The organism is Klebsiella sp. CN_Kp075, from assembly GCF_040065055.2.
In the GTDB taxonomy this organism is placed as follows: Bacteria; Pseudomonadota; Gammaproteobacteria; order Enterobacterales; family Enterobacteriaceae; genus Klebsiella; species Klebsiella aerogenes.
The window spans coordinates 2,189,899-2,247,569 of the sequence record NZ_CM198050.1 but is presented as its reverse complement, the minus strand read 5'-3'; the positions used below and the strand labels follow the sequence as shown (position 1 = coordinate 2,247,569).

The 57,671-nt window shown below is 53.9% G+C and carries 51 protein-coding genes and 1 other annotated feature (1 of these 52 running past the window's edge); of the genes, 26 read left to right on the top strand and 25 right to left on the bottom strand.

Annotation, left to right across the window (positions count from 1 at the left end; translation table 11 throughout):
- The 4 genes in view from sapB to sapF are tightly spaced (at most 1 nt apart) and all read left to right on the top strand, a layout consistent with a single transcriptional unit that may run on beyond the window.
- Positions 1-604, top strand: partial view of a putrescine export ABC transporter permease SapB gene (sapB, locus tag ABLV78_RS10725; RefSeq protein WP_020078599.1) — the 3' portion only. 362 nt of this gene lie to the left of the window's left edge; 604 of the gene's 966 nt are visible here — the last part of the coding sequence; the start codon falls outside the window, past its left edge; it ends in the stop codon at positions 602-604.
- Positions 591-1,481, top strand: a complete 891-nt coding sequence (gene sapC, locus ABLV78_RS10720; RefSeq protein WP_020078584.1) for a putrescine export ABC transporter permease SapC — start codon at positions 591-593, stop codon at positions 1,479-1,481. Before sapB ends, sapC begins: the two co-directional genes overlap by 14 nt.
- Positions 1,481-2,473 carry a putrescine export ABC transporter ATP-binding protein SapD gene (gene sapD, locus ABLV78_RS10715; protein WP_015366243.1) on the top strand — a complete coding sequence of 331 codons (993 nt, stop codon included), beginning with the start codon at positions 1,481-1,483 and terminating at the stop codon, positions 2,471-2,473. The genes sapC and sapD overlap by 1 nt, the downstream gene beginning before the upstream one ends.
- A gap of 1 nt (position 2,474) precedes the next feature.
- Positions 2,475-3,284 (top strand): peptide ABC transporter ATP-binding protein SapF, encoded by an 810-nt coding sequence (gene sapF, locus ABLV78_RS10710; RefSeq protein WP_047044986.1) that lies wholly within the window; start codon positions 2,475-2,477, stop codon positions 3,282-3,284.
- A gap of 44 nt (positions 3,285-3,328) precedes the next feature.
- On the opposite strand, the gene ABLV78_RS10705 is transcribed toward sapF, so the two are convergent.
- Positions 3,329-4,759 (bottom strand): purine-cytosine permease family protein, encoded by a 1,431-nt coding sequence (locus tag ABLV78_RS10705; protein ID WP_047044989.1) that lies wholly within the window; start codon positions 4,757-4,759, stop codon positions 3,329-3,331.
- A 199-nt stretch (positions 4,760-4,958) separates the two neighbouring features.
- On the opposite strand from ABLV78_RS10705, the gene ABLV78_RS10700 reads away from it, so the two are divergent.
- From ABLV78_RS10700 to osmB, 7 genes are all read left to right on the top strand, one after another.
- On the top strand, positions 4,959-5,501 hold the full coding sequence (locus ABLV78_RS10700) for a HutD/Ves family protein (RefSeq protein WP_047044990.1): 543 nt from the start codon (positions 4,959-4,961) through the stop codon (positions 5,499-5,501).
- 242 nt (positions 5,502-5,743) lie between these two features.
- A complete protein-coding gene (fabI, locus tag ABLV78_RS10695; RefSeq protein ID WP_045393136.1) occupies positions 5,744-6,532 on the top strand; it encodes an enoyl-ACP reductase FabI in 789 nt (262 codons plus the stop codon).
- Between the two features lie 193 nt (positions 6,533-6,725).
- The gene (locus ABLV78_RS10690) at positions 6,726-7,886 is read left to right on the top strand and encodes a carboxymuconolactone decarboxylase family protein (protein ID WP_047044995.1); all 1,161 of its coding nucleotides are present in this window, start codon (positions 6,726-6,728) and stop codon (positions 7,884-7,886) included.
- Between the two features lie 81 nt (positions 7,887-7,967).
- Positions 7,968-9,902, top strand: a complete 1,935-nt coding sequence (locus tag ABLV78_RS10685) for an exoribonuclease II (protein WP_047045001.1) — start codon at positions 7,968-7,970, stop codon at positions 9,900-9,902.
- A 149-nt stretch (positions 9,903-10,051) separates the two neighbouring features.
- A complete protein-coding gene (locus ABLV78_RS10680; protein ID WP_045393142.1) occupies positions 10,052-10,234 on the top strand; it encodes a YciZ family protein in 183 nt (60 codons plus the stop codon).
- A gap of 70 nt (positions 10,235-10,304) precedes the next feature.
- Positions 10,305-11,054: a DNA-binding transcriptional regulator YciT gene (gene yciT / locus ABLV78_RS10675; protein ID WP_045393144.1), complete on the top strand. Its 750-nt coding sequence runs from the start codon at positions 10,305-10,307 to the stop codon at positions 11,052-11,054.
- Between the two features lie 266 nt (positions 11,055-11,320).
- Positions 11,321-11,539 carry an osmotically-inducible lipoprotein OsmB gene (gene osmB / locus ABLV78_RS10670; protein ID WP_032688354.1) on the top strand — a complete coding sequence of 73 codons (219 nt, stop codon included), beginning with the start codon at positions 11,321-11,323 and terminating at the stop codon, positions 11,537-11,539.
- Between the two features lie 113 nt (positions 11,540-11,652).
- Here osmB and yciH read toward each other — a convergent pair whose 3' ends face one another.
- From yciH to pgpB, 5 genes are all read right to left on the bottom strand, one after another.
- The gene (yciH, locus tag ABLV78_RS10665) at positions 11,653-11,979 is read right to left on the bottom strand and encodes a stress response translation initiation inhibitor YciH (protein ID WP_045393146.1); all 327 of its coding nucleotides are present in this window, start codon (positions 11,977-11,979) and stop codon (positions 11,653-11,655) included.
- On the bottom strand, positions 11,979-12,716 hold the full coding sequence (gene pyrF / locus ABLV78_RS10660) for an orotidine-5'-phosphate decarboxylase (RefSeq protein ID WP_045393148.1): 738 nt from the start codon (positions 12,714-12,716) through the stop codon (positions 11,979-11,981). The genes yciH and pyrF overlap by 1 nt, the downstream gene beginning before the upstream one ends.
- Before the next feature lie 194 nt (positions 12,717-12,910).
- Entirely contained in the window at positions 12,911-14,080 is a 1,170-nt protein-coding gene (lapB, locus tag ABLV78_RS10655; RefSeq protein ID WP_047045008.1) for a lipopolysaccharide assembly protein LapB, read from the bottom strand.
- Positions 14,081-14,086: 6 nt separating this feature from the next.
- A complete protein-coding gene (locus ABLV78_RS10650; RefSeq protein ID WP_045374686.1) occupies positions 14,087-14,395 on the bottom strand; it encodes a LapA family protein in 309 nt (102 codons plus the stop codon).
- A 142-nt stretch (positions 14,396-14,537) separates the two neighbouring features.
- Positions 14,538-15,296 carry a phosphatidylglycerophosphatase B gene (gene pgpB, locus ABLV78_RS10645; RefSeq protein WP_045393152.1) on the bottom strand — a complete coding sequence of 253 codons (759 nt, stop codon included), beginning with the start codon at positions 15,294-15,296 and terminating at the stop codon, positions 14,538-14,540.
- Positions 15,297-15,459: 163 nt separating this feature from the next.
- Here pgpB and ribA point away from each other — a divergent pair, with 163 nt between their 5' ends.
- Positions 15,460-16,050 (top strand): GTP cyclohydrolase II, encoded by a 591-nt coding sequence (ribA, locus tag ABLV78_RS10640; RefSeq protein ID WP_015366227.1) that lies wholly within the window; start codon positions 15,460-15,462, stop codon positions 16,048-16,050.
- A gap of 46 nt (positions 16,051-16,096) precedes the next feature.
- Here the strand turns inward: ribA and acnA are convergent, their stop codons facing one another.
- The 4 genes from acnA to topA all read right to left on the bottom strand — a co-directional run bounded on the left by acnA (position 16,097) and on the right by topA (position 23,438).
- On the bottom strand, positions 16,097-18,769 hold the full coding sequence (gene acnA / locus ABLV78_RS10635) for an aconitate hydratase AcnA (RefSeq protein WP_047045010.1): 2,673 nt from the start codon (positions 18,767-18,769) through the stop codon (positions 16,097-16,099).
- 380 nt (positions 18,770-19,149) lie between these two features.
- A complete protein-coding gene (locus ABLV78_RS10630; protein WP_072056445.1) occupies positions 19,150-19,308 on the bottom strand; it encodes a YmiA family putative membrane protein in 159 nt (52 codons plus the stop codon).
- A gap of 245 nt (positions 19,309-19,553) precedes the next feature.
- A complete protein-coding gene (cysB, locus tag ABLV78_RS10625) occupies positions 19,554-20,528 on the bottom strand; it encodes an HTH-type transcriptional regulator CysB (protein WP_015705738.1) in 975 nt (324 codons plus the stop codon).
- A 312-nt stretch (positions 20,529-20,840) separates the two neighbouring features.
- Complete coding sequence (topA, locus tag ABLV78_RS10620; protein WP_045393156.1) at positions 20,841-23,438, bottom strand: type I DNA topoisomerase; 2,598 nt, start codon at positions 23,436-23,438, stop codon at positions 20,841-20,843.
- Positions 23,439-23,848: 410 nt separating this feature from the next.
- Between topA and ABLV78_RS10615 the strand changes: the two genes are divergently transcribed.
- On the top strand, positions 23,849-24,100 hold the full coding sequence (locus tag ABLV78_RS10615; RefSeq protein ID WP_015366222.1) for a YciN family protein: 252 nt from the start codon (positions 23,849-23,851) through the stop codon (positions 24,098-24,100).
- A gap of 81 nt (positions 24,101-24,181) precedes the next feature.
- On the opposite strand, the gene sohB is transcribed toward ABLV78_RS10615, so the two are convergent.
- Complete coding sequence (gene sohB, locus ABLV78_RS10610) at positions 24,182-25,228, bottom strand: protease SohB (protein WP_047045013.1); 1,047 nt, start codon at positions 25,226-25,228, stop codon at positions 24,182-24,184.
- Positions 25,229-25,479: 251 nt separating this feature from the next.
- Here sohB and ABLV78_RS10605 point away from each other — a divergent pair, with 251 nt between their 5' ends.
- Both ABLV78_RS10605 and cobO read left to right on the top strand, forming a co-directional pair.
- On the top strand, positions 25,480-26,241 hold the full coding sequence (locus ABLV78_RS10605) for a YciK family oxidoreductase (RefSeq protein WP_047045014.1): 762 nt from the start codon (positions 25,480-25,482) through the stop codon (positions 26,239-26,241).
- Complete coding sequence (cobO, locus tag ABLV78_RS10600) at positions 26,238-26,828, top strand: cob(I)yrinic acid a,c-diamide adenosyltransferase (RefSeq protein WP_045393160.1); 591 nt, start codon at positions 26,238-26,240, stop codon at positions 26,826-26,828. Before ABLV78_RS10605 ends, cobO begins: the two co-directional genes overlap by 4 nt.
- Here the strand turns inward: cobO and ABLV78_RS10595 are convergent.
- The 9 genes from ABLV78_RS10595 to rnm form a co-directional block, all read right to left on the bottom strand.
- A complete protein-coding gene (locus ABLV78_RS10595; RefSeq protein ID WP_045393162.1) occupies positions 26,800-27,774 on the bottom strand; it encodes a helix-turn-helix transcriptional regulator in 975 nt (324 codons plus the stop codon). The two genes, cobO and ABLV78_RS10595, sit on opposite strands and share 29 nt — an antisense overlap.
- Before the next feature lie 22 nt (positions 27,775-27,796).
- Complete coding sequence (locus tag ABLV78_RS10590; protein ID WP_047045018.1) at positions 27,797-30,148, bottom strand: beta-glucosidase family protein; 2,352 nt, start codon at positions 30,146-30,148, stop codon at positions 27,797-27,799.
- Positions 30,149-30,166: 18 nt separating this feature from the next.
- On the bottom strand, positions 30,167-31,528 hold the full coding sequence (locus ABLV78_RS10585) for an MFS transporter (RefSeq protein ID WP_047045019.1): 1,362 nt from the start codon (positions 31,526-31,528) through the stop codon (positions 30,167-30,169).
- A 178-nt stretch (positions 31,529-31,706) separates the two neighbouring features.
- On the bottom strand, positions 31,707-32,609 hold the full coding sequence (gene rluB / locus ABLV78_RS10580; protein ID WP_045393170.1) for a 23S rRNA pseudouridine(2605) synthase RluB: 903 nt from the start codon (positions 32,607-32,609) through the stop codon (positions 31,707-31,709).
- A gap of 207 nt (positions 32,610-32,816) precedes the next feature.
- Positions 32,817-35,399 (bottom strand): EAL domain-containing protein, encoded by a 2,583-nt coding sequence (locus tag ABLV78_RS10575; protein WP_047045022.1) that lies wholly within the window; start codon positions 35,397-35,399, stop codon positions 32,817-32,819.
- Between the two features lie 27 nt (positions 35,400-35,426).
- Entirely contained in the window at positions 35,427-37,736 is a 2,310-nt protein-coding gene (locus tag ABLV78_RS10570) for a bifunctional diguanylate cyclase/phosphodiesterase (protein WP_226473511.1), read from the bottom strand.
- 237 nt (positions 37,737-37,973) lie between these two features.
- Positions 37,974-39,401 (bottom strand): GGDEF domain-containing protein, encoded by a 1,428-nt coding sequence (locus tag ABLV78_RS10565; RefSeq protein ID WP_052766189.1) that lies wholly within the window; start codon positions 39,399-39,401, stop codon positions 37,974-37,976.
- A 149-nt stretch (positions 39,402-39,550) separates the two neighbouring features.
- On the bottom strand, positions 39,551-40,171 hold the full coding sequence (locus tag ABLV78_RS10560) for an L-threonylcarbamoyladenylate synthase (protein WP_020078571.1): 621 nt from the start codon (positions 40,169-40,171) through the stop codon (positions 39,551-39,553).
- The gene (gene rnm, locus ABLV78_RS10555) at positions 40,168-41,049 is read right to left on the bottom strand and encodes an RNase RNM (RefSeq protein ID WP_047045027.1); all 882 of its coding nucleotides are present in this window, start codon (positions 41,047-41,049) and stop codon (positions 40,168-40,170) included. Before rnm ends, ABLV78_RS10560 begins: the two co-directional genes overlap by 4 nt.
- A 159-nt stretch (positions 41,050-41,208) precedes the next feature.
- Positions 41,209-41,304: a sequence feature (Trp leader region), on the top strand.
- 35 nt (positions 41,305-41,339) lie between these two features.
- Here rnm and ABLV78_RS10550 point away from each other — a divergent pair.
- From ABLV78_RS10550 to trpA, 5 genes are read left to right on the top strand one after another with little or no spacing between them, the layout of a single operon-like run.
- Positions 41,340-42,902 (top strand): anthranilate synthase component 1, encoded by a 1,563-nt coding sequence (locus ABLV78_RS10550; protein ID WP_047045030.1) that lies wholly within the window; start codon positions 41,340-41,342, stop codon positions 42,900-42,902.
- Positions 42,902-44,497 (top strand): bifunctional anthranilate synthase glutamate amidotransferase component TrpG/anthranilate phosphoribosyltransferase TrpD, encoded by a 1,596-nt coding sequence (gene trpD / locus ABLV78_RS10545; protein ID WP_047045032.1) that lies wholly within the window; start codon positions 42,902-42,904, stop codon positions 44,495-44,497. Before ABLV78_RS10550 ends, trpD begins: the two co-directional genes overlap by 1 nt.
- Before the next feature lie 3 nt (positions 44,498-44,500).
- Positions 44,501-45,859, top strand: a complete 1,359-nt coding sequence (gene trpCF, locus ABLV78_RS10540; protein ID WP_047045034.1) for a bifunctional indole-3-glycerol-phosphate synthase TrpC/phosphoribosylanthranilate isomerase TrpF — start codon at positions 44,501-44,503, stop codon at positions 45,857-45,859.
- Positions 45,860-45,873: 14 nt separating this feature from the next.
- Positions 45,874-47,067 (top strand): tryptophan synthase subunit beta, encoded by a 1,194-nt coding sequence (gene trpB, locus ABLV78_RS10535; RefSeq protein ID WP_045393190.1) that lies wholly within the window; start codon positions 45,874-45,876, stop codon positions 47,065-47,067.
- Positions 47,067-47,876, top strand: a complete 810-nt coding sequence (gene trpA / locus ABLV78_RS10530) for a tryptophan synthase subunit alpha (protein ID WP_045374732.1) — start codon at positions 47,067-47,069, stop codon at positions 47,874-47,876. Before trpB ends, trpA begins: the two co-directional genes overlap by 1 nt.
- Positions 47,877-47,906: 30 nt before the next feature.
- Here trpA and ABLV78_RS10525 read toward each other — a convergent pair whose 3' ends face one another.
- Positions 47,907-48,362, bottom strand: a complete 456-nt coding sequence (locus ABLV78_RS10525; protein WP_047045036.1) for a MarR family winged helix-turn-helix transcriptional regulator — start codon at positions 48,360-48,362, stop codon at positions 47,907-47,909.
- Between the two features lie 75 nt (positions 48,363-48,437).
- On the opposite strand from ABLV78_RS10525, the gene ABLV78_RS10520 reads away from it, so the two are divergent.
- A complete protein-coding gene (locus ABLV78_RS10520) occupies positions 48,438-49,385 on the top strand; it encodes a quinone oxidoreductase family protein (RefSeq protein ID WP_047045041.1) in 948 nt (315 codons plus the stop codon).
- A gap of 174 nt (positions 49,386-49,559) precedes the next feature.
- On the opposite strand, the gene ABLV78_RS10515 is transcribed toward ABLV78_RS10520, so the two are convergent.
- From ABLV78_RS10515 to ABLV78_RS10505, 3 genes are read right to left on the bottom strand one after another with little or no spacing between them, the layout of a single operon-like run.
- Positions 49,560-50,696 (bottom strand): HlyD family secretion protein, encoded by a 1,137-nt coding sequence (locus ABLV78_RS10515; RefSeq protein ID WP_045393199.1) that lies wholly within the window; start codon positions 50,694-50,696, stop codon positions 49,560-49,562.
- Positions 50,697-50,705: 9 nt separating this feature from the next.
- Positions 50,706-51,056: a DUF3302 domain-containing protein gene (locus ABLV78_RS10510; RefSeq protein ID WP_045393202.1), complete on the bottom strand. Its 351-nt coding sequence runs from the start codon at positions 51,054-51,056 to the stop codon at positions 50,706-50,708.
- 37 nt (positions 51,057-51,093) lie between these two features.
- Positions 51,094-51,357: a hypothetical protein gene (locus ABLV78_RS10505; RefSeq protein ID WP_047045047.1), complete on the bottom strand. Its 264-nt coding sequence runs from the start codon at positions 51,355-51,357 to the stop codon at positions 51,094-51,096.
- 138 nt (positions 51,358-51,495) lie between these two features.
- On the opposite strand from ABLV78_RS10505, the gene ABLV78_RS10500 reads away from it, so the two are divergent.
- A complete protein-coding gene (locus ABLV78_RS10500; RefSeq protein WP_045393208.1) occupies positions 51,496-52,431 on the top strand; it encodes a LysR family transcriptional regulator in 936 nt (311 codons plus the stop codon).
- Positions 52,432-52,473: 42 nt separating this feature from the next.
- Here ABLV78_RS10500 and ompW read toward each other — a convergent pair whose 3' ends face one another.
- Positions 52,474-53,112: an outer membrane protein OmpW gene (gene ompW, locus ABLV78_RS10495; protein ID WP_047045050.1), complete on the bottom strand. Its 639-nt coding sequence runs from the start codon at positions 53,110-53,112 to the stop codon at positions 52,474-52,476.
- Positions 53,113-53,381: 269 nt separating this feature from the next.
- Between ompW and ABLV78_RS10490 the strand changes: the two genes are divergently transcribed.
- The 4 genes from ABLV78_RS10490 (at position 53,382) to ABLV78_RS10475 (ending at position 57,627) form a co-directional block, all read left to right on the top strand.
- Positions 53,382-53,795: a YkgJ family cysteine cluster protein gene (locus ABLV78_RS10490; protein WP_045393211.1), complete on the top strand. Its 414-nt coding sequence runs from the start codon at positions 53,382-53,384 to the stop codon at positions 53,793-53,795.
- Positions 53,796-53,822: 27 nt separating this feature from the next.
- A complete protein-coding gene (locus ABLV78_RS10485) occupies positions 53,823-54,566 on the top strand; it encodes a YciC family protein (protein WP_047045053.1) in 744 nt (247 codons plus the stop codon).
- 51 nt (positions 54,567-54,617) lie between these two features.
- A complete protein-coding gene (locus ABLV78_RS10480) occupies positions 54,618-55,157 on the top strand; it encodes a septation protein A (RefSeq protein ID WP_015366196.1) in 540 nt (179 codons plus the stop codon).
- Between the two features lie 286 nt (positions 55,158-55,443).
- Complete coding sequence (locus ABLV78_RS10475) at positions 55,444-57,627, top strand: TonB-dependent siderophore receptor (protein WP_348865385.1); 2,184 nt, start codon at positions 55,444-55,446, stop codon at positions 57,625-57,627.
- Positions 57,628-57,671: the final 44 nt, after the last annotated feature.

Below are 57,671 nucleotides of genomic sequence, written 5' to 3'. Positions count from 1 at the left end.
TCCGGTATTCTGGCTGGCATTACTGTTTACCCTGTTCTTCTCGCTGACGCTGGGTTGGTTCCCGGTATCCGGTCGCTTTGACTTATTATACGAAGTGAAGACGGTGACCGGCTTCGCGCTCATCGATGCCTGGCTCTCTGATTCGCCGTGGCGCCATGAGATGATCGTCAGCGCCGCGCGGCATATGGTGCTGCCGGTGTTGACCCTGGCCGTCGCGCCGACCACCGAAGTGATCCGCCTGATGCGCATCAGCACCAGCGAAGTCTACGATACTAACTATGTTAAAGCGGCGGCGACACGCGGCGTCACCCGACGGACAATCCTCCATCGTCACGTGTTGCACAATGCCCTGCCGCCGGTGATCCCACGCCTGGGGCTGCAGTTTTCCACCATGCTAACGCTGGCGATGATTACCGAAATGGTCTTCAGCTGGCCGGGGCTGGGGCGCTGGCTGATCAACGCCATCCGCCAACAGGATTACGCGGCGATTTCCGCCGGAGTGATGGTAATCGGCGCGCTGGTCATTATCGTCAACGTCATCTCGGATATTTTAGGAGCCATGGCTAACCCACTGAAACATAAGGAATGGTATGCCCTACGATAGCGTCTATCTTGAAAAGCGCCCGCCCGGCGCATTGCGCACCGTATGGCGTAAATTCTACGGCGATACCACCGCGATGATTGGTTTATACGGCTGCGGCGCGCTGGTGCTGCTGTGCGTATTCGGCGGCTGGTTCGCGCCTTATGGCATCGATCAGCAGTTCCTCGGCTACCAGCTGCTGCCGCCCTCGTGGTCGCGCTACGGCGAAGTGTCGTTCTTCCTCGGTACCGACGATCTCGGCCGCGACGTTCTGAGCCGCTTGCTCAGCGGCGCGGCGCCGACCGTTGGCGGCGCCTTTGTGGTCACGCTCGGCGCCGCACTGTTCGGCCTGGTGCTTGGCGTCATTGCCGGCTCCACCCATGGTTTGCGTTCAGCGATAATGAACCACATCCTCGACACTCTGCTGTCGATCCCCTCGCTGCTATTGGCGATTATCGTCGTCGCTTTCGCCGGGCCGCATCTGAGCCATGCAATGTTCGCCGTCTGGCTGGCGCTGCTGCCGCGCATGGTGCGTTCGGTCTATAGCATGGTGCACGATGAACTGGAAAAAGAGTACGTGATTGCCGCCCGCCTCGACGGCGCTTCCACGCTCAATATTCTCTGGTTTGCGGTTCTGCCTAATATTACCGCCGGGCTGGTCACCGAAATTACCCGCGCGCTGTCAATGGCGATCCTCGACATTGCCGCACTCGGTTTTCTCGACCTCGGCGCCCAGCTACCGTCTCCGGAATGGGGCGCCATGCTCGGCGACGCGCTGGAACTGATTTACGTCGCTCCCTGGACGGTTATGCTGCCGGGCGCGGCCATCATGATAAGCGTACTGCTCATCAATCTGCTGGGCGACGGTATTCGCCGCGCAATTATTGCCGGGGTTCAATAATGCCGTTACTGGATATTCGTAATCTTACCATTGAGTTTAAAACCAACGAGGGTTGGGTAAAGGCCGTCGACCGGGTCAGCCTGACGCTGGCTGAAGGTGAAGTCCGTGGTCTGGTCGGTGAGTCTGGCTCCGGCAAAAGCTTGATCGCCAAGGCGATTTGCGGCGTCACCAAAGACAACTGGCGGGTTACCGCCGACCGTATGCGTTTTGATGATATCGATCTGCTGCGCCTGTCTAACCGCGAGCGCCGCAAACTGATTGGCCACAACGTGTCAATGATCTTTCAGGAGCCGCAGTCTTGCCTTGACCCTTCCGAGCGTATCGGTCTGCAGTTGATGCAAAATATCCCCGGCTGGACCTTTAAAGGCCACTGGTGGCAACGCTTTGGCTGGCGCAAGCGCCGCGCTATCGAACTGCTGCACCGGGTGGGGATTAAAGACCACAAAGATATTATGCGCAGCTTCCCCTACGAACTGACCGACGGCGAATGTCAGAAGGTTATGATTGCCATCGCACTTGCCAACCAGCCGCGCCTGCTGATTGCTGATGAACCCACTAACGCCATGGAACCGACGACTCAGGCGCAAATTATTCGCCTGTTGACCCGGCTCAACCAGAATAACAACACCACCATTTTGCTGATCAGTCACGATATGCAGATGCTCAGCAAATGGGCGGATAAAATTAACGTCATGTATTGCGGGCAGACGGTGGAAACCGCCCCGAGCGAAGAGCTGGTGACCATCCCTCATCACCCCTACACGCAGGCGCTGATTCGCGCGATCCCGGACTTCGGCAGCTCAATGCCGCATAAAAGCCGGCTGAATACCCTGCCCGGCGCCATTCCGCTGCTGGAACAGCTTCCCATCGGTTGTCGGCTGGGGCCGCGCTGTCCCTATGCGCAACGCGAGTGTATCGTCACGCCGCGTTTGACCGGCGCGCGTAATCATCTGTACGCCTGTCATTTCCCGCTGAACATGGAGAAAGAGTGAAATGGTCGAAACATTGCTGGAAGTTCGCAATCTGAGTAAGACCTTTCGCTACCGCACCGGCTGGTTCCATCGCCAGACGGTAGAGGCGGTGAAGCCGCTCAGCTTTACCCTGCGCGAGCGGCAGACGCTGGCAATTATTGGTGAAAACGGCTCCGGGAAATCCACGCTGGCCAAAATGCTGGCCGGCATGGTCGAGCCGACCACCGGCGAACTGTTGATTGACGACCATCCGCTGGAGTTTGGCGATTACTCATTTCGTAGCCAGCGTATTCGCATGATTTTTCAGGATCCCTCGACCTCGCTCAACCCGCGTCAGCGTATTTCGCAGATCCTCGATTTCCCGCTGCGTCTCAATACCGATCTCGAACCGGAAGCCCGGGAAAAGCAGATTATCGAAACCATGCGCATGGTGGGACTGCTGCCGGACCACGTCAGCTACTATCCGCATATGCTGGCGCCGGGGCAAAAGCAGCGCCTGGGGCTTGCTCGCGCCTTGATCCTGCGCCCGAAAGTCATTATCTGCGATGAGGCGCTGGCCTCGTTGGATATGTCGATGCGTTCGCAGCTAATCAACCTGATGCTGGAGCTGCAGGAGAAACAGGGAATATCCTACATCTACGTGACCCAGCATCTGGGGATGATGAAGCATATCAGCGATCAGGTGCTGGTGATGCATGAGGGCGAAGTAGTCGAACGCGGAAGCACCGCCGATGTGTTGGCCTCGCCTCTGCATGATCTGACCAAACGGCTGATCGCCGGCCATTTCGGCGAGGCGCTAACTGCCGACGCCTGGCGAAAAGATGGCAAATAGCGTTAACATTCCTTCAGGGGCGGCATAATAGCCGCCCCTGCTGTTTATGACTGCGGGAACACGCTCTGCGCCGGTAATGGACGGCGGTCGAAGCGGCGCAGCGCAAAATACAACCATCCGGTACCTACCCAGCCGATAATCCATGACACATCATTGCCGGCGAATATCCACGTCAGCGAACCATGGAACAGCGGGTTCTCAATAAACGGCAGTTGAATCAGCACGCCAATGATATAAATGGTAATGGCATACCAATTCCAGAAACCATAGCGTTGATGCGGATCGCTCAGCGCCGGAATATCGACCGCGCCTTTAGAGATAATGTAGTAATCCGTCAGGCTGATGGCGCTCCAGGGAACGAAAAAGGCCAGCAGGAATAACAGGAAATGGGTAAAGTGCTTTAAGAAAGCCGGTTCGCTGAGCAGCGCGATAATACATGAAGCCGCCACCATCATGACGACGAAAGCAACCCGGCATTGCTGCGACAACGCGGTCTGACGACGAAAACCGGAAACAATGGTAGTCAGAGACATAAAACTGCCGTAAGCGTTGAGCGTCGTGAAGGTGATTTTGCCAAAGCAGATAGCAAAATAGATAACCATCGCCATCACCTGGCTTTTACCTAATCCCACCAGATAACTCACTTCATGACCGGGGAATGCGCTGCCGGCAATCGCGGCGGTAAACACACCCAGCGTCATGGATGTCTGGGTTCCCAATATGGTTCCGAAAAACACCGAGCAGAACGTTTTCGTTGCCGATACATTGCGTGGCAGGTAGCGCGAATAGTCGGACACATACGGGCAGAAAGCGATTTGCCACGACGAGGATAGAGACACCGCCAGCAGGAACATCGGCAGGGAGAAATGGTTATTTTGCGCCAGGGCCGTGAGATCCGCCGACATCAGCAGGGTAACGAACATATAGACGAAGGCCAGAATGCCGATAATGCTCGCCAGTTTACCCAGCTTATGAATCACCTTATAACCCAGCACCGCAATAACAATAATAATTGCACTGAATAGCAGCATTCCGGCTACATTGCTGATACTCAACAGTTTTGCCATCGCCTGCCCCGCCAGTACGGTACCGCTCGCGGAGAAACCGACATACATAATGCAGACCAGTACCAACGGCACTACTGCGCCAAAGACGCCAAACTGGGCGCGGCTTATTATCATCTGCGGCAAACCCAGCCGTGGTCCCTGCAGCGCATGCAGCGACATCACCGCCGCCCCCAGCACCTGTCCAAGAAGAAGACCTATCAGCGACCACACCACGTCACCACCCAGCACTACGGCTAAAGCGCCGGTGACAATAGCGGTAATTTGCAGGTTGCCGCCAAACCATAGGGTAAACTGGCTAAAGGGATGCCCATGCCTTTCGCGCTCGGGGATGTAATCAATCGACCGCGTTTCCTTTAATCCTGCCTCATTACTTTTTGATTGCCCGTCTGTAGACGAAAAAGAAGACATAGGTACCTCGCTATTATTATTTCACTCACTCCCCATCTGACCGATCCTGTATATACAAGCATTGACAACCGCCCGCACCGCACGCATCCTATTTTTGTGATGAATATGTAAATTCTTTGTATTGCAAAAAGTAACAAAACCATAACAATAACGTTGATTAACGCCTGCGCAGGCAGCGCTTAACCGAGGTGTACCGCTCATGATCGTTCCCGTCCAACTATCCACTCTGCCCGTCACACCCTGGAAAAATGGCGCAGGCGAGACCCGTGAGATAGTCTGTGTGCCTTCACCTGATGCCCCTTTTTTATGGCGAGCCAGCATTGCCACTCTGCAAAATGATGGTCCGTTTTCCTGCTTTCCCGGCGTCGATCGGGTCATTACCCTGCTGACCGGGCAACCGCTCCGCCTGAAAGGCGAAGCTATCGATCACCCTTTAGCGTTGTGGCAACCCTGGGCTTTTGCCGGCGAGTGGCCGCTGCGTAGCGAAGGGATCCGCGAGCGCGGTCTCGACTTTAATATCATGACCCAGCGCAGTCGCGCCGCCGCCGAGGTACGCGTCGTGGACGATGTACAGACCCCCGGCGACGAAGGCGTCGCGTGGGTATTACAGGGTCGCTGGCAACTTGGTGAACGGCAATGTGAAGCGCAATCGGGTATTTTCTGGCGCCAACAAGCGCCGGGCGAACTCGCGCCGCTAACGACGGACGCCCTGCTTTTACTCACCACGATCGTGCGCCGTTAACCGCAGAAATTTCGGCAACGCGTTGGGATCTGTCGCTAAAACACAGTGATTATCCGGTGATATACTGGAGCAAGCGCATTTATCATTACGCGCTGCGTTGCGACAGGCGACACAAAAAATCGTGACACAAGGGGTCTTCAGTGGGATATAATTCCCGGCTAAATTTGAGTTATTTTGAAATAACAACGTTAACCTTTTGATTGTTAGAGTAAAAATAAGCAATAACGATAAGGATTAAAGCTATGGGTTTTCTTTCCGGTAAGCGCATTCTGATCACTGGCGTGGCCAGTAAACTGTCCATCGCCTACGGTATTGCGCAAGCAATGCACCGTGAAGGGGCTGAACTGGCATTCACCTATCAGAACGAAAAACTGAAAGGCCGCGTAGAAGAGTTTGCTGCTGCGCTGGGTTCCAACATTGTGCTGCCGTGCGATGTGGCTGAAGACGAAAGCATCACCGCGCTGTTCACTGAGCTTGAGAAAGTATGGCCGAAATTTGATGGTTTCGTGCACTCTATCGGTTATGCGCCGGCTGACCAGTTAGATGGCGACTATGTCAATGTCGTAACTCGCGAAGGTTTCAAAATCGCCCACGACATCAGCGCCTACAGCTTCGTGGCGATGGCGAAAGCCTGCCGCGCGATGCTGAACCCGAACTCCGCGCTGCTGACCCTCTCCTATCTGGGCGCTGAGCGCGCGATCCCGAACTATAACGTTATGGGTCTGGCGAAAGCGTCTCTGGAAGCCAACGTCCGCTATATGGCGAACGCGATGGGTCCGGAAGGTATTCGTGTTAACGCCATCTCCGCCGGTCCGATCCGCACCCTGGCGGCATCCGGTATCAAAGATTTCCGTAAAATGCTGGCGCACTGCGAAGCGGTCACCCCGATCCGTCGCACCGTCACCATCGAAGACGTCGGCAACAGCGCGGCTTTCCTGTGCTCTAACCTGTCTGCGGGTATCTCCGGCGAAGTCGTTCACGTTGACGGCGGCTTTAACATCGCTGCGATGAACGAACTGGAACTGAAATAAGTTCCTTATCCTCCTCACCCCGGTGAGGAGGATCTTTCCCCCCCCTCTCTACCTACGCTTTTCCTCTGTTATTCCAATCCGCTATTTATTAGTACGTATCAATATTTTCTCCTGCTTCAGGGTTACGCCAGGATAGTTGTGCATAGAGGTACCGCGAAACGGCGGTTCGCCACCTACCGAACAAGGAACGCCCATGGAGCAACGCCGCGTGTATGGCAAAAACCACTGGTATCACGAGACCCAGTCAACCAACAGCCCGGTCGAGGTTCTTCCTCTGGTGCCAGAAGCCGCTGACGTTGATGACCGTTTTTTGCTCGATCTGTCGCTTGCAGCCGATGTCAGCCACCCCCATGAAGGCTGGCTGGCGCCCGCGCGTCAATTGGCAAAGGTACTTTTCCCGGACAGCGTCACGGTAACCCGATTACAAACCTTCAGCGCCTACGACCGTCTCAGCACCGCCTTGACCGTCGCTCAGGTCTACGGCGTACAGCGCTTATGTAACCACTATGCCGCGCGTCTGGCGCCGTTGCCGGGCCCTGACTCCTCACGAGAGAGTAATCGCCGACTGGCGCAGATTACCCAGTACGCACGCCAGTTAGCCAGTTCCCCTTCGGTTATCAACGAGGTCTCCCGCCGCCAGCTTGATGAGGTCGGACTGACCAGCCGCGATATTGTGTTAATTAACCAGATTATTGGTTTCGTGGGCTTTCAGGCCCGCGCGGTAGCTGCCTTTCAGGCCGCGCTCGGACAACCGGTACGCTGGCTTCCGGGTATGCCGCAGCAGGAAGATGCCCCGTCAGAACGCTTCACGGACGTGACAGGAGAGTGGTCTGCGGATATCGATGATGCCGACCTGCGTTACGCCAATGACGATAGGCAAGCAAGGCTCGCCGCATGGCACCGTCATCCCGGCCTACAGCCTCTCGCCCCTATTCTGGCAACGGATGAAGGGGCGTTAGCGCTGCTGCATCAACTGCTAACTGAACTGGATAACTCTGCGCAGCCCTTAAGCACAATGGCGGCGTTGCTGGCGGCGCGAATCAACGGTAGCGTCAGCTGTTTTAACGCCTGGGCAGCGCGCTGGACAGCTGATAACGGATTGTTGCAAGCATTGCGCGGCGATGAACGAACGATTCAGCGCTGGGCGCAAAGCCATTCTTTGGAACACGTTTTCCTGCAGGCGGCGCAGCTATTGACCCGTGCGCCGGACCGTTTTAGCGCCGCACAGCTAACTCCCCTCACTGAATATGGGCTTTCCCGCATTGAGGCTATCAATCTGCTGGCGTGGTGCGGCCTCTGCGGCTGGCTGAACCGGCTTAAAATCGCCCTCGGCGAGGTACGTCAAGCGACGTAAAATGCTGAAACAGCGCTTGCTGAGGCAGGCATATTCGCGTAAAAATGTCAGCCGCTCTTTTAGCCACGAAAAAACCTAATTATGTTTCAGGACAACCCGCTGCTAGCGCAGCTTAAACAGCAATTGCATTCCCAGACTCCGCGCGTTGAAGGGGTCGTTAAAGGTACGGAAAAAGGTTTTGGCTTCCTCGAAGTCGACTCGCAGAAAAGCTACTTCATTCCGCCGCCGCAAATGAAAAAAGTGATGCATGGCGATCGTATTATCGCCGTGGTCCATACGGAAAAAGAACGTGAAAGCGCCGAGCCGGAAGAGCTGGTTGAGCCTTTCCTGACCCGTTTTGTCGGTAAAGTGCAGAAAAAAGACGATCGCCTGTCTATTGTTCCTGATCATCCGCTGCTGAAAGACGCCATCCCTTGCCGCGCCGCGCGTGGCGTTGAACACGACTTCAAACAGGGTGACTGGGCGGTGGCTGAAATGCGTCGCCATCCGCTGAAAGGCGACCGCGGATTTTATGCCGAATTAACGCAGTTCATCACCTTTAGCGACGATCATTTCGTGCCATGGTGGGTGACGCTGGCGCGTCATAACCTGGAAAAAGAAGCGCCGAATGGCGTTGCTACCGAGATGCTCGATGAAGGACTGGAACGTCGCGATCTGACGGCGCTTGAGTTCGTGACCATCGACAGCGCCAGCACCGAAGATATGGACGATGCGCTATATGTAGAGCGCGCCGACGACGGTAAACTGCTGCTGACCGTCGCTATCGCCGATCCGACGGCGTGGATTGCCGAGGGCAGCAAACTGGACAACGCGGCGAAAATCCGCGCCTTCACCAACTATCTGCCGGGCTTTAATATCCCGATGCTGCCGCGCGAACTGTCTGATGATTTGTGCTCGCTGCGCGCCAACGAAGTGCGCCCGGTGCTCGCCTGCCGCATGACCCTGGCAGCCGACGGCGCCATTGAAGATAATATCGAATTCTTCGCCGCGACCATCGAATCAAAAGCCAAACTGGCTTATGACGACGTCTCCAACTGGCTGGAAAATATCGGCGCCTGGCAACCTGCCGATGACGCTATCGCGCAGCAAATCAAACTGCTGCAGGAAGTCTGCCAACGCCGCAGCGAATGGCGTCAAACCCACGCCCTGGTGTTCAAAGACCGCCCTGATTATCGCTTCGTGTTGGGTGAGAAAGGTGAAGTACTGGATATCGTTGCCGAACCTCGCCGCATCGCCAACCGCATTGTTGAAGAGTCAATGATTGCCGCTAATATCTGCGCGGCACGCGTGCTGCGCGATAACCTCGGCTTCGGCGTATATAACGTGCATACCGGTTTCGACCCGGCTAACACCGAGCAACTGGCCGCGCTGCTAAAAACGCACGATGTACACGTTGATCCGCAGGAAGTCCTGACGCTCGAAGGTTTCTGTAAACTACGCCGCGAACTGGATGCCCAGCCTTCAGGTTTCCTTGATAGCCGCATCCGCCGCTTCCAGTCGTTCGCTGAGATTAGCACCGAGCCGGGCCCACACTTCGGCCTTGGGCTGGAAGCTTACGCGACCTGGACTTCGCCAATCCGTAAATACGGCGATATGATCAACCACCGTCTGTTAAAGGCCATCATTAAAGGCGAGACCATTGGCCGCCCGCAGGATGATGTCACCGTGCAGATGGCGGAACGTCGTCGTCTGAACCGTATGGCGGAACGCGACGTCGCAGATTGGCTGTACGCTCGCTTCCTCAACGATAAAGCCGGAACCGATACCCGTTATGCGGCAGAAATCATTGATGTCAGCCGCGGCGGCATGCGCGTACGCCTGGTTGATAACGGCGCTGTCGCCTTTATCCCGGCACCTTTCCTGCACGCGGTACGCGATGAACTGGTTTGCAGCCAGGAGAACGGAACCGTACAGATTAAAGGTGAAGTCGTTTATAAAGTCACCGATGTTATCGACGTGACTATCGCTGAAGTCCGTATGGAAACCCGCAGCGTCATCGCCCGTCCGGCGGCGTAACGCTTTTATGGCCCCTGCCCAGGGGCCATACATTTCTCGTTTTGAGTGAATATCGCCAGCTGCGCAAGGATGTGCGTTTTTTTCGCTTCTCTTTTGCAGTCGTTTTTTGCATCATTGATTTCATTCATTTTTGTAACCAGGATAATGCTATGTCTGATCTGAATGCCCGCCTGCTCGCCCAACGTATCGATACCGTGCTGGATATTCTGGTTGCCGGAGATTATCACTCGGCTATCCATAACCTGGAGATCCTCAAAGCCGAGCTGCAGGCGTTGTCTCACGACGAGCCAGAGAAGGACTCAGGGCAAACGAAAGCGCCGTGGGAAATCTGATTCATTCCTGTCCCCCAGCACGCCCGAAGGCCTGCTGGGCGCCGTATAGACCTCTAACTGTGATGTAGCTATGAACGCCCGACAACAAAGTATTTTACAAATGGTCATCGATAAAGGCCGCATGAGCGTTGCCGATCTGGCCAGGATGACCGGTGTCTCCGAAGTCACTATTCGTCAGGATCTGAATTCGCTGGAAAAGCAAAGCTATCTGCGCCGCACCCACGGCTTTGCCGTACCGCTTGATAGCGAAGACGTCGAAACCCGCATGATGACCAACTTTGCCATTAAGCGTGAACTCGCCGCGCGCGCCGCGTCGCTGGTAGCGGCCGGAGAGACGGTGTTCATCGAAAATGGCAGTTCAAACGCCCTGCTGGCCCGCACGCTGGCGGAACGCGGTGATATCACGATCATCACCGTTAGCAGCTATATCGCGCATTTACTCAAGGAAACGCCGGGTGAGGTCATTCTGCTGGGCGGCATTTATCAGAAACGCAGTGAAAGCATGGTTGGCCCGTTAACCCGTCAATGCATCCAGCAGGTGCACTTCAGCAAGGCATTTATCGGCGTTGACGGCTGGCAGAGTGAAACTGGTTTTACCGGCCGCGACATGATGCGCGCCGATGTGGTTAACGCAGTGCTGGAAAAACAGTGCGAAGCTATTGTGCTCAGCGACAGTTCGAAATTCAGCGTCGTGCATCCTTATCCACTGGGCCCAATTGCCCGTTTCAATCGCGTCATCACCGACAATAACCTGAGCGAAACTATTCGCCAGCAGCTCTGCGCAAGCGGTTTAACCCTCGATATTGTCAACCCCGCCTAATCGCTTCCGCCAGCGCCCAGGAATGGCGTTGGCAGCCCCTCTGTGTCTGAGAGTATTCTGACCTGCAATTAAGATTTTTTACCTGACGTTAAATTTTAAAATAAGTAGAATTATTATTAGCGATATAACAGGAAGTGACTATCACCTGCGTGATTAGAGCAACACCTGCGCAACTTAAGTTTCATGGAATAACCCTTAAGTCATAGTCAGTTGCTATGCTTAAAGGAAGTTGTATCCATGAATAGATTATTCAGGAGAATAAAATGATGACTTCGATGAGCAAAAAAATGGCTGCGGCCGTACTGGCGGTTACTGTAGTAATGTCCCTGAGCGCTTGCTCTAACTGGTCTAAACGCGACCGTAACACCGCAATCGGCGCAGGCGCCGGCGCACTGGGCGGCGCGGTATTAACTGACGGCAGCACCCTGGGCACCCTGGGCGGCGCAGCGGTTGGCGGCATCATTGGCCACCAGGTTGGTAAATAACCACCCCGCGTATTAAATTAATAATAATTTCGTAGTTACTGACTCACGCATCTACAAATAATTAAGGCCACGGTAAATACCGTGGCCTTGTTGTTTATTTCGCAGAAATTATCTTAGCCACCCGCTAATTTCACTTTCATCCCTTTGGCTTCCAGCAGTGATTTCAGCAAGTCGCGTTTATCACCCTGAATTTCAATCACTCCATCTTTCAGTGAACCGCCGCAGCCGCATTTCTTTTTCAGCTCAGCGGCCAACTTCGCCAGCGCGTCATCATCGAGATCGATACCGGTAATCAGGCAGACGCCCTTCCCTTTGCGCCCGCTGGTCTGGCGTTGAATACGCACAATACCATCGCCCTTCGCTCTTTGCGGCGCCGCTTTCGGCTCTTCGATACGTCCGCTCTCGGTAGAGTAAACCAGGCGGCTGTTAGAATCGCTCATTACGCCTCCAATTTCAGCGACGCGTTGATCGCCGCAAGCGTTGCAGCCGGATCGGCTGACTGGGTAACCGGTCGGCCGATTACCATATAATCAACCCCCGCCTGCTGCGCCTGTTCCGGAGTCATAATCCGGCGTTGGTCGCCAGCATCACTGCCTGTGGGGCGGATCCCTGGGGTAACTAACTTAAATTCTTGTCCTAACTCTTGTTTAAAGCGGACGGCTTCCTGCGCTGAGCAGACGACGCCGTCGAGACCACAGCGTTTGGTTAGCGCCGCCAGTTTAGCAGCATGATCGGCTGGAGAAAGCGTAATACCGAGATCCTGTAAATCGCTGGCCTCCATGCTGGTCAGTACGGTGACCGCTATCAGTAACGGCGCCTCTTTCCCAAACGGCAGCAGCGCCTCGCGGGCGGCAGTCATCATACGCGCGCCGCCGGAAGCGTGGACGTTTACCATCCATACGCCAAGCTCTGCGGCGGCGGCGACCGCGCGTGCGGTGGTGTTCGGGATATCGTGGAATTTCAGGTCGAGGAATACTTCAAAGCCGCGCTGATGCAGGTCGCGAACAAACTGCGGGCCCAGCAGCGTGAACATCTCCTTACCTACCTTCAACCGGCAATCGCGCGGATCGATTCGATCAACAAAGGCTAACGCCTTATCGCGGTTATCATAATCAAGCGCAACAACCACGGGAGAAGATGTGATAACGCGAGGAGAAGAGCTAGCAGTAGACGTCATGACCGGACCTTAATTGTTGATGGGCGCCTGCACGGCGCAAAAAAGGTAAACGGGCAGCATTCTACCTGCGAACCAGGGAAAATGACAGGCTGGTTTTGCCCGGCTACAGACAAAAGCGGGCACGTGGTAACAGAAACGGGTACGGTAAAATACAGATAAGTATGTTGTAACTAAAGCCAGGTTTTTTTTAGATGTTACTGGCCATCAAGGCCGCGAATCGGCTTGATAGTCGCCCACGAACGGCAGGACGGGCAGTGCCAGTACAGGGTGTGGGAAGTAAAACCGCACTTCTGGCAGCGGTAACGCGGTTTGCTCCGCACCTGCTCGCCAACCATGTTGCGCAGAACCCCCAGGCTCGCCTTCGCGCGCCCTTCTTCCGCCTCATTAAGATGGTAGTCCATCAGTTTATGGAACACGCGCATCGTCGGGTGGCGTTCCAACTGGCGAGTCACATAGCTCTGTGCGGCCTCGGCGCCTTCCTGCTGCTCGATAATTTGCGCCAGCATAAGCTCCGCGGTCGCCCCGGTGTTCTCTTCGACACAGCGGCGCAGGAACGCTTCCCACTCCTCATGCTTACCCAACTGCTGATAACAGGTTTGCAGCATTTCCAGGGTTTCACCAACCAGTTCTTTATCCTGGCCAATCACCCGTTCCAGGTTTTCTACCGCTTTCGCGTAGTCGCCTTTTTCCATCCACACGCGCCCCATCATAATCGAGACGCGGGCGCTGTTACGGTCCGCTGACGCGCCTTTTTTCAGCAGCGTCATTGCTTTATCGAGATCGTTACTGGCCATCTGCTGCAGCGCCAGCTCACACCAGAAGTTGGCGATATCGCTGCGATGTTTCTCTTTGCCCAATTTTACCAGCCTTTCGGCGACTTCAATCGCGGACTGCCAATCGCTGGTTAGCTGGTAGATTTGTAGCAGTTGCTGTAGCGCGCCCAGGCGGAAGTCGGTTTCATCCACCAGCTGCTTGAACATATCTTCCGCGCGATCGTACAGGCCGGCGGCCATGTAATCGCGCCCCAGTTGTTGGACGGCAAGCAGGCGCTGATCGTAGGTGAGAGAGGCGCTCTCCATCAGGCTTTGGTGAATGCGGATGGCGCGGTCGACTTCACCACGCGAACGAAACAGGTTGCCAAGGGTCAAGTGGGCTTCAACGGTGCCGGTATCCTCTTTTAACATATCGAGGAACAGATCTACGGCTTTGTCCTGCTGATTGCTCAGCAGGAAGTTGACCCCGGCCACGTAATCACGCGACAGGCGACTAGCATCGTCCTGTTTGGACTGTTGTGCGCTCCTGCGCCCCATATACCATCCATAGGCAGCGGCAACGGGAAGAAGCAGAAACAACAACTCCAGCATAGAAGGTTATTCCTTGACCGCAGGGACGCCGGCATCAGCAGGCGCTACGGTCACTGGCGCGATCTGCTGCTCCAGGCGTTTAATTTTACGTTCGGCGCGCGCCAGCGATACACGAACCCGCAGCCAGAACAGGCCGCAAATCAGCCAGCCAATCGCAAACCCGGCAGCGAATAACACCGCTAGCAACGTGGAGATGCGGAATTCACCCTGCGCGAGCAAATAGTTGAACGTGACCAGTTGGTCGTTTTGCGCACCCAGCGTCACAGAAATGACGAAGATAGCTAACACCAGTAAGAAAATAAGTAAATATTTCACATGACTTCCCGTTCTGTGGGTTGCGCGAGTAAAACGCGTTCAAGCCCTATAAAGTATCATTTTCACCGCAGTGGTGAAATGGAAAAGCATGACACCCGTCATGATATGCGGCCAGGTGTCGCGAAATTCAACATAAACGGCGTCAGGTTGCGCGTTTTTTGATATCCGTCGCCTCTTCGACAGGCGGGGTTAACGGGCCGCAAAAACGCTGCGTGAGCCAGGTCGCCGCGGTAACCAGCAGCCAGGAAAGGCTGGTCGCCACGATAAGATCCTGCGGCCAGTGCATGCCTAACGCCAGGCGGCTGCCCATGACCGCAGTAGCCCACCCCAACAGCAGGCCGATAGTCACCCAGCGCCGACGTGGCCACAACAGTCCTACCCCCAGCAGCGCCCAACTGGCGGCAAACATGGTATGGCCGGACGGAAAGGCAAAACCGGTCTCTTTTTGCCAGTGTTTACGCAAGAATCCCGGTATTGTCTGTTGTTCAGCCAATTGCTCATGCACCAGTTTAGCGCGTTCTTTACGTTTTAACTCATAGAATTGCGCCACCGGTACCTGTTGGGTTCTTTCTAACCAAATCACAAATGGCCGTGGTTCCTGCACCCGTTCTTTGATCCAGGATTTAAGCCCCTGACCTGCCAGGATGGCGGCGCCGAGAATGAGAAACAGCACCAGCGCTTCGCGCAGACGAAACCGTAAACACCACAAAAACCAGCCAAATAGCGCTACATGAGTAATTATTCCCCACGGCTGGGTGACGGTTTCAGTCACCCAGTACCACATTTTCAACATGGCCGGGGCTTGACCCGGCTGCCACTGCCAGCCGGAGAGCCAGACTATAACGGGCATAACAAGCAATAGCGCCGCCCCGATGGCGGTCCTTTTGGCAATCAACAGCATCATATCTCCTTCTCTTTCCTTCTGAATATCATAACGGAAAGTAGATCGTTTGTGCGCTTTCCGCGCAGGCGGTCGTTGGTAATTAGGAGAACGTCGCGGCGTTGTGGCAAAATAGTAGTAAACAGAAAGCACATTCAGGTGCTGTCAGAATCTGGAGAATCACATGCAGCTTAAACGTGTGGCAGAAGCCAAACTGCCAACCCCCTGGGGCGATTTCCTGATGGTGGGCTTTGAAGAACTGGCAACCGGGCAGGATCATGTCGCGCTGGTGTATGGCGATATTTCGGGGCAAGCCCCGGTACTGGCTCGCGTACACTCAGAATGTCTGACGGGCGATGCCCTTTTTAGTCTGCGTTGTGATTGCGGTTTTCAGCTGGAAGCGGCGCTGTCGCACATCGCTGAAGAGGGGCGCGGGATCCTGCTTTATCATCGTCAGGAAGGCCGAAATATCGGTTTGCTGAATAAAATTCGCGCCTACGCGCTTCAGGATCAAGGCTACGATACCGTCGAAGCCAACCACCAGCTAGGTTTTGCCGCCGATGAGCGCGATTTTACGCTGTGCGCCGATATGTTCAAACTGCTCGGCGTTGAGCAGGTTCGACTGTTGACCAACAACCCGAAGAAAGTCGAAATTCTGACCGAGGCGGGAATCAATATCGTCGAACGCGTTCCGCTCATCGTCGGCCGTAACCCGAAAAACGAACACTACCTGGATACCAAAGCGGCCAAGATGGGGCATCTGCTGAATAAATAAGTCAGCTCCAGAATGAATCAGGGCCAGCATTCGCTGGCCCTTTCTTTTACAGCATATTACGAATCACATAATGCAGAATGCCGTCATTCTGATAGTAGGTAAGTTCAGTCGCGGTATCGATACGACAGCGACACTGAATGACCTCCTGCTGTCCATCGGCGCGGGTGATGGTGACTGGAACCGTTGCCGCAGGATGCAGCGCCTGCAGGTTACTGATATCGATCCGCTCTTCGCCGGTCAGCTGTAGCGTTTTACGCGTCACGACTTGCGGAAACTCCAACGGTAATATCCCCATGCCAATAAGGTTGGAGCGGTGAATACGCTCGAAGGACTCGGCAATCACTACCCGCACGCCCAACAGACGCGGCCCTTTTGCCGCCCAGTCGCGGCTGGAACCTGAACCATATTCTTTACCGGCAATCACCGCCAGAGGCGTGCCCTCGGCTTTATACAGCATAGCCGCATCGTAGATGGCAACAGGCTGCGTGTCTGGTAAATGACGCGTCATCCCCCCTTCCACGCCCGGCACCATTTCGTTACGGATACGAATATTGGCAAAGGTACCGCGCATCATCACCTCATGGTTGCCACGTCGTGAACCATAAGAGTTGAAATCGGCGCGCGCCACGCCGTGCTCCTGCAAATAGCGTCCTGCAGGGCTGTCTGCCTTGATACTTCCTGCCGGAGAGATATGGTCGGTGGTCACCGAATCGCCTAACATCGCCAGGATCCGCGCGCCGTGAATATCTTCTACCGGTTTCGGCTCAACGCCCATCTCATCAAAGAATGGCGACAGGCGAATATAGGTAGAGTCATCCTGCCAGCGATAGGTATCGGAACGGTCTACCTGAATAGCTTTCCACTCCTCGGTACCTTCGAAGACTTCGGCATATTCTTTACGGAACATCTCGGTGGAAACCTGCTGCACCGCGCGAGCAATCTCCTCGCCGCTCGGCCAGATATCCTTCAGGAACACCGGCTTACCGTCTTTACCAACCCCAAGCGGTTCACGGGTCAGGTCAATGTTCATATTGCCAGCCAGCGCATAGGCCACGACCAGCGGTGGCGACGCCAGCCAGTTGGTTTTCACCAGCGGATGGATACGACCTTCGAAGTTGCGGTTACCGGAGAGCACCGCCCCCACGGTCAGGTCACCTTTTTTAATTGCCTCTTCGATAGGTTCCGGCAGCGGCCCGGAGTTACCGATACAGGTTGTACAACCATACCCTACGAGGTTAAAGCCCAATTCATCGAGATAAGGCGTCAAACCGGCATGCGCCAGATAATCAGAAACCACTTTCGAACCCGGCGCCAGCGAGGCTTTCACCCACGGCTGCGGTTTCAGGCCACGCTCAACGGCGTTCTTCGCCAGCAGGCCGGCGGCCATCAACACGCTCGGGTTGGAAGTATTGGTACATGAAGTGATTGCCGCAATCGCCACCGCGCCTTCCGGCAGCGAATAGCGTTGCCCATTGAGAGTATAATCAACCGGCTGACGCGATTTTTGCGTTTGATTCACTTCCAGTTCGTTGCTGGCGGCAAACGCTTTCGGCACATCGCCCAACGCGACGCGGTCCTGCGGCCGTTTCGGCCCGGCGAGGCTGGCCTCAACCGTACCCATATCCAGCGCCAGGGTGCTGGTGAATACCGGCTCATCGCCCGTCTGGCGCCACATCCCCTGCGCTTTGGCATAAGCTTCAACCAATGCCACCTGCTCTTCGCTGCGCCCGCTCAGGCGCATATAGCTGAGAGTTACCGCATCGATCGGGAAGAAGCCGCAGGTCGCGCCATATTCTGGCGACATATTCGCAATGGTGGCCCGGTCGGCCAGCGGTAACGAGTCGAGACCGTCGCCGTAGAATTCTACGAACTTGCCAACCACACCATGTTTGCGCAGCATCTGGGTCACTGTCAGCACCAGGTCAGTCGCGGTGATCCCCTCACGCAGTTTACCGGTCAGCTTGAAACCGACGACATCAGGTATGAGCATGGATACCGGCTGCCCAAGCATCGCCGCTTCCGCTTCAATCCCGCCGACGCCCCACCCTAATACGCCCAGACCGTTAATCATGGTGGTGTGCGAATCTGTACCCACCAGCGTATCCGGGTAAGCCACCCATTCGCCATCCTGTAGTTCGCTCCACACGGCACGGCCGAGATATTCAAGGTTCACCTGGTGGCAGATCCCGGTTCCCGGAGGCACAACGCTAAAGCGGCTGAAGGCCTGCTGCCCCCAGCGCAGGAAAGCATAACGTTCGTGGTTTCGCTCCATTTCAAGGCGCACGTTATCTTCAAAGGCGTTTTCATTACCAAAACGGTCCACCGTTACCGAGTGGTCAATCACCAGGTCAACCGGCGAGAGCGGATTCACCTTTGCCGTATCGCCGCCCAGCCGTTTTACCGCTTCACGCATGGCGGCTAAATCGACCACCGCCGGTACGCCGGTAAAATCCTGCATCAATACGCGCGCCGGACGATAGGCTATTTCGCGGTCGGCATGCGCTTTCTGCAGCCAGCCGGCCAGCGCCTGAATATCTTGTTCCGTCACCGACTCGCCATCCTGCCAGCGCAGGAGGTTTTCAAGCAGAACTTTGAGGGATTTGGGCAGTCGGGTGAGATCGCCCAGTTGTTTAGCGGCCAGCGCCAGGCTGTAGTAATGGTAGGTTTTGTCTTTGACCTGTAGCGTATCCTTACTGGCTGCTCGTAGTGTTGACGACATAGCTCCTCCTTTATCACAGGGATGCATGCCCTGAACTCCTCAGGGTCTTTATAAAAGATAACACAAACTTGACATAACACTTTGATAACAACTCAAATTGCTAAAATTGACAAAACCATACAGTTCAGAAATTTTGAAGATAACAGTGTTACAGCACGGAGATATTTGATGAGGTTGAGTAAGTTCCGATCCTATTCTCTGAACGGGAAAAGAAAAAGAGCTAATCACGGATAGACAATGATTAGCTCAGGATGGATTAACATTTAAAGCTGATAAGTCGGAAAATAATTTCTTCCACCGTGTTCCACAATTCCGGGTGCTAATTTTACCAACCTCCTTTTGTCACAAAAGTGAAATATAACCTTCTCTGATAAACTGCTTTAGCTAATAATCCAGATGAATAATGCAACGATGCACCAGAAAGCGCTAAGCCCCATCAGTAGTGAGCCCCAGACCTGACTGCGCAGCGTTGGATCGATTTCCGCTTTGTGACGTTCATACGACATCGCGAGCTTTGCATAATCGATATTGTTTATCATTTCATCACCACCAATTGCTAAAATCATCAGGTACAGATAAATCTTAATAAGATATATAAAATAGATCCAGCTAATTCAGGAACAGGTAAAAGGCTTTTAACCGTTATTTTGATCGCAGCGGGTATATTGGAGAAATAACGAAGTGAAAATCCGTAGAAATGTGATTACAACGAGGTTTATAAGTTCTGATAAGGTCCATAATAGAAAATGGCACTCCCCGGAGGAAATGCCATTTATCAATTCGATTATTTTTCCGGCAGTTTAATATCTTTGAACATGGCCTCTATATCCTCATTCGAACGTAGCGCCACGGCCGTATCGACCACATCTCGCGTCAAATGCGGCGCAAAACGTTGAATAAAATCATACATATAACTCCTGAGGAAGGTGCTTCGGCGGAAGCCTATCTTGGTGGTGCTGTGGCTGAAAATACCATTGGCATCGAGTTTTACCAGGTCTGGATCGGACACGGGATCGACCGCCATGCTGGCAATAACTCCAACGCCAAGCCCTAAGCGCACATAGGTTTTGATGACATCGGCATCAGTCGCCGTGAAGACGATACGCGGAGTCAGCCCGGCGCGATTAAACGCGGTATCCAACTCAGAACGTCCGGTGAAGCCGAAGGTATAAGTTACCAGCGGATACTGCGCCAGCTCTTCAATGGTCACCGAACCTTTCGAAGCGAGCGGGTGGTCCGGCGTCACTACAATTGAACGGTTCCAGTGATAGCACGGCAGCATCACCAAATCGTCGTACAGATGCAGCGCTTCGGTAGCAATGGCAAAGTCGGCATTACCCTTCGAAACCGCTTCTGCAATCTGCGTCGGCGACCCCTGATGCATATGCAAAGAGACCCGAGGATAACGCTCAATAAAGCCTTTAATCACTCCAGGGAGCGCGTAACGCGCCTGCGTATGGGTGGTGGCAACGTACAACGAGCCCTTATCCGGCCAGGTGTGCTCGCCTGCCACGGATTTAATGGCCTCAACTTTAGATAACACTTCACGCGCGATGCGAATAATTTCCTGACCGGCTGGAGTGACCTGAGTTAAATGCTTACCGCTGCGGGCAAATATCTGAATTCCCAACTCATCTTCCAGCATGCGTACCTGCTTGCTGATGCCTGGCTGTGAAGTATACAAGCCTTCGGCGGTAGAGGAGACATTCAGGTTATGGTTAACAACCTCAACGATGTAGCGGAGTTGCTGTAGTTTCATGGCTGATATCCGTAAACACGTCAAATGAATCCGCTTAATACCCATTACGTTCAGACTGCTGCCTGCCGGCGGCAAAATGCCAGAGATGCCCTGCGGCACGCCGAACCTGCGCCACAACGCGTGCTGAGACCGATGGTGTATAAGACGATTTAATAATAAAAAAGTGATTCGCTATAACCACTATATCATTTATATCTACAGTGTATAGATGGTAACAAAAAATAATAAGTCGGTTATAAAGCGACAATGACGAGGCGGTAGTGCGAGGAAAATCGAAGAAAGAATGGGCCGCATCGCGGCCCATTCAGAAGGTTACTTTTTCGCTTCAGTCCATTTACCGTCGATAAAGAAGGCGGACCAGCCGGTCGCTTTACCCTCTTTCTCGGAGGAGACGTACTGTTGCTTGGTCTTACGACTAAAGCGTACCAGCGTTTTATTGCCCTCAGGATCCTGCTGCGGCGCATCGGCCAGATAACGCAGCTTTTCAGGCAGACGATCGCGGAAGCGGTACAACTCTTCCACTAACGGCGCACGTGTTTCACGTGATTTCGGGAAGGTGTTTGCCGCCAGGAAAACGCCCGCCGCGCCATCGCGCAGGACGAAATAAGCGTCGGACTTCTCGCAGGGCAGTTCCGGTAAAGGCACCGGATCTTCCTTCGGCGGAGCCACTTCGCCATTACGCAGGATCTTACGCGTATTTTTACATTCGTCATTGGTGCAAGCCATGTACTTACCAAAACGCCCCATTTTGAGGTGCATTTCGGAACCACATTTCTCACACTCCACGATAGGGCCGTCATAGCCTTTAATACGGAACTCGCCCTCTTCAATCTCGTAGCCGTCGCAGGTCGGGTTGTTACCGCAGACATGCAGTTTACGCTTCGGATCGATAAGGTAGCTGTCCATCGCGGTGCCGCATTTCTGACAGCGACGTTTAGCGCGCAGCGCGTTGGTTTCGGCATCATCGCCTTCCAGCACGTTGAGAACTTCGTTTTCCGGTACCAGGTTAATGGTGGTTTTGCAACGCTCTTTCGGCGACAAAGCGTAGCCAGAGCAGCCGAGGAATACCCCGGTACTGGCGGTACGAATGCCCATTTTACGCCCGCAGGTCGGACAGTCGATGCTGGTCAGCACCATTGGGTTCGGCTGCATACCGCCTTCTTCAGGATCCTTCTCAGCCGTTTGTAGCTGGGAAGTGAAATCGCCAAAGAAGTTATCCAGTACCTGTTTCCACTCGGCCTGATGATTGGCCACCTGATCGAGGCGGTCTTCCATCTGTGCGGTAAAATCGTAGTTCATCAGATCGCGGAAGTTTTCTTCCAGACGGTCGGTGACGATTTCACCCATTTTTTCAGCGTAAAAGCGGCGGTTCTCGGCGCGTACATAGCCGCGGTCCTGGATGGTCGAAATGATCGACGCATAAGTGGACGGACGACCGATGCCGCGTTTTTCCAGCTCTTTTACCAGCGAGGCTTCGCTGAAACGCGCAGGCGGTTTGGTGAAGTGCTGCGCAGGTGTCAGTTCCACCAGGCTGAGGCTGTCGCCCTGATTGACCACCGGTAACGTCCGGTCTTCATCGCCTTTACGCAGCGCTGGCATCACTTTCGTCCAGCCGTCAAAGCGCAGCGTACGACCGCGGGCTTTTAGTTTGAACTCGCCAGCCTGTACCGTCAGGGTGGTTGAGTCGTATTTTGCCGGCGTCATCTGACAGGCGACGAACTGACGCCAAATCAGTTGATATAACTTCTGCGCATCGGCTTCCATGTCTTTCAGCGATTCCGCCATCACATTCACGTCAGAAGGACGAATCGCTTCGTGCGCTTCCTGCGAGTTTTCTTTGCTGGCGTACTGATTCGCGCTTTCAGGCAGGTATTTTTTGCCGAAGTTATCGCCGATATAGCCGCGTACCATATTCAGCGCATCCTGACTCAGATTGGTAGAGTCGGTACGCATGTAGGTAATATGGCCGGCCTCATACAGACGCTGGGCCATCATCATGGTTTTCTTCACGCCGAAGCCAAGACGGGTACTGGCGGCCTGCTGCAGCGTGGAGGTGATAAACGGCGCGCCCGGCTTGCTGCTGGTCGGCTTATCTTCGCGCTCCAGCACGCTATATCGCGCTTTTTCCAGCAGCGCGACGGCCGCCATGGTTTCGTCACGGTTAACCGGACGGAACGGCTTGTCATTCTTGTGAGTCACCTGCAACGGTAACGCGTCACCGCCCGGCGTGGTAGTACTGGCGTCGATCTCCCAGAACTCTTCCGGAACGAAGGCTTTAATTTCACGTTCGCGCTCCACGACCAGGCGGACTGCGACAGACTGCACGCGGCCAGCGGACAGACCGCGGGCAATTTTTTTCCACAGCAGTGGAGAAACCATATACCCCACCACGCGGTCCATAAAGCGGCGCGCCTGCTGGGCATTAACACGATCGATATTCAGCTCGCCCGGCTTCTCAAAGGCCTGACGAATCGCGTTTTTGGTGATTTCGTTGAACACCACGCGGCTGTACCGTTGCTCATCACCACCGATAACTTCCCGCAGGTGCCAGGCAATGGCTTCCCCTTCGCGGTCAAGGTCGGTTGCGAGATAGATGTGGTCGGCTTTTTCCGCCAACTGTTTGAGTTCTGAAACTACCTTTTCTTTACCCGGAAGTACTTCATAATGCGCATTCCAGTCGTGCCATGGGTCTACACCCATGCGGTTGACCAGAGCGCCACGTTCATCCTTTTTAGGCTTTTTAGCCCCTTTGGTGGAGGTAGAGTCGGCGCTCTTTTTGGAAGCTGAGCCACTGGTCGGCAAATCGCGGATATGACCGACGCTGGATTTCACCACGTAGTCATTACCCAGATACTTATTGATCGTTTTGGCTTTTGCCGGGGACTCAACGATAACGAGAGCTTTACCCATATTCACCTTTACCTAATTTAATTCATCCAGGAATACATCGCACATTGATTCACCATCCACTAGCGACGTGCCTGATATGTTGCGGCCACGTCGATGGATATCAACCCTCTGCACGCCCAGTTTCACATCCATAAAACCAGATAGCTGAGTTTGCTGGCTTTAGCGAGCCAGGTTGCATAGCACGAAGAATTTTTGGCCGAATGTCAAGCAAATCTGTTGCCAGATCGCTGAAAGCGTCACACTGTACCTGATAAAATTCGTTACGCAACTTTATTAGCATGCAAAAGCCAACTCCGCCAGTAAAGTGATGTTTCTTAGCCAGTTGCAATTACCCCTGCACAATCAATGGAAAATTTGCCCGTTGCCCTCTCGCGGCGTAGACTACCGGCGAAGAACTACAGGAGTCCGTTATGCAAGGTACAACCCAACCCATCGAACGCCAGGCGTTACTTGAAATTGCCAATCAACTCATTCGCGATCATGAAGATACGTTAGCCGGAATTGAAGCCACCAACGTCGTTCAGCGTAACGGGGTTTTGGTGTTCAGCGGCGAGTTTTATCTTGATGAGCAAGGTTTGCCGACTGCGAAGAGCACTGCCGTATTTAACATGTTCAAGTATCTCGCTCATGAGTTGTCAGATAAGTATCACCTGGTTGATTAATAGCCAGTCATTGATGGGCCGGCTCTCGGCTTAAGCCAGCCAGAAACAGCAACGCGAGGTATTAGCCTCGCGTTGTCTTCTTTACATTAACGGCTTTTGCCCACGCTGCCACCAGCGCAACAAGAGACGGTCAGCACTTTCCGCCGCGCTACCGGTAACGCGGTCGAGCAACTTCTTACGCTGCTGATAACGCACGCTAATGACTTCATGGTTATCCATCATGCTCAACAGGAGTTCATCGCTGGTCTGTACCGCATCCGCCAGCCCTTTTTCCAGCGCCTGCACGCCGTACCAGTGCTCGCCGGTCGCTACCTTTTCGATATCCAGCGACGGGCGCATCTGATGTACGAAATCTTTAAAAAGCTGATGGGTTTCATTGAGATCTTCGCGGAATTTCTGCCGGCCTTCCTCGGTGTTTTCACCCAACATGGTTAACGTGCGTTTATATTGCCCGGCGGTATGGAGTTCAATATCGATGTCTTTGTTTTTCAGGAAGCGATTGATGTTGGGGATCTGCGCCACTACGCCAATCGAGCCAAGGATAGCAAACGGCGCGCAGACGATTTTGTTCGCCACGCAGGCCATCATATAGCCGCCGCTGGCAGCGACCTTATCGACCGCAACCGTCAGTGGGATCTGTTTATCACGTAAGCGCTGCAGCTGCGATGCAGCCAGGCCATAGCCGTGAACCACCCCGCCGGGGCTTTCCAGACGCACCACCACCTGGTCACGCGCCTTCGCCGAAGCCAGCACCGCCGTAATTTCTTCGCGCAGACCGCTTACCTCGTGGGCATCCATGCTGCCTTTAAAATCCAGCACCCAGATACGCGCCTTGCCGCTGGGCTCCGCGGCGCCCAATTTTGCCCGCGCTTTGGCTTCCTTGGCTTCCTGCTTATGCTTTTTCTTCTGCGCTTTATGCCAGAGTTTTTGCTGCGGGCCATCCAGCAGCGCCACCGCCAGCTCTTCTTTCATCTCCTTATATTGCTCGCTAAGATTCGTCACCCGCAGCTCGCCGCGCTGCTTCTTACGCTGAGTCAGATTAACGATAATGGCGGCGATAACCGCAATGGCAACGACGATAGTCGCAGCCTTGGCTAAAAATAAGCCGTATTGAGCAAGTAATTCCACGTTTTCACCTTGTGTAAAGCACTGACGTTGACGCACAGTGTACATCAGCCTTTATCATCAAGTCTCTGCGCTTTCCGTGCGCTGCGAGGCGCATTCCCGTTTTTTTTGTCGCAATGAAATCGTTGCAAGATATTAATTCTGCGAAGAGTTTCCCTTTGACTGATTGCAATCATCAATCGTTTGAGGCATAAAGCGCAAAAGTAAGATACCGAATAAGATGTGGCCATAAGCAGGCCAGCAGAGGAGTCGCCGTGCACTATCAACCGCAGTTTCACCTACTTAAAGACCGTATCATTCTGGTCACCGGCGCCAGCGACGGCATCGGCCGTGAAGCCGCCCTTACCTATGCGCGCTACAGCGCAAGCGTGGTACTGGTCGGCCGCAATGAAGAAAAGCTGCGCGGCGTCGCGCAAGAAATTGAACAGGCTGGCGGTATTGCGGCACGCTGGTTCACTCTCGACCTGTTGACCTGCACGCCGCAGGAGTGCCAGCAGCTGGCGCAGAAAATCGCCATTCACTACCCGCGTCTCGACGGCGTATTGCACAACGCGGGCCTGCTTGGCGACGTATGTCCGATGGACCAGCAGGATCCTGAGGTATGGCAGCAGGTGATGCAGGTGAACGTTAATGGCACTTTTATGCTCACCCAGGCGCTTCTTCCTTTATTACTCAAGTCTGATTCCGGTTCGCTGGTGTTTACCTCTTCCAGCGTTGGCCGCCAGGGCCGCGCCAACTGGGGCGCTTACGCGGCCTCGAAATTCGCCACCGAAGGGATGATGCAGGTACTGGCCGAAGAGTACCAAAGCCGTCATCTGCGGGTAAATTGTATTAATCCTGGCGGGACGCGCACCAAAATGCGCGCCAGCGCTTTCCCGACCGAAGATCCGCAAAAGCTGAAAACCCCTGCCGATATCATGCCGGTCTATTTATGGCTGATGGGCGACGATAGCCGACGTAAAACCGGTATGACCTTTGATGCCCAGCCAGGGCGTAAACCAGGGATATCCCAATGAGCGATCAACGTTACCGCGAGCGCCAGCAGCGGGTAAAAGACAAAGTCGATGCGCGGGTCGCCGCCGCCCAGCAAGAACGCGGGCTGATCATGGTATTTACCGGAAACGGCAAAGGCAAAACTACCGCCGCCTTCGGTACCGTCACCCGCGCGGTTGGACACGGCAAAAAAGCCGGCGTGGTGCAATTCATCAAAGGTACCTGGCCTAACGGCGAGCGTAATTTACTGGAGCCGCACGGCGTCGAGTTTCAGGTAATGGCCACTGGATTTACCTGGGATACGCAAAATCGCGAAAGCGATACCGCTGCCTGCCTCGATGTCTGGCAGCACGGGCGGCGTATGCTGGCCGACGACAGCCTGGATCTGGTACTACTGGATGAACTTACCTACATGGTGGCCTATGACTATCTGCCGCTGGAAGAGGTGCTGACGGCGCTGAGAAACCGCCCTGCGCACCAAACGGTGATGATTACCGGGCGCGGCTGCCATCGCGAAATTATCGAGTTAGCCGATACCGTCAGCGAGCTACGCCCGATAAAGCATGCCTTTGACGCGGGGGTTAAAGCGCAGATGGGGATTGATTACTAACCGCCAGCCGCGCCAGCAGTTGGCCGTTTAATGGCAGGCATACACAGTCCTCGCCGAGCGCCAGCTGCTGGTCGAGGACGTTTTGCCGCGAAACAAAGCGTTTACGGTACTCGGTCGGCGTCAGTCCGCAGTATTTGTTAAAGGCGGCGATCAGGTATTTGTGCTCCTGAAAACCGCAGCTATGGCTGATTTCGGTTATCGGCGTACGCGTATCCCGCAGCAGATTACGGGCCTTATTCAGCCGTACCAGGGTCAGATACTCTTTAAAGTTGTAACGACTCACCCGCTTAAACAGCCGGGAAAACCACGAATAGCTCATGCCGCTGTGCTCGGCCACTTCGCTCAACGTCAGTGGCCGATCGTAATGCAGATTAATATAATCAATGCCTTTTTTAATCATCGACTCTTCGCGTAGCGAGCTCTCTTCGCGCTCCTGCGGCTCCCCTGCCGTCACCAGCGCATCAAGCAGTAAATAAATTGCCGCGATGCGCTGGAATGGCGTACGGTTATCGACGAGCTGTTGCAGCAGCGCCGTTAGCCGCTGGCGCACCTGCCAATCCGCGTTCTGCGCAATACGTCCGGCGGTACACCACTCCAGCCGCGGAGAGGGATGCATTTCATCAAACAGACCTGGCGAAAATTGCACGGTGACCAGCTGGCTACCGGCCATCTCCGCGCAGAGTGAATGCACTTCCTCCGCGTTGATATACAGCATATCGCCCTCGCGCAATAGCCACTCCCGCTGACCGACGGCCAGCGTAAAACCGCCATGAAGGACGGTGATTAGCTCCGGCGCCGGGTGCCAGTGAGGTTCGCAGTAGCGTACCTCGGCGGCAAAGACGTTGAGTTTCTCGGCGTCGAAGGCGATCAGCTCGTAGCCGCTATTGGTCGCCGGCTGCCCGCTTTGCGTTACCTGACGAGGATGCGTCACCGAAAACGGGAACACGGATTACCTCCTGAACTTTTGTTTATTGATGACCCGCCAGCACGGCATTGAGTTCATTGCGATCGATATCCAGCGCCAGGAATTCAGTCAATGCAATCAGCAAACCACAGAACAGATCCGGGGCCAGGCGGATAAGCTTTTCCCGTACCAGGTCTGGCGCTACACCGCTTTTCGCCGATATCAGCGTCACCACGCGGGCAAAGGCTTCCGGCTGTTGAATAAGCTGCTGGAGAGAATTGTCGTCGCGTAACGGTACGTAGCGCGCAGGGCAATCAATCTTAACGCTTGCCGTTAATGGAAGATCGCGTGACGAAGCGCCCACGTAGATTTGCCACTGCCCAGGGGTCAGCAGCCAATCCGCCAGCCCCGGATGATAGCAGGCTAAATCAGCGACAGGCAGCGCGAGCTCGACCCGACGCGTTTCTCCCGCCAGCAACGACACTTTACAAAAGGCTTTCAGCGCGCGAACCTCGCGGATAAGCTCCCCCTTCGGGGCCGCAACGTACAGTTGTACAATCTCTTTGCCCTCATAATCGCCGGTATTCGTTAAATCAAACGCTACATACAGGGTGTCGCCTTCGGCAAGCCGCGCTGTGGAAAGCGAAAGATTGGCATAGCTGAATTGGGTATAGCTCAGGCCAAAGCCAAACGGGAAAAGAGGCGTAAGACTGCGCTTATCGTAATAGCGATAGCCGACAAATAGCCCTTCGCCATAATGATGGCGCAGGTTTTCCCCAGGATACTGCAGCCAGGCGGGCGTCTCTTCGAGCGTATTTGGCACCGTGACGGTCAGCTTACCGCAGGGGTTGCGCTTACCGAAGAGAATTTCAGCAACGGCGCGCCCCATCCCCTGTCCGGCGAAGAAGGTTTCCAGCAGCGCCCGGCATTCGCCAAGCCATGGCATCACCACCGCATCGCTGTTGGCCAACACCACCACCACGTTCGGCTGTACCGCAGCGACCTCGCGGATCAGCTGTTCGTGCGCGGGGAGAATATTCAGATCCTGGCGATCGCCATTTTCGCCATCTTCGCCAACCGCCGTGCTGACAAAAACCACTGCCACGTCGGCGGCCCCGGCAACATCGCGCGCCTGCGCCAGAGGCTGCTCGTCGCTTTGGTTGTCGTCTGGCGCGCCCGGCGACCACGTGACCTTAAAGTCGTCCCCGGCAAGATCGAAAATCTCATCCAGCGGACGGTCGAGCAAATACGGAACCGTGGTGGCACAACCTGAGCCCTGAATAACCGGCTCCTGTGCGGGCTTACCGATCACCGCGATGCGCGGGGTTTTATGTGGTTTCAGCGGCAGCAGGTTGTCTTCATTTTTCAGCAATACGATGGATTCTGCCGCTAAACGCTGCGATAACGCATGGTGTGCGGCAAAGTCAGCGCGCATTTGCGGCCGGCGATGTCGTTGTACTTTATCGACCAGCTCCAGCATCCGCAAACAAGCCCGGTCAACCACCGACATCGGTACCTCGCCGCAGGTGATGGCCGCCAGCAGGGTTTGTTTGTCCCGGCGGGTTTCCGGCATCGCCAGGTCGTTGCCGGCAAGCAGCGATGCCGGACGGTCTTTAATACCGTACCAGTCGGACATCACCAGACCGTCATATCCCCATTCATCACGCAATACCTGGGTCAGTAAGAACGGATCCTGCGATGTTTGGACGCCATTAAGACGGTTATAAGAAGACATCACCGTCCACGGCCGGGATTTGGCAATCGCTCGTTGAAATCCGGCGAGATAGATTTCACGCAGCGCTCGCTCCTCAATAATCGAATCCATTTCGGTACGCCGATACTCGGAGTTATTGGCGGCAAAATGTTTAAGGCTGGCGCCGACGCCTTCGGCCTGTAAGCCGTTAATTAGCGCCGCGGCGATATCACCGCTGACGATCGGGTCTTCAGAGTAGTATTCATAGCCGCGTCCAGCCAGCGGGGTGCGCCGAATGTTAATTCCCGGCCCCAATAGAATGCCCACCCCCATCTGTTGGCATTCGCGACCCAGCGCTTCCCCCATCTCCCGTACCAGTTCAACATCCCAGCTACAGGCCAGACTGGAGCCATTCGGAAAACAGGTGGCCGGCAGCGAGGCGCTGAACAATGCTTCACTGCCGCCCTTCGCGACAGGCTCATCGGCGCTGGCCTGGTCGGCGGTTTGAGTAATCACCGAGATGAAGTCATCCATGCTCCACTTTTCATTACCATCTATTTGCGCGCTGCTATAGCGCACGCCGTAGGTACCATCGGTCATCACGATATCGGGGATACCATGCTGCGGCAACGAAGCCGTGCGCCACAGGCCGCTGCCGGTCAGCAGCGCCACTTTTTCCTCTGCCGTCATGGCGGCGATAAGGGTACTAAAATCGTTATTCATCTCTCTGACTCCTTGAGGTTAAAGCGCATTTTGCTTACGCAGGCTGATTTTTTGCACAATATCGCGATAGGTTTTTTCATCCAACGAATAGCAGGCCACGAAGATGGCGCTGATGGCGAACATCGCGCCGGGGAAAAGCGTCATCAGAATATTGATGCCATTAATTGCATCGCTGGTCACATTACCCGCATCATAGTGATAGAGATCCAGCATCCAGCCCGCACAACCGCCGCCAATCGCCATCGCAATTTTGGTGATGAAGTTAAAGAAACCGTAGATTGCGCCTTCAGAGCGTACGCCGTGATGCCATTCAGCATATTCGACGGTGTCGGCAATCATCGACCACATGGCGACAAAGCCCATGCCTAGCGTAATGCTGTAAAGGCACACGCCAATCATTATCAGCCACAGATTATTACCGGCGATAAAATATTGCATCAGCACTCCCAGCACGCCAATTAACAATGCCATTAGCGCCATTTTCTTTTTCCCCATTAGCGCAATCACTTTCTCGGAAACAATGGTACCAATGATATAAGCGCCTGACTGAACCATGAAGAAAGTAGCGGTGAAACCTTCGCTGCCGATGATGTATTTAATAAAGTAAATGGCGATCGCCATCCATACGGTATAAGCGATATAGAAAAATACGGTAAATAATGACAGATGAATTAGTGGCGCATTACCTAATACCGCACGGAACATTTCACGAAGCGTCGGCGCATTCATTTTATCCTCTTCGCCAACTCGCTCCGTGGTCATGGCAAAACAGGCAAGAAACATAAAAGTCGCTAACAGCGCAAAACAGGAAACGGCAAAGACATAGCCCATTTGTTTATCGTTAAAAGGCGAAATCAGCCAGTCGGCGGTCGTGGAAACAATCAGATAGCCGACAATCGCCAACACAAAGCGGTATACCGACAGCGACGAGCGCGAGGCTTCATGCTGCGTCAGGCGGTTGGTCAATGCCGAATAAGGCGTGTTAACCGCCGTATAGGCCAGACAATAAATGGTATAAGAAGCAAGCGCGAAATAAAATTTAGCCTCCCCGCCAAACGGCACAAAACACAGCACGGTTAAAAAACCTAACGGTATCGCACCATATAATAGCCAGGGACGTAGTTTGCCATATTTACTCTGCGTCTTATCAATTGCAAAGCCAATCAGGATATTAAATATTGCGTCAATCACCCGGGCAATCACAAAGATCAGGCTCGCTTGTACCGCGCTGATGCCATAAATATTCGTATAAAAAAATAGCAGGAATAAAGAGACAAAACCGAACGATAAATTAGAGGCGAAATCACCTAAGCCATAGCCTATCTTTTCTTTTACGCCGATGACCACATAGCTTGCCGATAACTTTGTTGTTGTACTCATTGCGGGCTACCTGTTTTGTAATCAGTGCCGACAGTATATGGCGACGCTAATAACATCACTTTGCGTTATTTGTCTGCGTAATTCCTGTTTCTTGTCTTTATGCAAAAGTGTGAAAAATGTCACAAGCGAAGGGATAAAGGAGGAGCGTTCCGGCGGGAGACCGCCGGAACGGACAGCATTAGCCGTTAGTCTTGTTGCGGGTGCTGGAACGGCGGTTACCGTTATTACCCTGACGCGGATTGCCGCTGGTCTGGCTATGACGCTTGACGGCACGGCGAATCTGATTCGCTTTCATGCGACGGCGATCTTTCTCCACCGCCACTTTGCTTTCGGTTTCCGCTGGCAGCTCCACCAGTTCACGCAGATAGTTGGTCTGAGCCAGATCCAGTTCCGTCCAGCCGCCGCGCGGCAGGCCTTTCGGCAGCAGAATATCGCCGTAGCGTACGCGGATAAGACGGCTAACCTGAACGCCGACCGCTTCCCACAGGCGACGCACTTCGCGGTTGCGGCCTTCGGTCAGAGTGACGTTATACCATTGGTTGATCCCTTCACCGCCGGTGAACTTAATCGTTTTAAATGCTGCAGGGCCATCTTCTAACTGTACCCCACGCGCCAGCTGGCGCAGTTTGTCTTCATCAACCTGGCCGAAAACGCGAACGGCGTACTCACGCTCGACTTCGCGGCTTGGGTGCATCAAACGGTTCGCCAGTTCACCATCGGTGGTAAACAGCAGCAGGCCGCAGGTGTTCACATCAAGGCGACCTACCGCGATCCAGCGCGCGCCGCGCAGTTTCGGCAGACGGTCAAATACCGTCGGGCGCCCTTCCGGGTCGTTACGGGTGCAGAGTTCGCCTTCTGGTTTGTAATAGGCCAATACCCGGCAAATCTGCTCGGCAGATTCTTTTACCGAAATAAGATGACCGTCGATACGAATTTTCAAACCAGGTACGATTTCTACGCGATCGCCGAGGGTTGCGACCTTACCATCCACGCTGACGCGGCCAGCTTCGATGATAGTTTCAATTTCACGGCGGGAGCCATGGCCAGCACGAGCCAGCACTTTCTGTAATTTCTCGCTCATAGAGCTTCCTTTAGGTGTCGCCTTCCCAGGCGTCTGATATGCTTTGGCGACAACAGGTCATTAAAAACACCAACCTGTTGTTATATAAACACTTTACACAATTTAAGGCGCCATTCGTCAGCGCTGTAAAACAGCGCGCGCGCCTGCGTGGGCGAACATACTACACTAACTTCAAAATGAATGCTTCACTGCGATACATTTCTCCGTCTATTGCTCATCATCCGCCGTCAGCGAACTTGCCTGGATGGGAAAGTGGGCAAATGGCGCCGGATGACCAAATAGATAACCTTGCGCTTTCTGGCAGCCGAGGTCGCGTAACTGGTTTTTTATCGCCTCATTTTCAATACCCTCAGCAACAACGGGCACCTTAAAACCCTGAGCCAGCACAATCAACGATGCAATCATCGATTCTGCTTTATCCTCATCGGCAAATTGGCAAATCAGCCGGCGGTCAATTTTGATGCTATCAAATGACAGCGAGTGTAAATAAGACAGGCTGGATAAATTGACGCCAAAATCATCCAGCGCTACGGCAATACCATGGCGGCGTAAATAAGCAATCATTCTGCTCATTCGCGTAGCATCATTCATCAATAGCCGTTCGGTTATCTCAAGGCAAATATTGCCCGTGACCAGGCCATGACGATAGATAGCATCCATTAAATGCCAGGCAAAATCCTGTTGCAGAAGTTGAATCGCCGATACATTTATGTGCAGGAGGAAATGCGGTGACGCCCCGCGATTTATCATCCCGGCGAGTTCCCGACAAGCCTCCTCAATAATCCACCGCCCCAGTGGAATAATCATCCCACTCTCTTCCGCCAACGGGATGAAACGCTCAGGCGAGATCTCCCCACCCACTGCGGACGGCCAGCGAAGCAGACACTCTCCTTCACGAAAAATGGTTTGATCCTGCAAATCCACAATTGGCTGCAGTACCAGACGAAATTCATGATGCTGGATGGCATCATGAAGATGCTCATGAAGTTGGATATTATAAAGCTCGGCCTCATGCATCTCAGCGCTGAAAAACGTCGCGACGCCATTCCCCTGTTTCTGCGCATGACGTAGGGCAATCCACGCCTCACGCAACGTTTGCTCAATATTCTCAACGCTAATATCAGCCGTAACCAGACCAATATTTCCGGTGTAAACATATTTGCTTGCCGCAAGATGGGAGTCGTATTCGACATCGATAAATAGTGAGGAAAGTAGTTCACTATATTGCTGCCGCTCCTTTGGCTGGTGATGCCCCGGAAAAACCACGATAAGCTGATCCACTTTATCACGAGCGATTAGCGTATTCGTCGGCAGTAAATTACGCAGACGAAAAATAAAATCGCTAATAAATCTCTCACCATATTCGGTACTTAATGAATTGATAATCGCGTTCATGTTACTGATATGCAATAGCGCAAGTAAGTTTCTTCGCTGATATAGCGATGTCTGCCGCAGTAACCCTGTCCGCGTGAATAAGCCGGTGGTTTTGTCCTCTTCTATCTCGCGCCGTTGGACGTCGAAGCTTTCCGCCAGTTTATGTGACAGCGCCATAAAAGTGGTTTCCAGAGAGGCGATTTCCGGGAAATGACGCTTATTATCAGGCGGCGTCCAGCGGTGCGTCGCAAGCTGATCCGCTTTACGGACAATATCCCGCAATGGTTTGACCACCCTCGCCAGGCCGCAGAAAACCACCAACAGGCCAAAAGCAAAAATGATAAACAGCACGCCCATGGTAATGGCTATATATTTGACTATGGTGCGCGTAATCATTCTCGCCGGGCTAATTACAATCCCCGTCCAGTGCAGTATGCCGTCACGGTCGGTAACAGGAAAAGCATCAACATAATATTCTTCATTGCCGGAACTGAAAAACTGTAATCCCGTGTGGTCATGCGCTTTTAAGGTACGACTAGCGGCTACAACAACCGGTAAAGGAGTATTTTCCAGCGTTTGCAAATTCAGTTGCGAGTGTTTTTCCCCCGCCAACATACTCCGCGTTAATGAGGGAACGGATGAAGAGATTAGTTCATCTTTTTCATTAACAATCAGCAGAATACTTTCAGGATTGGGTTTAAATTTTTCCAGACTTTTATTTAGTTCGTTGAGGTGCAATTCGCTGGCGACGACGCCAACAAACTGCCCTGTGCGATTGAATGCCGGCGAGCTAAACGCGACGCCAATTTCATTATCATACTCATAATCGCGAAAGGGTTTTGTCCAGTGAGAACTCTGGTCTTTAGCAACCGCCGCATACCATTCGCGCTGCGTTATTTGATAATCCGGTAGCACCGCTTTTACCAATGAATTCACAGTGAGATGACTATACACCGTCAGATGATGAGCTGTTCGCGCATCTTTTACCGCAAGATAATCATTCGACGCGACTTTACCATGTGCCGCCTGAAGGAAATCGCCATTCACCGCGCCAAATTCAACCAGATTGAGATAATGTTTGTTGCTGAATACGTTATTGGTGATATTGACCATTTCTCCAATCAAACTGCGAACCGGGATCGCCGCACTGGATTGGCGCCCAATGGCATGGACCAGTATCGCATTCGCTTGTACGGGAACATCAATATAATCGTGGATAACTTCCTCGATATTGACTCTTTTCGCGCGCAGAATATCAGCACTCACCTCATCAAAAAAAGCATAACCTTCGTAGTAAAGAAAAGCATATGTCGTCAGCAGCACGACGATAATTGTCGTAACTAAAGTAAATATGATGGCCTGCGTTAAGGTGAACGGGTAGCTGTTGACCGAAAGCTGTTTTTTTAATATTTGCATCGTTATTATCGCCGTTTGTCTGGCACATCACTCGGGGTCAACAACAAATAAACCATTAGTAAATTCAAAGCTATCAAACGTTTTCGGCCGGGAATAATAATACCCCTGCGCCAAATCACAGCCCATCTCCTGCAGTTTTTCCGCCATTTCGCACGTTTCAACGCCTTCGGCCACCAGAGGCACGGAAAAGCTTCGAGCCAGCATTAACACCGAGGCGATAACCGCTTCATTTTTTTTGTCGTCAAGCACATTGCTGACAAACCCACGGTCGATCTTCAAACAATCAAACGGCAGTGAATGCAGATATGAAAGGCTGGAGTAACCGGAGCCAAAATCATCAATCGCGACGCAAACGCCAAGGCGGCGTAAATAAGCCAGTATCTCGACAATTCGCCACGTGTCTTGTAGCAAGACGCTTTCGGTGATTTCAAGGCAAATATTACTGTTCATCAAATCACAAGCGTGAATTGATTCCAGCAGATGCTGAGCAAAATCAGGTTGCTGAAGCTGAATTGGCGAGATATTGACGTGAAGTTTAAAATCCCGTGGCGCGCCGCGCGCGATAAACGCGGCAAGTTCACGACAGGCGGTTTCAATTATCCATTTCCCTAACGGCACAATCATGCCGGTGTTCTCGGCGAGGGAAATGAATTTATCGGGCGGCACGAAGCCAAGCACATTGGATTGCCAGCGAACCAGGCATTCACCTTCTTTACAAGGGCGCTGCGATTCAAATGCGACGATCGGCTGCATAACCAAATGAAAACCTTCTGAACGGAGATCATCGCATAACGCCTGGTGCAGACGCAGATTATTGACTTCCTCTTCACGCATAGCGACGGTGAAAAGTTTACTCATGCCGCTACGCTGCATTTGAGCATGCTGTAAAGCCAGGCTAACATTCATCAGACATTCGCTGATATTCTCTGGCGTGAGCGACTCAATCAACATGCCAATATGGCCTGTAAATATATGCGATTCACCCGGCATATCAGAAGTAGACATACGAAAAACGGAAGCAATTAGCGCACTATACCAGGCGACATCTTTTTCGGCATAAATGCCGTCAAAAGCAATGATGAACAAGTCTTCGCGATCGCGGCAACATAGCGCCCCTGCAGGCAACATTTTCCGAATGCGTAAAGCAAACTGATGAATAAACTGCCGCGCCTGGGCGGTACCAAGTACATGCTTTACCGAGTTGTAATTGTTGACGTGAATCATCGCCAACATATTGCGGTGATAGTAAAGAGATTCACAATTCAGTAGACCACTACGGGTTAAAAAGCCGGTTTCGCTATCCTCTTCCAGTTTCCGGCGTTTCAATTCAAACGTATCAGGAATAATTGAACAAAGATTGCTCAAGGCCGTATCCAGTGACGCTATTTCCGGAAATACTCGTTTAGTTTGTTTCTTCCACGGCATCAATCCGAGACGCACTTTATCTGCAACATCCTTTAAGGCGCCGGTAAAATGCGAAATAATCATCAGTAGAACCAACATCAAAATAAAAATAAACAGCGTCGTGGTGAAGGTCAAAAGTAGACGCTGCTTATTCATTTCAGCCATTTCCGCATGCTGCGGGGCGATAAGAACCGCCTTCCAGTTCAACAGATGTTGGCTGTCCTGCACGCTAAAGGCGGTCGCCAGCAAAGTCTTCTCCCCAGCACGTAAGGAAAATGACGTTGGCGACGGTGGCGCGGAAGTCAGTTTTTCTATCAGTTGGCGATCCTGCTGCCAGATCTGTTGGTTACCGGTACGCGCGACAATACGATTGTTGTCATCAATAAGCAGGAGAGCATAGCTTTTGTCCGGCAGGAGACTCTGTAAATAAGCGGTCATATCTGCGGGTGTGGCGCCACTGGCGATCGCCCCGACAAAGCGACCTTGCTTGTCGTACACCGGCTGGTTCCAGCTCATGATGATGCTGCCGGTAGAGAGGGAGCGTTGCCAGAAACCGCTCGTTTGCTGGCGTGCGCGGCGAAACTGCGGAAAATCAGCGACATTAAAGGCGTGATTAACTTTGACAATATTGGTCTGCGGGCTTAAACCGCTGTATTTTACCAGGGAGTGATGATTATCGCGCTGGGTTCGCTGCAAATAAATTTGATTACTGTGATTGTCGCGAATGACAGCAATACAGGCGCCATTTTCTGCAAACCACGACAGGCTTTGAAAGGCAGGCATGGTTTTAAACGCGCTCGCGGTCAAATACACCATTTCAGGAACCAAAGCATCCTTATCGATATTGTTACCTTCCCCCTGAATATATTGTAAAAATAGATTCGTTATTTGTCGCGGGCGGTCAACGGCATCCTCAAGTTTATGCTGAATCAACGCATACTGAGTTCCGATGATTTTTTTATCAATGGCGGTACTGACCTGACGCGACTGATAGTTAAACAGGCCGGTCAGGCTGACAATAATCAGCATTAACGCCAGCAGTGAAACAACCAGCACGCTTTTCACCAGGGTGATGGGATAAGTATTTGGGGTCAGTTTGAGCATAAATTAACTGTATTCAATCACAAGTAAAAGGTCATTATTATTGAGTTTCACCAGCTTAAATCTCGACTATGAGCCGGTAACATTGTTATTTATTAGAGGAGAGGCGCTGATACGATTGCGCCCCGTTTTTTTAGACTGATAAAGATAGCTATCTGCCTCAGATAATAACCGATCAAAGCTGTCAACAATATTCCAGCGCATCACCTGCCCGTAGCTAAGACCAATACTGACGGTTAGCGATAAATTCGCACTTTGCCAGGCAATATTCATCTCTTCAATCGCCTGACGAATATCTTCAGCTAAACGATAGCCATCTTCACCCGGTTTGCCCGTCATCACCACGGCAAACTCTTCACCGCCCAGTCGGGCAATCACCCCTCGATCGGCTACAGTGTTTTTGACCCGCCGGGCGAAAGTCATCAAAACATTATCGCCACAATCATGGCCCCAGGTGTCGTTAATTTTTTTAAAATGGTCAATATCAAGCACCAGCACGTTTAGCGACGTCTCATTGTCCGTTACTTCCAGTTCCCGCAGATGTTCATAAAGACCAAAACGAGAATGAACCCGGGTCAGGTAATCGTAGCGAACCTGTCGCGATAGCTGTTTCACCATCTTGTTGACCGCCTCCACGCTGACCGCGACGATAACCGGACTAATGGCAATAGATGCGATGCCAAGGCGCGTGGAGATAATCATAGGCAGAAACGACGTCATGTTCGATTCAATAGCGTGCCGATCGATCAGCATCATTTCCACCATACCGGAGCACAAAGTCAGCAAGCAGGTTGTTGATAATGAATAGTTTAGCGCGCACCAAATTAACGCCGGAAGAATCATCGCCAGCGTTCCCATACTTCCCGTTACTCCGCTGAGAATAGAGACCAGCAGCGAGGCCATTAACATGCCAACCGGTACTAACCGCCGCAAAGTTAATGGGCTAAAAAACTCTTTTTTCTGACACAACAGCGTAAAAGGTAGAATGAGCACACTAGTGGTAAACTCCTCGCTAAACCAAACAGGATAGATTTGCCAGAATTCAGCGTGAATACCGCAGGAATAAATATAACTCCCCAGGGCTGAACATAATAACGCGGAGATAAAACAATAGCTGTAAATTCGAAAGATGGTTATTTTTAAATTATCTTCATCTGCCTTCTCTTCTCTGATTATCAGCCAGTACATTATTAACATAAATAGCACATCGGAGAAATCCACCAGAATGCTATAGACTCCTCGCTCGCCCGTAGCAAAGCTTGATAATAGCATTGCGGCTAAAACAACTGCGGCGTATTTTTTATAACGTAACGCCTTATGCCTGATAAATAATCCGACAATGACTGCATTCAGTGGCCAGAACAAAGCAATATCGCTATGGCGTATGGCTTTTCCCACCAGATATAAAGTAACGGTAATGCTTGAAAGTATGAAAAAATTGAATAGCACTTTCTCCCTCTTAATAACATCAGAGGGTTGAATAGTCAGCTTATGCATAATGTTGAGTTTCTTTCTGGAAGCGATATCAATGAGTGATATCGTAAGCGTGCTAATAATATACCAGGGAAGAAATGACTCAATATGAAAGGTGTTTTAAATTAAATTTAAGCCGCGGGCGGCGCGTGTAACGCCGCCCGCGAGAAGCATCACAGGAAGGGTTTGATATCACCGACGCCTTCACGCAGCACCACCGGAGCGTCTTCGGTCAGGTCGATAACCGTCGTCGGCTGCTGGCCGAGATAACCGCCATGAATAATCAGATCGACCACCTTCTCCAGACGGTCTTTAATCTCTTCCGGATCGGACTCCGTGAATTCATTACCTGGCAGCATTAATGATGTCGAAAGCATCGGCTCGCCAAGCGTTTCCAGCAGCATCTGGGCGATAGGGTTCGCCGGCACGCGCATACCAATGGTTTTACGCTTTTCTTGCAACAGGCGTCGCGGCACCTCTTTCGTTCCCTTAAGAATGAACGTGTAGTTGCCCGGCGTGTTGTTTTTGATTAGACGAAACGCCACGTTATCGACAAACGCGTAGGTCGACAACTCGGAGAGATCGCGGCACATCAGGGTGAAATTGTGGCCATCCGGCAACTGACGGATACGGCAGATCCGCTCCATCGCCCCTTTATCTTCGATTTTGCAACCCAGGGCATAGCCAGAGTCCGTTGGATAAACGATAACCCCGCCCTTACGCACGATTTCCACCGCCTGATTAATCAACCGCGCCTGCGGATTATCGGGATGGATATAGAAAAACTGGCTCATACTTCCCTCTCAATTTGTTCAGCGGCCCCTTCCCAACTGCGCCAGATCCCTTCCACGCCAGCGGGTAGCCAAAGTTTACGCCCCAGTTCAATCCACGGGCAGGGCTGGTGGAAATCTGAACCCTGCGACGCCATCAAACCAAACTGTTTCGCGTAGCTCGCCAGCTGCGCGCGCTCATGCGGCGCCTGCTGACATTGGGCGACCTCCATCGCGTCGCCGCCCTGCTCGCTAAAATGGGCCAACAGCCGTTTCAACCATTTGGCGGAAAGATCGTAGCGCCCTGGATGGGCGATCACCGCTTTGCCGTCAGAATGATGAATGACATCAATCGCTTGTTTTATTGTACACCACTGCGGCGGAACGTATCCGGTTTTCCCGCGGGCGAGATATTTTTTGAATACGTCGGCGATATTGCCGGCGAAACCCGCTTCAACCAAAAAGCGCGCGAAATGGCCGCGGGTGACCGCGCCGCCATCGGCGAGCTTTAACGCCCCTTCCCAGGCGCCGGGGATACGCGCTTTCTCCAACCGTTCGGCAATCATCCGCCCGCGCTGGTTGCGCCGCTCTTTCTGTTCGCAAAGGAGTTGCGTCATCGCCGGATGGTCGATATCAATATTCAGTCCCACGATATGAATTTCGTGATTTTCCCATAGGGTGGAAATTTCTACCCCGGTGATAAGCGTGAGCGGCAGTCCAGCCCGCGCAATTTCGGCACGTGCCGCCGGTATGGCCGCCACGCTATCGTGATCGGTGATAGCCAGCGTACCCACCCGCATCTCATGCGCGCGGTGTACCAACTCTTCTGGAGTCAATCGCCCATCGGAGGCGACGGTATGGCTGTGCAGGTCATAAATGACCGCGTAATTAGTGTCGCTCAAGATGGCTCCTGGTGGACCTGAACTGAAATAAGCGCATTATGATAACGACTGAGAAAGAAAATCTGCAAACAAGGGTTGACTTTATTTTCATGAACCAGTTAACTAGTACGCAAGTTCACAAAACGGGTATCTCTGATGAAAACGCAAATTATTACTCTTCATAGCTGGTGGCGTCGTTCCTGGAATCGGGCGGCGTAATCGCGTTTTGCACTCAGCAAACAGATACCTGGCCCGCCACTGAGCGGGCTTTTTTTTGAACAAAATAATGAACAGAACAGGCGAGAATGATAATGCAAACATCAAAACCAGCGCTCGAGCTTCTCACCAGCGACGCCATCTATCGCGAAAACCCGACGGCGTTATTCCATCAATTATGCGGCGCGCGCCCGGCAACCCTGCTGCTGGAATCGGCCGACATCGATAGTAAAGACGATTTAAAAAGCCTGCTGCTGGTCGATAGCGCCCTGCGCATTACCGCGCTTGGCAATACCGTCACGGTCCAGGCGCTGTCGGCGAACGGCGCCGCGCTGCTTGAACTGCTGGATAACGCATTGCCGTCCGGCATTGAGAATCTGCGCCAGCCGAACAGCCGGGTACTCACCTTCCCACCGGTTAGCGCCCTGCTGGATGAAGACGCTCGCCTGTGTTCGTTATCGGTGTTCGATGCGTTTCGTCTGCTACAAGATTTGGTCAGCGTCCCGCAGGCCGAGCGCGAAGCGATGTTCTTCGGCGGCCTGTTCGCTTACGACCTGGTGGCCGGTTTCGAGGATTTACCGCCGCTCGACGCCGATACCGCCTGCCCGGATTACTGTTTCTACCTGGCGGAAACGCTGCTGGTCATCGATCATCAGACCAAAAACACCCGCATTCAGGCGAGCCTGTTCACGCCGCTGGAGAATGAGAAACAGCGTCTTCTGCAACGTATCGCCCAGCTTCGCCAGCAGTTAAATGAACCGCCTGCGCCGCTGCCGGTCACTACCGTCGCCGAGATGCGTTGCGACGTCGATCAGAGCGATGAAGAGTACGGCGCCGTGGTGCGCAAAATGCAGCGCGCTATTCGCGCGGGCGAAATTTTCCAGGTCGTGCCGTCGCGCCGTTTTTCCCTCCCCTGCCCGTCGCCGCTGGCCTCTTACGATGTGCTGAAAAAGAGCAATCCCAGTCCGTATATGTTCTTTATGCAGGATAACGATTTCACCCTGTTCGGCGCCTCGCCGGAAAGCTCGCTGAAATACGACGCCGTCAGCCGCCAGATTGAGATCTACCCCATTGCCGGCACCCGTCCGCGCGGCCGCCGCGCCGACGGTTCGCTGGATCGCGATCTCGATAGCCGTATTGAGCTGGAGATGCGTACCGACCACAAAGAGCTTTCCGAACATCTGATGCTGGTTGACCTGGCCCGTAACGACCTGGCCCGCATCTGTACGCCGGGTAGCCGCTACGTGGCGGATTTGACTAAAGTCGATCGCTACTCCTTTGTGATGCATCTGGTTTCCCGCGTGGTTGGTGAACTGCGCCGCGACCTGGACGTCCTGCACGCCTACCGCGCCTGCATGAATATGGGCACTCTTAGCGGCGCGCCGAAAGTTCGCGCCATGCAGCTAATCGCCGCCGCAGAAGGCAAGCGGCGCGGTAGTTATGGCGGCGCGGTCGGCTACTTTACCGCCCATGGCGACCTCGATACCTGCATCGTGATCCGCTCAGCCTACGTTGAAGATGGTATCGCCACCGTGCAGGCGGGCGCCGGTATCGTGCTCGATTCCGTTCCGCAATCCGAGGCGGATGAAACCCGTAATAAAGCTCGCGCCGTGCTGCGCGCCATTGCTCAGGCCCATCACGCGAAGGAGACTTTCTAATGGCCGACATCCTGCTGCTCGATAATATCGACTCCTTTACCTATAACCTCGCCGACCAGCTGCGGGCTAACGGCCACAACGTGGTTATTTATCGCAATACCGTTCCGGCGCAATCGCTGATTGAACGTATCGGCACCATGGATAACCCGGTGCTGATGCTCTCTCCGGGGCCGGGAACCCCAAGCGAAGCCGGCTGCATGCCGGAGCTGCTGACCCGCCTGCGCGGCAAGTTACCGATTATCGGTATCTGCCTCGGCCACCAGGCCATCGTGGAAGCCTACGGCGGCTATGTCGGCCAGGCGGGAGAAATCCTTCACGGTAAAGCCTCCAGCATTGAGCATGACGGCCAGGCGATGTTCGCTGGTCTTGCCAACCCGCTGCCGGTGGCCCGCTACCATTCACTGGTCGGCAGCAATATTCCGGCCGGGCTCACCATTAACGCCAATTTCAACGGTATGGTGATGGCGGTTCGCCACGACGCCGATCGCGTCTGCGGCTTCCAGTTCCATCCGGAGTCGATTCTGACTACCCAGGGGGCGCTGCTGCTGGAGCAAACGCTGGCATGGGCGCTGCAGAAACTGGAACAGACCAATGTCGTACAACCGATTCTGGAAAAATTGTACCAGGCACAGACGCTGAGCCAGCAGGAGAGCCACGTGCTGTTTTCCGCCGTCGTGCGCGGCGAAGTGAAGCCGGAACAGCTGGCCGCCGCGCTGGTGAGCATGAAAGTGCGCGGCGAGCAACCACAGGAAATTGCCGGCGCTGCCACCGCGCTGCTGGAAAACGCCGCGCCCTTCCCGCGTCCGGATTATCAGTTTGCCGATATTGTCGGCACCGGCGGCGATGGCAGCAACAGCATTAATATTTCAACCGCCAGCGCCTTTGTCGCCGCCGCCTGCGGTTTAAAGGTGGCGAAACACGGCAACCGCAGCGTCTCCAGTAAATCCGGTTCGTCCGACCTGCTGGCCGCGTTTGGTATTAATCTGGATATGAATGCCGATAAATCGCGCGCCGCGCTGGATGAACTGGGCGTCTGCTTCCTGTTCGCGCCGAAATACCACACCGGATTCCGCCATGCGATGCCGGTCCGCCAGCAGTTGAAAACGCGCACCCTGTTTAATGTATTGGGGCCGCTTATTAACCCTGCGCACCCGCCGCTGGCGTTGATTGGCGTCTATAGCCCGGAACTGGTGTTGCCGATTGCCGAAACCTTACGCGTACTCGGCTATCAACGCGCCGCCGTGGTACACAGCGGCGGTATGGACGAAGTCTCGTTGCATGCGCCGACCGTGGTCGCCGAACTCAATAACGGCGAAATTCAGAGCTATCAGCTGACCGCCGCCGACTTCGGTCTGACGCCTTATCATCAAGAGCAACTGGCCGGCGGCACGCCGGAAGAAAACCGTGACATTCTCACGCGCTTGCTACAAGGTAAAGGTGAAGCCGCTCACGAAGCCGCCGTCGCCGCCAACGTCGCCATGTTGATGCGTTTACACGGGCATGAAGACCTGAAAGCCAACGCCCGGCAGGTACTGGATGTGCTGCACAGCGGAGCGGCCTATGACAGAGTGACCGCATTAGCGGCAAGAGGGTAAATAATGCAGACCGTTTTAGCAAAAATCGTTGCCGACAAAGCGATTTGGGTAGAAGCCCGCAAACAACAACAACCGTTAGCCAGTTTTCAGAATGATATCGTGCCGTCCGAGCGCCATTTTTACGATGCGCTGGCCGGCGCCCGCACCGCCTTTATTCTTGAGTGCAAAAAGGCGTCGCCGTCGAAGGGACTGATTCGGGAAGATTTCGACCCGGCGACCATCGCCGGGGTTTATAAGCACTACGCTTCGGCAATTTCAGTACTGTGCGATGAGAAATATTTTCAGGGCAGCTTTGATTTTCTGCCGATCGTCAGCAAGGTCGCGCCGCAGCCGATTCTGTGTAAAGACTTCACCATCGATCCTTACCAGATTTACCTCGCGCGTTACTACCAGGCCGATGCCTGCCTGCTGATGCTCTCGGTGCTCGATGATGACCAATATCGGCAGCTCGCCGCCGTCGCCCACAGCCTCAATATGGGCGTTCTGACCGAGGTCAGCAACGAAGAGGAGCTGGAGCGCGCGATTGCGCTGAAGGCCAAAGTCGTCGGCATTAACAACCGCGATCTGCGCGATATGTCGATTGATCTGAACCGCACGCGTCAACTGGCGCCGCGTCTCGGCCCGGATGTCACCGTGATCAGCGAATCCGGAATCCATACCTACGGCGAAGTCCGCGAACTGAGCCACTTCGCCAACGGCTTCCTGATTGGCTCGGCGCTAATGGAGCAACCGGACCTCAGCGCTGCGGTGAAGCGCGTGCTGTTAGGTGAGAACAAGGTCTGCGGCCTGACTCGTCCGCAGGATGCGCAAGTCGCCTGGGAGGCGGGCGCTATCTACGGCGGCTTGATTTTCGTCGCCAGTTCGCCGCGCGCCGTTGACGACCAGCAGGCACAGGCGGTAATGGCCGCCGCGCCGCTCAGCTACGTTGGCATATTCCGCGATGCAGCCATTGAAGAGGTCGTCACCCGTGCGACCAACTTGAAACTCGCCGCGGTCCAGCTTCATGGGAGCGAAGACCAGGCCTGGATTGATGCCCTGCGCGCGGCGCTGCCGGAGCAGATCCAAATCTGGAAGGCGCTGAGCGTCGGCGAAACGCTGCCGCCGCGTAACCTCAATCATGTGGACAGATATGTCTTTGACAACGGTCAGGGCGGTAGCGGTCAACGCTTCGACTGGTCGCTGCTGCAGGGCCAGGACCTGCGTAACGTGATGCTGGCAGGCGGCCTCAGCGCCGATAACTGCGTAGAAGCCGCGAAAAGCGGCTGTGCCGGACTCGATTTCAACTCAGGCGTAGAGTCGCAGCCGGGAATAAAAGAGGCAAGCCTCGTGGCTGCCGTTTTCCAGACGCTGCGCGCATATTAAGGAGCAATGCAATAATGAGCACTTTACTGAACCCGTATTTCGGCGAATTCGGCGGTATGTACGTTCCGCAGATCCTGATGCCCGCCCTGCGCCAGCTGGAAGAAGCTTTCGTCAGCGCGCAAAAAGATCCTGAGTTTCAGGCCGAATTCACCGACCTGCTGAAAAACTACGCGGGCCGCCCGACGGCGTTGACCAAATGCCGCAATCTGACCGAAGGCACCCGCACCACGCTGTACCTCAAGCGTGAAGATCTGCTCCACGGCGGCGCGCACAAAACCAACCAGGTGCTGGGCCAGGCGCTACTGGCCAAACGTATGGGTAAAACGGAAATTATCGCCGAAACCGGCGCCGGCCAACACGGCGTCGCCTCGGCGCTGGCCAGCGCCCTGCTCGGTCTGAAATGCCGCATCTATATGGGCGCCAAAGACGTCGAGCGGCAGTCGCCGAACGTGTTCCGCATGCGCCTGATGGGTGCGGAAGTCATTCCAGTGCACAGCGGTTCCGCCACCCTGAAAGATGCCTGTAACGAAGCGCTGCGCGACTGGTCCGGCAGCTACGAGAAGGCGCACTACATGCTCGGCACCGCCGCTGGCCCGCACCCATTCCCGACTATCGTGCGTGAATTCCAGCGCATGATCGGCGAAGAAACCAAAGCGCAGATCCTCGAGAAAGAAGGACGCCTGCCGGACGCGGTGATCGCCTGCGTTGGCGGTGGTTCTAACGCCATCGGCATGTTCGCTGATTTCATTGATGAATCCGGCGTTGGCCTGATTGGCGTCGAGCCTGCCGGCCACGGTATCGAAACCGGCGAGCACGGCGCGCCGCTGAAGCATGGTCGCGTCGGCATTTATTTCGGCATGAAGTCGCCGATGATGCAAACCTCCGACGGGCAGATTGAAGAATCTTATTCTATCTCCGCCGGGCTGGATTTCCCGTCAGTGGGGCCTCAGCATGCGTTCCTTAATAGCACCGGGCGCGCTGAGTATGTGTCAATTACCGACAACGAAGCGCTGGATGCCTTTAAAGCGCTCTCCCGCCATGAAGGCATTATTCCGGCGCTGGAGTCGTCGCACGCTCTGGCGCACGCGCTGAAGATGATGCGCGAGAATCCGGATAAAGAGCAGCTGCTGGTGGTTAACCTGTCCGGCCGCGGCGATAAAGACATCTTCACCGTACACGACATTTTGAAAGCGCGAGGGGAAATCTGATGGAACGTTACGAGACGCTATTTGCACAGTTAAAAAACCGCCAGGAAGGCGCCTTTGTTCCCTTCGTCACCCTCGGCGATCCGGGGCCGGAACAGTCGCTGAAAATCATCGATGCGCTGATTGAAGCCGGCGCCGATGCGCTGGAATTGGGGATCCCCTTCTCCGACCCGCTGGCCGACGGCCCGACGATTCAGGGCGCCACATTGCGCGCTTTTGCCGCCGGTGTTACCCCGGCGCAGTGCTTCGAGATGCTGGCGGCGATCCGCCACAAGCATCCGACCATTCCAATCGGCCTGTTGATGTACGCGAACCTGGTGTTCAGCCCGGGGATTGATGAGTTCTACGCCGAATGCGCGCGTGTCGGCGTGGATTCCGTGCTGGTCGCCGACGTGCCGGTCGAAGAGTCCGCCCCGTTCCGTCAGGCAGCGCTGCGCCATAACATTGCGCCGATTTTCATCTGCCCGCCAAATGCCGATGACGATTTACTGCGCCAGATTGCCTCCTATGGCCGCGGCTATACCTACCTGCTATCGCGCGCTGGCGTGACAGGCGCGGAAAACCGCGCCGCGCTGCCGCTGCATCATCTGATTGAAAAATTGGCGGAATATAACGCCGCGCCGCCGCTGCAGGGCTTTGGTATCTCGGCGCCGGAGCAGGTTTCGGCCGCTATTGACGCCGGTGCCGCCGGGGCAATATCCGGCTCGGCCATCGTCAAGATTATCGAGCGCAACCTTGAACAGCCGCAAAAAATGCTCGAAGAGCTAAAAACCTTCGTGCAGAGCCTGAAAGCGGCAACCAAAACCGCCTGACCCTTTGTCGCCCGGCCTCACGCCGGGCGGCTATTTCCGCTGCAGGCTGTTGGCGTATTTTCGCGTTAAGCGAAACAGCGCCAGCACCTCGTCTTCTGACCATCCAGCCAGCACCTGATTCATTAACCGCCGCCGCGCAACGGCAATAGCGTCGATCATCCGCTGCCCCTTTTCGCTGAGCGTCACCTCGCTAATCCGCCGGTCTTTGGCATTGGCCTGCTTGCAGGCAAGCCCCTGAGCCTCCAGCTTTTTCACCTGACGACTGACGGTGGTGTAATCGCGGCCTAAATGATCAGCCAGCTCAACTACCCCCACCGGGCCATAGCGCCCTACCGCCACCAGTAGCGGAAATAGTATCTGTTCAAGCTGCACCCCTGCCGCCTGCAATATCTGCTCATCGCGCAGAGGTTGATTCATCACGCTAATGATATCCAACAGCGCGCCGTGAAAGTCGGTGATGTCGTAATTATTATGTGCATCTTGCATGTATTAGTTAACCGCGTATAGTGCTCCTGAAGAATATGTGCATATTACACATAATTATCATCAGGAGATAATGTTATGAAAGCCGCCGTGGTATTTGATCTAAGCGAAGGCCCGGTATGGGCCGATTTTAGCGAACCGCAGCCCGCCGTCGGACACACGCTGATCGACGTTCGCGCCGCCGCCATTAGCCACGTGGTTAAAGGCCGGGCATCAGGACATCATTATAGTTTTGACGGCACTATGCCGTTTGTCGTCGGTATCGATGGCGTCGGTATGACCCCTGACGGCCAGCGCGTCTATTTCGCTTTCCCCAGCGCCCCGTTCGGCAGTATGGCGCAACGCGCGCCGGTCGCAATGCAGAATTGCCTGCCGCTGCCGGATGAACTTGACGATATCAGCGCCGCGGCCATGGCCAATCCGGGCATGTCTGCCTGGGCTGCGCTTGTAAAGCGGGCGCAGTTTCAGGCCGGCGAAACGGTACTGATTAACGGCGCCACCGGCAGCGCCGGGCAGTTGGCGGTGCAGATTGCCCGCTACCTCGGTGCGAAAAAAATCATTGCCACCGGGCGCAATGCGCAAGCGCTGGCCACCCTCGCAGCCGATGAGTGTATTGATTTAACCGCCGATGAGCAGACGCTTAGCGCACAATTCGCCGCCGCCAGCGCCGGGCAAGTTGATGCGATCGTGGATTATTTGTGGGGACGCAGCGCAGAGTTGCTGCTGCCCATGCTGGCGAAATATACCCCCGGCGATAAGCCGGTGCGTTATGTGCAGGTGGGTTCCCTTGCCGGGGCGGATATCGCGTTAAATGGCGCCGTGCTGCGCGCCGCGCCGCTACAGCTCATGGGCAGCGGCATCGGCAGCCTGACCATGCCGCAACTGCTGGCGGCAACCGGGGAGATGCTACAGGCTGCGGTTCCCGGTCAGTTTACCATCGCCACCACGCCGCTGCCGCTCCGCGATGTCGCGGCGGCCTGGCCGCGTGATAACAGCCAGAAACGCACGGTTTTCACCCTTGATTAAAAAAATTCGCCTCCGCACAAACTCTGGGGTTGATATATCAAATGAGAAATATTATCTTTCTCATTACCGAATAGTTGAGTCAACAACTCAGGTATTCGGTACGACATTGCTCACATTGCTTCCAGTATTTTTGCCCGCGTTTATCGCGGGCTTTTTTTCGCTCAACTTCGGCCTTTAGTGGTCGAGATACAGATAATGCAACCAGCTGGTCATCCGTAACAGCACCTTACGCATCACCGACACGTGGGCAAAATGGTCGGTATACACCGCCGCCTGGGCACTGACCCCATCAGGGAGATGGGCGAGATCGCGGCTCGCCGCGAGGTCAATCATCACATAAACCCCTTCCCGACCGGGCGTGGCGCTTAAACCCTGTAACGCGCCGCTGGCCTGGTAGCTGCCGTCGGGAATAGTTGGCAATACTTTTGTGACCTTGCCGGCATACACCTGCCCCGGTAGACCATTGAATACCACCTCTGCCTCGTCCCCCTGCTCCAGGCGCAGGATAGCGTTCTGGCGAAATACCGCCACCACCTGCCGTTTCTGCTGCGGAATAAAAATCATCACCGGTTTGAACGGCAGACGAACTGCCGTGGTGCCCGGTCGCGCCAGCACCTGGGTAACATAACCATCGCTGGGCGCGCGGAATACCGTCTGTTCAAGGTCATAACGCGCCTCGGCAATCTGCGATTTCAGGCTGGCGATTTGCGCATCCTCGCCATTGAAACGCGCAGAAAGTCTTTCTAACTCCTGTTGATACTGTGCCTTAGCCGCCCGCAGGGCCGCGGATTGCGCCTGATATTGCTGCTCGGCGTGATTCACGTCCTGCTCGGAAAAAGGGTTAACCGGCATGGCCGCGCCTTTCGCATAGCGTTGATAATCCTGCCGGGCACGTTCATATTCCGCCGTCATCCGCTGGACGTTAGCGGCGGATTCACTTAATGCCGCTTTCCGGGTTCTGATATCCGCTTCGGCGGCACTGAGATCCGCCTCCAGTTTATTCAGTCGCGCGCGATAGCGGCTATCATCAAGACGAAACAGTACCTCGCCTTTGCGTAATAACACATTCGTTTTATCGGTAACTTCTACGATGGCCCCCGACACCTGCGGCACAATCGGGATCGACAGAGCTATTTTTTGCGCCCGGTCGGTGTACGGGTGATTATAATTCATAGTCAGAATTAGCGCGCCGACAATAAACACACCACCAAGGACCGCCGTGGGTACCGTCCATTTATTTACCGGGATACGGAAAATTTTAAATACGCCATAGGCCAACGCCACATAGCAAAGAATAATGAGTAAATCCATACACTGGCCTCAGCGGTTATTTGACGAGTTTGTCGTTACAGTTATCTGTTGCTCCTGCAGACGCTTTAGCTCGCTTTCAAGTTGCCTGATTCGCTGATGCATTTCGGCGCTATCTTCGACTTTATGCGCCATTCCCCATCCGCGCTCGGGGCGATACAGCGTTGCCCAGATCCATAACAGCGGCCAAATCGCATGCAGGGTAAACAGGCTCACCCAGCCGGCCACATGGATCGCATCCTGATGAGGATGCTGACGTTTTTTGGCTAATAAATAGGGAATATCATGAATAATAATAATGCCGTAAAATAAAATCAAAAACACGGCAATTAACACGCCTAAGGCGAAGTAGTTAAGGAACATAATAACACCTGGTAATAAAAAAGGTAAACCGTACTAACTACGCTGTTTTATAATTAGCAATGCCACTCACTGTAATAGTGGGGCTGCGCCGAGAATAATCATTTTCCGACTGATAGACCAAATATTGGTAACGGTAAAAATCAGTACTTTTATCTTTCCGGTATAATATCTCTTCCCCCGAAACCGATAGTCCCTTGATAATATCGTCATATTCAATATATTTTTCTTTTTCGGTTACGCTGGAAGCGCACGCAGCCAGCAGCAACATTGCAGATAACGCAGCCATTCTTGTTATTTTCATCGAATTATTTCTCTGTATTTTTCGGCTGTAACAAATAATCCACGCAAATGATACCCAGCTCCCAACCAGAAGTCATATGACAATGACAGCAAAGATGTATATCATTTTTGATATAGCAAAACCAAAAGAAGCGACCTCGTGAAAGAAAAAGACCTGCGCATAGACGAACTCCGCATCGTCCGCGTGATTGCCGAAACGGCAAGCGTTAGCAAAGCCGCCCAGCTACTGGATATGCCGCAGTCGAACGTGTCGCGGGCGCTGAATGCGCTGGAACGGCGCCTGGGGCTGGAAATCTTTATCCGCCACCCACGGGCATTAATCCTGAGCGAGTTTGGCGAGCAGTTCCTGCGCCGGGCGGACATTCTGCTGGATAAGCATAATGACCTGCTTGATATGTCCGGTACCTGGAAACGCAGCCTCAACGGTATGGTGACGCTCGGCGCGCCAATCGGCATTCAGGCTTTCCTTGCCCGATATCTTTTGCCGCCGGTGCTGCGCTCAGCGCCGGAATTAACCGTAAACCTTCTCACCCGCAATCCCGACGAGCGCGAACAGAAACACGGGACGCTTTTCGATAGCGATTGCGATCTGCTGATTAGCTTTTTCCAGCCCCAGGACGAAAGCCTGATCGCAAGGCCTCTCACCCGCTTTCGCATGGGGCTGTTTGCCTGCGCGGATTATATTACGCAGTCGCCTCTGCACGATGTTGATGAGCTTGCGCAGCATCGTTGCATCACTTTGCGTACGTTGGGCGGGATCCGCAACAGCTGGCATTGCTATAACGCAGCGGGTGAAAGCATTCAGGTGGAGGTCAACGGTTCCAGCGTATGCGATAACATTTTACCGGCCATCGAGCTTGCCAAGCAGGGTCTGGGCATCGTTTATGCCCCTTTTTACTCCGTCGCGGCGGAATTGGAGGCCGGTACGTTACAACCCTGTCTGCCACGGGAACGCGGCGTGAATATGCAGGCGTGGTTGATTTATCGTCAGCGAGGCGTGTTGCCGCATCGCGTGCAGGTGATAATGGATAGCATTATGGAAAGCGCCAAACTGCACGCCCATCGGCTGGTCTGAAGAGGATAAAACTGGCCGCAGGCGGCCAGTTTTTTTAAAGCATTAGAAGCGATAACCGGCAGAGAACATAAACACCCACGGATCCAGACGGGTGCTGACTTTCTGGTCAACGCCGTTAGCTTTAAATTTCACATCGGTGTCGATATCCATGTACCAGACCGACATGTTAAGCAGCCAGTTGCGGTCAATCAGATAATCCAGGCCAACCTGTCCTGCCGCGCCCCATGAATCTTTCAGACTCAGGTCGGAAAGCCCGGCCTCCTTACCGGTATCGTTGAAATCATTGTTAAAGAAGGTCGTATAGTTAATACCGGCGCCGATATACGGGCGCACTTTACTTTGCGCATCGCCAAAGTACCACTGCGCCATCAGCGTCGGCGGCAGCTGATGTACGGTGGCGATAGTGCCGGTCGGCCCGGTACCGACCTTATGGCGGAACGGCGTTGCCGCCAGCAGTTCGATACCGATATTGTCGGTCGCCATATAGGTAAAGGTTAAACCCAACTGGGTGTTATTACTGACGTTAAAACCGCCGAGACTACCCAGCACGTTGTCAGAGCCCTCAGTCGGGCGAACCGTCGCCGAGCCCGCGCGAATAAAAAACTCCCCCGCTTCATGCGCCCAGGCGCTACCACCAGAAAGCGTACCTAAGATCAATGCCGCCGCTGCTATTTTCTTCATATCCATGTCCCCATTATGGTTTTTATCAGCGGCTGCAAATATACCTACAATGAGTTAGCTTTGATCTGTTTTAGATCACACCAGGCCATTAGATTTAACATTTATTGATCCAGATTAATTTTTGCAGCAGTTAGTAACGTTCTGATTTGTCTTTACATCAATTTTTACCCATGAGCAAAATTTTTGCTTGCCCCTCTTGTCGCCGATCGCGCGGATAGCTAATTTAATTGCCGACAATTTGTGTTGATGCGTTTTTTTCAGGTGTAATTATGAGTGAAATCAACCCGTGCATGACGTGCGGTGCCTGTTGTGCGTATTTTCGAGTCTCCTTCTACTGGGCTGAAGCCGACGACGCTGGCGGCGTGGTACCCACACAGCTCACCGAACCCCTTACCCCTTTTCTGCGCTGCATGAGCGGTACCAATCAGCGGCAAAGCCGCTGTACCGCCTTAAGCGGTGAAATCGGCGAATCGGTACACTGCTCCATCTATCACCAGCGGCCTTCCCCCTGCCGCGAGTTTGCCATGTCAGGCGAAGGCGGCGAACTCAACGAAGCGTGCGATCGCGCCCGTGCCCGCTATGGCCTGCCGCCGCTGGGAACTCTTTACAAAGATATACCTACCGTGACCTCGGCAGAGACTGCTACCCAACCACGTTTTGCGGTACAATCCCCGGCTAGTTAAAACACCTGCAAGACTCAAGGAGAATGCATGTCTATCACGGCGAAGTCCGTCTACCGTGACACGGGGAATTTTTTTCGTAATCAGTTCGTTACTATTCTGCTGATTGCGTTGTTATGCGCGTTCATCACGGTAGTCATTGGCCATGCCTTTTCGCCCAGCGACGAGCAGTTATCGATTCTCAGCGAGGGCGATAACCTCGTGGGCAGCGCCGGCTTGTTTGAGCTGGTGCAGAACATGACGCCGGAACAGCAGCAGATCCTGCTGCGCGCGTCGGCAGCCTCAACCTTCTCGGGCCTGGTGGGGAATGCCATCCTCGTCGGCGGCGTACTGTTGCTGATTCAGCTGATCTCCGCCGGGCATCGCGTCAGCGCGCTGCGGGCGATCGGCGCGGCGGCGCCGGTTCTGCCGAAGCTGTTGCTGCTTATTCTGTTCACCACCTTCGTGGTACAGATGGGGATGATGCTGGTGCTGGTGCCGGGCGTGCTGCTGGCGATTGTTCTGGCGTTCGCGCCGGTGATGCTGGTGCAGGATAAAATCGGCATCTTTAGCGCAATGCGCGGCAGTATGCGTCTGGCGTGGACGAATATGCGCCTGGTGGCGCCTGCGGTACTCGGCTGGCTGCTGGCAAAAACGGCGCTGCTGCTGCTTGCTTCAAGCTTTGCAACGCTGTCGCCCAACGTTGCCGCCGTGGTCATTAATACCATCAGCAATCTGTTCTCTGCGCTGTTGCTGATCTATTTGTTCCGCTTGTATATGCTTATTCGCAACTAACTTTAATCAGGGCCGGGCATTCCGGCCCTTCCTGAACGACGGAATTGATGTATGAAGCAGTTTCTCGATTTTTTACCGCTCGTAGTCTTCTTCGCTTTTTATAAGATTTACGATATCTACGCCGCAACCACCGCGCTGATCGTCGCCACCGCGGTAGTCCTCATTTATAGCTGGGTGCGCTATCGTAAAGTTGAAAAGATGGCGCTGATCACTTTTGTGCTGGTCGCCGTATTCGGCGGGCTGACAATCTTCTTCCACAACGATGAATTTATTAAGTGGAAAGTGACCGTCATCTACGCCCTGTTTGCCGGCGCCCTGCTGTTCAGCCAGTGGGTAATGAAAAAGCCGCTGATCCAACGCATGCTTGGTAAAGAGCTGACGCTGCCGCAGCAGGTGTGGTCGCGGCTGAATCTGGCCTGGGCGCTGTTCTTTATTCTCTGCGGGCTGGCTAATATCTACATCGCGTTCTGGCTGCCGCAGAATATCTGGGTCAACTTCAAAGTCTTCGGTTTAACGGCATTGACCCTGGTCTTTACCCTGTTGAGCGGCGTTTATATCTACCGCCACATGCCACAGGACGATAAGCACTAATACCTCTCAACGGTACGCGCCAGCCGGCGCGTACCGCCTCCCTTGTGCTTTTCATTTCTTTTCTCTACCTCCTATCCCGTTCAGTTCAAATTTAACTTCCGAAAGAGTGGGTAAGCCACCTCTTATTACGCCATTCCCCAACGGCTCGCCTTCACGCTTTCTTCATCAAACTGGAAAAATTGCGCCAATTGTGAGGATTTGATGAAGTTTCGTCTCGCCTCATTGTAATGATAATGATTATTATTAATATTCACGTTCTTGTTTTATTTTGATACGGATATTTACAATGAGAACGAACACCGCATTCCCCCTCGCTCCCCTTACCATCATTATCGCCAGCTTCTTTTCAGCGGAGAGTTTGGCCGAAGAAGCCGAACAGGATACTGAAACCATGGTGGTCTACAGCACCGCCGAAGAAGCGTTAAAACAACAGCCCGGCGTTTCGATTATCACTGCCGAAGATATTGCCAAAGAGCCGCCGGTTAATGACCTGTCAGAAATCATCCGTAAAATGCCCGGCGTGAATCTGACCGGCAACAGCGCCAGCGGTAGCCGCGGTAACAACCGTCAAATCGACATTCGCGGGATGGGCCCCGAAAACACGCTGATTTTGATCGATGGCGTACCGGTTACCTCAAGAAATTCGGTACGTTACAGCTGGCGCGGTGAACGCGATACCCGCGGTGATAGTAATTGGGTACCCGCTGAAATGGTTGAACGTATTGAAGTCCTGCGCGGACCCGCTGCGGCCCGCTATGGGTCCGGCGCGGCCGGCGGCGTGGTGAATATCATTACCAAACGACCAACCAACGACTGGCACGGCTCACTGTCGTTCTTCACCAATCAACCGGAGAATAACAAAGAAGGCGCCACCAACCGGGCCAACTTTAACCTCAGCGGCCCGCTGGCAGGCGATGCCCTCACCATGCGTTTGTACGGCAACATCAATAAAACCGATGCTGACGCCTGGGATATCAACCATGCGCAGAATGGCTCATATGCCGCCGGTCGCGAAGGCGTGCGTAATAAAGATATTAACGCCCTGCTGTCGTGGAAAATGACCCCACAACAGATCCTCGATTTCAACTATGCCTACAGCCGCCAGGGCAATATTTATGCCGGCGATACCCAGTACAGTAACGGCAACCTTAGCCCCAATGGCCTGGTTGATTCACTCTACGGCCATGAGACCAACCGCCTGTATCGCCAGTCGTGGGGGCTAACCTATAACGGAATTTGGGATTGGGGACAGTCAAAAGCCGGCGTTTATTATGAAAAAACCAATAATACCCGCCTGCAGGAAGGATCAACCGGCCGCGTCGAGGGGATGATCAATAGCGATGAATACGCCACCAGCCGTCTGGAATCATGGCGCTCCACAGGCGAGTTAAACATTCCGTTCTACTGGTTGGCGGATCAGACGTTGACGCTTGGCATGGAGTGGAACCGCGACGAACTCAACGATCCGGCGTCGATGCAGGCCACTGACGTGAGCGGTGAAACCATCGCCGGCACCAGCGGCAATGCCGCCGATCGTAGTAGCAAAAACAGCGCCACGTTAACCGGGATCTACCTGGAAGATAATATCGAGGCCACGCCGGGAACTAACATCATTCCCGGCCTGCGTTTCGATTACCACAACCAGTTCGGCAGTAACTGGAGCCCAAGCCTCAACCTGGCGCAGGCATTAGGTGAGTGGTTTAAAGTCAAAGCCGGTATTGCACGGGTATTTAAAGCACCGAATTTATATCAATCCAGCGAAGGCTATCTGCTCTCCACCCGCGGCAACGGATGCCCGAACGCCATTACAACAGGCAGTTGCTATCTGCTCGGCAACCCGGATCTGGATCCGGAAATCAGCATCAATAAAGAGCTTGGGCTGGAATTCAACGCCGGAGGCTATAACGCCGGGATCACCTGGTTCCGTAATGATTACAAAAACAAAATCGTCTCCGGCACCGAGGTGCTTGGCTACACTTCCAGCGGCAACAACATTCTACAGTGGCAGAACGGCGGCAAAGCCGTAGTAGAAGGACTGGAAGGGACCGTGCTGATCCCATTGATTGCCGACACCCTGAACTGGCGCACCAACGCGACCTGGATGATTAAATCGGAAAGTAAAGATACCGGCAATCCGCTGTCGGTGATCCCGAAATATACTATCAATACCATGTTCGACTGGCAGGTAAACAGCAAACTGTCGGCTAACATAAACTGGACAATGTATGGCCGTCAGAAGCCGCGTCAGTACGCGGAAATTCGCAACGAGACCGGGGTTCTCGCCACCAATGAAGTCGGCGCTTATTCGATAGTCGGGATCGGCGGCAACTATCAGTTGATGAAAGATATTCGCCTGAACGCTGGCATCAGCAACCTGTTTGATAAGCAGGTTTATCGCGAGAACTCCGGTGCGTCAACTTACAACGAGCCGGGGCGCGCCTATTACGCTGGCGTTACCCTAAGTTTCTAATCTGCCGACGCCCGTACCGACGGGCGTATTCCCCTATTCTCTCT

Bases quoted from the DNA above. Each gene is read 5' to 3' on its own strand.
- sapC (WP_020078584.1), top strand. From the start codon at position 591: ATGCCCTACGATAGCGTCTATCTTGAAAAGCGCCCGCCCGGCGCATTG.
- sapD (WP_015366243.1), top strand. From the start codon at position 1,481: ATGCCGTTACTGGATATTCGTAATCTTACCATTGAGTTTAAAACCAAC.
- sapF (WP_047044986.1), top strand. From the start codon at position 2,475: ATGGTCGAAACATTGCTGGAAGTTCGCAATCTGAGTAAGACCTTTCGC.
- ABLV78_RS10705 (WP_047044989.1), bottom strand. From the start codon at position 4,759: ATGTCTTCTTTTTCGTCTACAGACGGGCAATCAAAAAGTAATGAGGCA.
- ABLV78_RS10700 (WP_047044990.1), top strand. From the start codon at position 4,959: ATGATCGTTCCCGTCCAACTATCCACTCTGCCCGTCACACCCTGGAAA.
- fabI (WP_045393136.1), top strand. From the start codon at position 5,744: ATGGGTTTTCTTTCCGGTAAGCGCATTCTGATCACTGGCGTGGCCAGT.
- ABLV78_RS10690 (WP_047044995.1), top strand. From the start codon at position 6,726: ATGGAGCAACGCCGCGTGTATGGCAAAAACCACTGGTATCACGAGACC.
- ABLV78_RS10685 (WP_047045001.1), top strand. From the start codon at position 7,968: ATGTTTCAGGACAACCCGCTGCTAGCGCAGCTTAAACAGCAATTGCAT.
- ABLV78_RS10680 (WP_045393142.1), top strand. From the start codon at position 10,052: ATGTCTGATCTGAATGCCCGCCTGCTCGCCCAACGTATCGATACCGTG.
- yciT (WP_045393144.1), top strand. From the start codon at position 10,305: ATGAACGCCCGACAACAAAGTATTTTACAAATGGTCATCGATAAAGGC.
- osmB (WP_032688354.1), top strand. From the start codon at position 11,321: ATGACTTCGATGAGCAAAAAAATGGCTGCGGCCGTACTGGCGGTTACT.
- yciH (WP_045393146.1), bottom strand. From the start codon at position 11,979: ATGAGCGATTCTAACAGCCGCCTGGTTTACTCTACCGAGAGCGGACGT.
- pyrF (WP_045393148.1), bottom strand. From the start codon at position 12,716: ATGACGTCTACTGCTAGCTCTTCTCCTCGCGTTATCACATCTTCTCCC.
- lapB (WP_047045008.1), bottom strand. From the start codon at position 14,080: ATGCTGGAGTTGTTGTTTCTGCTTCTTCCCGTTGCCGCTGCCTATGGA.
- pgpB (WP_045393152.1), bottom strand. From the start codon at position 15,296: ATGCTGTTGATTGCCAAAAGGACCGCCATCGGGGCGGCGCTATTGCTT.
- ribA (WP_015366227.1), top strand. From the start codon at position 15,460: ATGCAGCTTAAACGTGTGGCAGAAGCCAAACTGCCAACCCCCTGGGGC.
- acnA (WP_047045010.1), bottom strand. From the start codon at position 18,769: ATGTCGTCAACACTACGAGCAGCCAGTAAGGATACGCTACAGGTCAAA.
- ABLV78_RS10630 (WP_072056445.1), bottom strand. From the start codon at position 19,308: ATGATAAACAATATCGATTATGCAAAGCTCGCGATGTCGTATGAACGT.
- cysB (WP_015705738.1), bottom strand. From the start codon at position 20,528: ATGAAACTACAGCAACTCCGCTACATCGTTGAGGTTGTTAACCATAAC.
- topA (WP_045393156.1), bottom strand. From the start codon at position 23,438: ATGGGTAAAGCTCTCGTTATCGTTGAGTCCCCGGCAAAAGCCAAAACG.
- ABLV78_RS10615 (WP_015366222.1), top strand. From the start codon at position 23,849: ATGCAAGGTACAACCCAACCCATCGAACGCCAGGCGTTACTTGAAATT.
- cobO (WP_045393160.1), top strand. From the start codon at position 26,238: ATGAGCGATCAACGTTACCGCGAGCGCCAGCAGCGGGTAAAAGACAAA.
- ABLV78_RS10590 (WP_047045018.1), bottom strand. From the start codon at position 30,148: ATGAATAACGATTTTAGTACCCTTATCGCCGCCATGACGGCAGAGGAA.
- ABLV78_RS10585 (WP_047045019.1), bottom strand. From the start codon at position 31,528: ATGAGTACAACAACAAAGTTATCGGCAAGCTATGTGGTCATCGGCGTA.
- rluB (WP_045393170.1), bottom strand. From the start codon at position 32,609: ATGAGCGAGAAATTACAGAAAGTGCTGGCTCGTGCTGGCCATGGCTCC.
- ABLV78_RS10575 (WP_047045022.1), bottom strand. From the start codon at position 35,399: ATGCAAATATTAAAAAAACAGCTTTCGGTCAACAGCTACCCGTTCACC.
- ABLV78_RS10565 (WP_052766189.1), bottom strand. From the start codon at position 39,401: ATGCATAAGCTGACTATTCAACCCTCTGATGTTATTAAGAGGGAGAAA.
- ABLV78_RS10560 (WP_020078571.1), bottom strand. From the start codon at position 40,171: ATGAGCCAGTTTTTCTATATCCATCCCGATAATCCGCAGGCGCGGTTG.
- ABLV78_RS10550 (WP_047045030.1), top strand. From the start codon at position 41,340: ATGCAAACATCAAAACCAGCGCTCGAGCTTCTCACCAGCGACGCCATC.
- trpD (WP_047045032.1), top strand. From the start codon at position 42,902: ATGGCCGACATCCTGCTGCTCGATAATATCGACTCCTTTACCTATAAC.
- trpCF (WP_047045034.1), top strand. From the start codon at position 44,501: ATGCAGACCGTTTTAGCAAAAATCGTTGCCGACAAAGCGATTTGGGTA.
- trpB (WP_045393190.1), top strand. From the start codon at position 45,874: ATGAGCACTTTACTGAACCCGTATTTCGGCGAATTCGGCGGTATGTAC.
- trpA (WP_045374732.1), top strand. From the start codon at position 47,067: ATGGAACGTTACGAGACGCTATTTGCACAGTTAAAAAACCGCCAGGAA.
- ABLV78_RS10525 (WP_047045036.1), bottom strand. From the start codon at position 48,362: ATGCAAGATGCACATAATAATTACGACATCACCGACTTTCACGGCGCG.
- ABLV78_RS10520 (WP_047045041.1), top strand. From the start codon at position 48,438: ATGAAAGCCGCCGTGGTATTTGATCTAAGCGAAGGCCCGGTATGGGCC.
- ABLV78_RS10515 (WP_045393199.1), bottom strand. From the start codon at position 50,696: ATGGATTTACTCATTATTCTTTGCTATGTGGCGTTGGCCTATGGCGTA.
- ABLV78_RS10510 (WP_045393202.1), bottom strand. From the start codon at position 51,056: ATGTTCCTTAACTACTTCGCCTTAGGCGTGTTAATTGCCGTGTTTTTG.
- ABLV78_RS10505 (WP_047045047.1), bottom strand. From the start codon at position 51,357: ATGAAAATAACAAGAATGGCTGCGTTATCTGCAATGTTGCTGCTGGCT.
- ompW (WP_047045050.1), bottom strand. From the start codon at position 53,112: ATGAAGAAAATAGCAGCGGCGGCATTGATCTTAGGTACGCTTTCTGGT.
- ABLV78_RS10490 (WP_045393211.1), top strand. From the start codon at position 53,382: ATGAGTGAAATCAACCCGTGCATGACGTGCGGTGCCTGTTGTGCGTAT.
- ABLV78_RS10485 (WP_047045053.1), top strand. From the start codon at position 53,823: ATGTCTATCACGGCGAAGTCCGTCTACCGTGACACGGGGAATTTTTTT.
- ABLV78_RS10480 (WP_015366196.1), top strand. From the start codon at position 54,618: ATGAAGCAGTTTCTCGATTTTTTACCGCTCGTAGTCTTCTTCGCTTTT.
- ABLV78_RS10475 (WP_348865385.1), top strand. From the start codon at position 55,444: ATGAGAACGAACACCGCATTCCCCCTCGCTCCCCTTACCATCATTATC.